Annotated in this window: 50 protein-coding genes and 3 pseudogenes (2 of these 53 running past the window's edge); 22 read left to right on the top strand and 31 right to left on the bottom strand. The window is 65.9% G+C overall.

From position 1 onward, the window contains the following. From ROSELON_RS09580 to ROSELON_RS09570, 3 genes are all read right to left on the bottom strand, one after another. Nucleotides 1-886: the 5' portion of a hypothetical protein gene (locus tag ROSELON_RS09580; protein WP_156945915.1), read on the bottom strand. It extends 164 nt beyond the left edge of the window; 886 of the gene's 1,050 nt are visible here — the first part of the coding sequence; it begins with the start codon at nt 884-886; its stop codon lies beyond the left edge, outside the window. A 341-nt stretch (nt 887-1,227) separates the two neighbouring features. Beyond that, the gene (locus tag ROSELON_RS09575; RefSeq protein WP_025312187.1) at nt 1,228-2,736 is read right to left on the bottom strand and encodes an NAD(P)(+) transhydrogenase (Re/Si-specific) subunit beta; all 1,509 of its coding nucleotides are present in this window, start codon (nt 2,734-2,736) and stop codon (nt 1,228-1,230) included. Between the two features lie 19 nt (nt 2,737-2,755). Beyond that, nucleotides 2,756-4,333, bottom strand: coding sequence for a Re/Si-specific NAD(P)(+) transhydrogenase subunit alpha (locus tag ROSELON_RS09570; protein ID WP_025312186.1), 1,578 nt, complete (start codon nt 4,331-4,333; stop codon nt 2,756-2,758). A gap of 273 nt (nt 4,334-4,606) precedes the next feature. Between ROSELON_RS09570 and ROSELON_RS09565 the strand changes: the two genes are divergently transcribed. The 3 genes from ROSELON_RS09565 (at nt 4,607) to ROSELON_RS09555 (ending at nt 8,099) form a co-directional block, all read left to right on the top strand. Further along, entirely contained in the window at nt 4,607-5,368 is a 762-nt protein-coding gene (locus ROSELON_RS09565) for an SDR family NAD(P)-dependent oxidoreductase (protein WP_025312185.1), read from the top strand. A gap of 63 nt (nt 5,369-5,431) precedes the next feature. Next, complete coding sequence (gene kynU / locus ROSELON_RS09560) at nt 5,432-6,625, top strand: kynureninase (RefSeq protein ID WP_025312184.1); 1,194 nt, start codon at nt 5,432-5,434, stop codon at nt 6,623-6,625. A 190-nt stretch (nt 6,626-6,815) separates the two neighbouring features. Then, nucleotides 6,816-8,099 (top strand): DUF3422 family protein, encoded by a 1,284-nt coding sequence (locus ROSELON_RS09555; RefSeq protein WP_025312183.1) that lies wholly within the window; start codon nt 6,816-6,818, stop codon nt 8,097-8,099. 65 nt (nt 8,100-8,164) lie between these two features. Here ROSELON_RS09555 and ROSELON_RS09550 read toward each other — a convergent pair whose 3' ends face one another. The 3 genes from ROSELON_RS09550 to ROSELON_RS09540 are packed head-to-tail and all read right to left on the bottom strand — an operon-like array spanning nt 8,165 to nt 10,258. Then, nucleotides 8,165-9,805: an AMP-binding protein gene (locus ROSELON_RS09550; protein WP_025312182.1), complete on the bottom strand. Its 1,641-nt coding sequence runs from the start codon at nt 9,803-9,805 to the stop codon at nt 8,165-8,167. After that, the gene (locus ROSELON_RS09545) at nt 9,798-10,085 is read right to left on the bottom strand and encodes a hypothetical protein (RefSeq protein WP_025312181.1); all 288 of its coding nucleotides are present in this window, start codon (nt 10,083-10,085) and stop codon (nt 9,798-9,800) included. The genes ROSELON_RS09550 and ROSELON_RS09545 overlap by 8 nt, the downstream gene beginning before the upstream one ends. Then, nucleotides 10,031-10,258, bottom strand: a complete 228-nt coding sequence (locus ROSELON_RS09540; RefSeq protein WP_025312180.1) for a hypothetical protein — start codon at nt 10,256-10,258, stop codon at nt 10,031-10,033. The genes ROSELON_RS09545 and ROSELON_RS09540 overlap by 55 nt, the downstream gene beginning before the upstream one ends. 90 nt (nt 10,259-10,348) lie before the next feature. Between ROSELON_RS09540 and moaA the strand changes: the two genes are divergently transcribed. Together moaA and ROSELON_RS09530 are read left to right on the top strand one after the other, a co-directional pair. Next, nucleotides 10,349-11,359, top strand: a complete 1,011-nt coding sequence (gene moaA / locus ROSELON_RS09535; protein ID WP_025312179.1) for a GTP 3',8-cyclase MoaA — start codon at nt 10,349-10,351, stop codon at nt 11,357-11,359. Next, nucleotides 11,352-11,852, top strand: coding sequence for a hypothetical protein (locus tag ROSELON_RS09530; protein WP_038650350.1), 501 nt, complete (start codon nt 11,352-11,354; stop codon nt 11,850-11,852). The genes moaA and ROSELON_RS09530 overlap by 8 nt, the downstream gene beginning before the upstream one ends. 67 nt (nt 11,853-11,919) lie before the next feature. Here ROSELON_RS09530 and ROSELON_RS09525 read toward each other — a convergent pair. The 5 genes and pseudogenes from ROSELON_RS09525 to ROSELON_RS09505 all read right to left on the bottom strand — a co-directional run bounded on the left by ROSELON_RS09525 (nt 11,920) and on the right by ROSELON_RS09505 (nt 18,467). Further along, a pseudogene (locus ROSELON_RS09525) lies at nt 11,920-13,084 on the bottom strand (M20 aminoacylase family protein). 37 nt (nt 13,085-13,121) lie between these two features. Beyond that, on the bottom strand, nt 13,122-14,291 hold the full coding sequence (locus tag ROSELON_RS09520) for a M20 aminoacylase family protein (protein WP_025312177.1): 1,170 nt from the start codon (nt 14,289-14,291) through the stop codon (nt 13,122-13,124). A 13-nt stretch (nt 14,292-14,304) separates the two neighbouring features. After that, complete coding sequence (locus tag ROSELON_RS09515) at nt 14,305-15,477, bottom strand: M20 aminoacylase family protein (protein WP_025312176.1); 1,173 nt, start codon at nt 15,475-15,477, stop codon at nt 14,305-14,307. A gap of 10 nt (nt 15,478-15,487) precedes the next feature. Further along, nucleotides 15,488-16,642: an acetylornithine deacetylase gene (argE, locus tag ROSELON_RS09510; RefSeq protein WP_025312175.1), complete on the bottom strand. Its 1,155-nt coding sequence runs from the start codon at nt 16,640-16,642 to the stop codon at nt 15,488-15,490. A 4-nt stretch (nt 16,643-16,646) separates the two neighbouring features. Further along, nucleotides 16,647-18,467: an ABC transporter ATP-binding protein gene (locus ROSELON_RS09505; protein ID WP_025312174.1), complete on the bottom strand. Its 1,821-nt coding sequence runs from the start codon at nt 18,465-18,467 to the stop codon at nt 16,647-16,649. Nucleotides 18,468-18,738: 271 nt separating this feature from the next. Between ROSELON_RS09505 and ROSELON_RS09500 the strand changes: the two genes are divergently transcribed. From ROSELON_RS09500 to ROSELON_RS09480, 5 genes and pseudogenes are all read left to right on the top strand, one after another. After that, nucleotides 18,739-20,457, top strand: coding sequence for a peptide ABC transporter substrate-binding protein (locus tag ROSELON_RS09500; protein ID WP_025312173.1), 1,719 nt, complete (start codon nt 18,739-18,741; stop codon nt 20,455-20,457). Between the two features lie 102 nt (nt 20,458-20,559). After that, complete coding sequence (locus ROSELON_RS09495; protein WP_025312172.1) at nt 20,560-21,570, top strand: ABC transporter permease; 1,011 nt, start codon at nt 20,560-20,562, stop codon at nt 21,568-21,570. Between the two features lie 76 nt (nt 21,571-21,646). Beyond that, nucleotides 21,647-22,545, top strand: a pseudogene (locus ROSELON_RS09490) (ABC transporter permease). Nucleotides 22,546-22,712: 167 nt separating this feature from the next. Then, entirely contained in the window at nt 22,713-23,180 is a 468-nt protein-coding gene (locus tag ROSELON_RS09485; protein WP_025312171.1) for a (2Fe-2S)-binding protein, read from the top strand. A gap of 4 nt (nt 23,181-23,184) precedes the next feature. Then, nucleotides 23,185-25,434 carry a xanthine dehydrogenase family protein molybdopterin-binding subunit gene (locus ROSELON_RS09480; protein ID WP_025312170.1) on the top strand — a complete coding sequence of 750 codons (2,250 nt, stop codon included), beginning with the start codon at nt 23,185-23,187 and terminating at the stop codon, nt 25,432-25,434. 95 nt (nt 25,435-25,529) lie between these two features. On the opposite strand, the pseudogene xseA reads toward ROSELON_RS09480, so the two are convergent. Next, nucleotides 25,530-27,105, bottom strand: a pseudogene (gene xseA / locus ROSELON_RS09475) (exodeoxyribonuclease VII large subunit). A gap of 117 nt (nt 27,106-27,222) precedes the next feature. On the opposite strand from xseA, the gene purD reads away from it, so the two are divergent. Beyond that, nucleotides 27,223-28,488: a phosphoribosylamine--glycine ligase gene (gene purD / locus ROSELON_RS09470; protein WP_025312169.1), complete on the top strand. Its 1,266-nt coding sequence runs from the start codon at nt 27,223-27,225 to the stop codon at nt 28,486-28,488. Nucleotides 28,489-28,506: 18 nt separating this feature from the next. Here purD and ROSELON_RS09465 read toward each other — a convergent pair whose 3' ends face one another. Continuing rightward, nucleotides 28,507-29,190, bottom strand: coding sequence for a D-lyxose/D-mannose family sugar isomerase (locus ROSELON_RS09465; RefSeq protein WP_025312168.1), 684 nt, complete (start codon nt 29,188-29,190; stop codon nt 28,507-28,509). A gap of 122 nt (nt 29,191-29,312) precedes the next feature. On the opposite strand from ROSELON_RS09465, the gene ROSELON_RS17475 reads away from it, so the two are divergent. After that, nucleotides 29,313-29,657: a hypothetical protein gene (locus tag ROSELON_RS17475; RefSeq protein WP_025312167.1), complete on the top strand. Its 345-nt coding sequence runs from the start codon at nt 29,313-29,315 to the stop codon at nt 29,655-29,657. Between the two features lie 3 nt (nt 29,658-29,660). On the opposite strand, the gene hppD is transcribed toward ROSELON_RS17475, so the two are convergent. Continuing rightward, nucleotides 29,661-30,764: a 4-hydroxyphenylpyruvate dioxygenase gene (hppD, locus tag ROSELON_RS09455; RefSeq protein WP_025312166.1), complete on the bottom strand. Its 1,104-nt coding sequence runs from the start codon at nt 30,762-30,764 to the stop codon at nt 29,661-29,663. A gap of 134 nt (nt 30,765-30,898) precedes the next feature. Between hppD and ROSELON_RS09450 the strand changes: the two genes are divergently transcribed. Further along, a complete protein-coding gene (locus ROSELON_RS09450; RefSeq protein WP_025312165.1) occupies nt 30,899-31,369 on the top strand; it encodes an Lrp/AsnC family transcriptional regulator in 471 nt (156 codons plus the stop codon). An 89-nt stretch (nt 31,370-31,458) separates the two neighbouring features. Then, a complete protein-coding gene (locus ROSELON_RS09445) occupies nt 31,459-33,426 on the top strand; it encodes a monovalent cation:proton antiporter-2 (CPA2) family protein (RefSeq protein WP_025312164.1) in 1,968 nt (655 codons plus the stop codon). A gap of 145 nt (nt 33,427-33,571) precedes the next feature. On the opposite strand, the gene ROSELON_RS09440 is transcribed toward ROSELON_RS09445, so the two are convergent. The 6 genes from ROSELON_RS09440 to ROSELON_RS09415 form a co-directional block, all read right to left on the bottom strand. Next, nucleotides 33,572-33,844, bottom strand: a complete 273-nt coding sequence (locus ROSELON_RS09440; protein ID WP_025312163.1) for a glycine zipper 2TM domain-containing protein — start codon at nt 33,842-33,844, stop codon at nt 33,572-33,574. A 147-nt stretch (nt 33,845-33,991) separates the two neighbouring features. After that, on the bottom strand, nt 33,992-34,501 hold the full coding sequence (locus ROSELON_RS09435; protein ID WP_025312162.1) for a CarD family transcriptional regulator: 510 nt from the start codon (nt 34,499-34,501) through the stop codon (nt 33,992-33,994). 309 nt (nt 34,502-34,810) lie between these two features. Next, entirely contained in the window at nt 34,811-35,146 is a 336-nt protein-coding gene (fdxA, locus tag ROSELON_RS09430; protein WP_025312161.1) for a ferredoxin FdxA, read from the bottom strand. Nucleotides 35,147-35,320: 174 nt separating this feature from the next. Next, complete coding sequence (locus ROSELON_RS09425) at nt 35,321-35,695, bottom strand: RNA-binding S4 domain-containing protein (protein WP_025312160.1); 375 nt, start codon at nt 35,693-35,695, stop codon at nt 35,321-35,323. Between the two features lie 9 nt (nt 35,696-35,704). After that, a complete protein-coding gene (locus ROSELON_RS09420; protein WP_025312159.1) occupies nt 35,705-38,635 on the bottom strand; it encodes a helicase-related protein in 2,931 nt (976 codons plus the stop codon). Nucleotides 38,636-38,680: 45 nt separating this feature from the next. Further along, nucleotides 38,681-39,232 carry a tetratricopeptide repeat protein gene (locus ROSELON_RS09415; protein ID WP_038651282.1) on the bottom strand — a complete coding sequence of 184 codons (552 nt, stop codon included), beginning with the start codon at nt 39,230-39,232 and terminating at the stop codon, nt 38,681-38,683. Nucleotides 39,233-39,326: 94 nt separating this feature from the next. Between ROSELON_RS09415 and ROSELON_RS09410 the strand changes: the two genes are divergently transcribed. Together ROSELON_RS09410 and ROSELON_RS09405 are read left to right on the top strand one after the other, a co-directional pair. Beyond that, entirely contained in the window at nt 39,327-39,620 is a 294-nt protein-coding gene (locus tag ROSELON_RS09410; protein WP_025312157.1) for an SCP2 sterol-binding domain-containing protein, read from the top strand. A 7-nt stretch (nt 39,621-39,627) separates the two neighbouring features. After that, a complete protein-coding gene (locus ROSELON_RS09405; RefSeq protein ID WP_245605317.1) occupies nt 39,628-40,575 on the top strand; it encodes an alpha/beta fold hydrolase in 948 nt (315 codons plus the stop codon). A 22-nt stretch (nt 40,576-40,597) separates the two neighbouring features. On the opposite strand, the gene ROSELON_RS09400 is transcribed toward ROSELON_RS09405, so the two are convergent. Beyond that, nucleotides 40,598-41,281 carry an ABC transporter ATP-binding protein gene (locus tag ROSELON_RS09400; RefSeq protein ID WP_025312155.1) on the bottom strand — a complete coding sequence of 228 codons (684 nt, stop codon included), beginning with the start codon at nt 41,279-41,281 and terminating at the stop codon, nt 40,598-40,600. Continuing rightward, nucleotides 41,274-42,620 (bottom strand): FtsX-like permease family protein, encoded by a 1,347-nt coding sequence (locus ROSELON_RS09395; protein ID WP_025312154.1) that lies wholly within the window; start codon nt 42,618-42,620, stop codon nt 41,274-41,276. The genes ROSELON_RS09400 and ROSELON_RS09395 overlap by 8 nt, the downstream gene beginning before the upstream one ends. A 199-nt stretch (nt 42,621-42,819) precedes the next feature. On the opposite strand from ROSELON_RS09395, the gene ROSELON_RS09390 reads away from it, so the two are divergent. Together ROSELON_RS09390 and ROSELON_RS09385 are read left to right on the top strand one after the other, a co-directional pair. Beyond that, a complete protein-coding gene (locus tag ROSELON_RS09390) occupies nt 42,820-44,448 on the top strand; it encodes an ABC transporter substrate-binding protein (protein WP_025312153.1) in 1,629 nt (542 codons plus the stop codon). Nucleotides 44,449-44,574: 126 nt separating this feature from the next. Next, a complete protein-coding gene (locus ROSELON_RS09385) occupies nt 44,575-45,699 on the top strand; it encodes a beta-ketoacyl-ACP synthase III (RefSeq protein WP_025312152.1) in 1,125 nt (374 codons plus the stop codon). Between the two features lie 9 nt (nt 45,700-45,708). On the opposite strand, the gene ROSELON_RS09380 is transcribed toward ROSELON_RS09385, so the two are convergent. Continuing rightward, on the bottom strand, nt 45,709-46,191 hold the full coding sequence (locus ROSELON_RS09380; protein ID WP_025312151.1) for a hypothetical protein: 483 nt from the start codon (nt 46,189-46,191) through the stop codon (nt 45,709-45,711). 93 nt (nt 46,192-46,284) lie between these two features. Here ROSELON_RS09380 and ROSELON_RS09375 point away from each other — a divergent pair, with 93 nt between their 5' ends. Next, nucleotides 46,285-46,875 (top strand): thymidine kinase, encoded by a 591-nt coding sequence (locus ROSELON_RS09375; protein WP_025312150.1) that lies wholly within the window; start codon nt 46,285-46,287, stop codon nt 46,873-46,875. Between the two features lie 110 nt (nt 46,876-46,985). Here the strand turns inward: ROSELON_RS09375 and ROSELON_RS09370 are convergent, their stop codons facing one another. The 6 genes from ROSELON_RS09370 to ROSELON_RS09345 form a co-directional block, all read right to left on the bottom strand. Beyond that, nucleotides 46,986-47,936 (bottom strand): 2-hydroxyacid dehydrogenase, encoded by a 951-nt coding sequence (locus ROSELON_RS09370; RefSeq protein WP_025312149.1) that lies wholly within the window; start codon nt 47,934-47,936, stop codon nt 46,986-46,988. Further along, nucleotides 47,936-48,277, bottom strand: a complete 342-nt coding sequence (locus tag ROSELON_RS09365; protein ID WP_025312148.1) for a tRNA-binding protein — start codon at nt 48,275-48,277, stop codon at nt 47,936-47,938. Before ROSELON_RS09365 ends, ROSELON_RS09370 begins: the two co-directional genes overlap by 1 nt. Then, a complete protein-coding gene (gene proC, locus ROSELON_RS09360; RefSeq protein ID WP_025312147.1) occupies nt 48,274-49,086 on the bottom strand; it encodes a pyrroline-5-carboxylate reductase in 813 nt (270 codons plus the stop codon). Before proC ends, ROSELON_RS09365 begins: the two co-directional genes overlap by 4 nt. Nucleotides 49,087-49,119: 33 nt before the next feature. After that, entirely contained in the window at nt 49,120-49,623 is a 504-nt protein-coding gene (locus ROSELON_RS09355; RefSeq protein WP_025312146.1) for a type III secretion system chaperone family protein, read from the bottom strand. Between the two features lie 265 nt (nt 49,624-49,888). Then, nucleotides 49,889-50,569: a DUF2726 domain-containing protein gene (locus ROSELON_RS17470; RefSeq protein ID WP_025312145.1), complete on the bottom strand. Its 681-nt coding sequence runs from the start codon at nt 50,567-50,569 to the stop codon at nt 49,889-49,891. Nucleotides 50,570-50,720: 151 nt separating this feature from the next. Beyond that, a complete protein-coding gene (locus ROSELON_RS09345; protein ID WP_025312144.1) occupies nt 50,721-50,966 on the bottom strand; it encodes an accessory factor UbiK family protein in 246 nt (81 codons plus the stop codon). Between the two features lie 130 nt (nt 50,967-51,096). On the opposite strand from ROSELON_RS09345, the gene lgt reads away from it, so the two are divergent. From lgt to pgeF, 3 genes are read left to right on the top strand one after another with little or no spacing between them, the layout of a single operon-like run. Continuing rightward, nucleotides 51,097-52,005, top strand: a complete 909-nt coding sequence (lgt, locus tag ROSELON_RS09340; protein ID WP_025312143.1) for a prolipoprotein diacylglyceryl transferase — start codon at nt 51,097-51,099, stop codon at nt 52,003-52,005. Then, nucleotides 52,002-53,084 (top strand): class I SAM-dependent methyltransferase, encoded by a 1,083-nt coding sequence (locus ROSELON_RS09335; RefSeq protein WP_025312142.1) that lies wholly within the window; start codon nt 52,002-52,004, stop codon nt 53,082-53,084. Before lgt ends, ROSELON_RS09335 begins: the two co-directional genes overlap by 4 nt. Before the next feature lie 4 nt (nt 53,085-53,088). Continuing rightward, nucleotides 53,089-53,868 (top strand): peptidoglycan editing factor PgeF, encoded by a 780-nt coding sequence (gene pgeF / locus ROSELON_RS09330; protein ID WP_038651275.1) that lies wholly within the window; start codon nt 53,089-53,091, stop codon nt 53,866-53,868. Between the two features lie 506 nt (nt 53,869-54,374). Here the strand turns inward: pgeF and ROSELON_RS17465 are convergent. Together ROSELON_RS17465 and ROSELON_RS09320 are read right to left on the bottom strand one after the other, a co-directional pair. After that, nucleotides 54,375-56,435, bottom strand: coding sequence for a tetratricopeptide repeat-containing sulfotransferase family protein (locus ROSELON_RS17465; protein WP_025312140.1), 2,061 nt, complete (start codon nt 56,433-56,435; stop codon nt 54,375-54,377). Nucleotides 56,436-56,438: 3 nt separating this feature from the next. Beyond that, nucleotides 56,439-56,490 carry the end of an Lrp/AsnC family transcriptional regulator gene (locus tag ROSELON_RS09320; RefSeq protein WP_025312139.1) on the bottom strand. The gene runs 449 nt beyond the window's last position, so 52 of the gene's 501 nt are visible here — the last part of the coding sequence; its start codon lies off the right edge, out of view; the stop codon is at nt 56,439-56,441.

Raw genomic sequence — 56,490 nt, 5'->3', positions numbered from 1 at the left:
CATCCGGCAGGTCGACAGACGCGCCCGGCGTGCATTGCGGCTGCACCACCGACAGGATGTAATTTCGAAGCGCCTGCACAGCCTCATCCGGAACGCTTGCCGGTTCCTGATCGGGGCTGGCCGCGCGAGCGGGCATGCCCGCTCCGCCCGGAAGGCTGTCGGGATCGTATCCGCATTCGGCCATCACGGTGTCGAACGCTTCTGGAAATCCGTTCAATCCAAAGACCGCCTGCTGTGTGCTGGACGTCAATGGCACAGAGACATGGGTGGCCCCGCCACGCAGGGCCTGAAGGACTCCCGCCTGCAACTCCGGGGAAAACTCCGCGTAGTATCCCAGCACGGCGTCTCGCGTGAACATGCCTGGGGTCACGTTTTCGAATGGCGCAAAGCGCTGACCATCAATGACCAGCGCCAAGGGCGGGTTGGTCTGCCCCAGCACCGTGTTGCTTAGTTGGAATATCCACCGGGTCTGATCGGCGCGGCCGCGTTCACACTGAATGCCAAAGAGTACGGCATCGCGCCGCCGCACGACCGCACGAACGTATTGCGCATCACGCTCGACGTTCCACCCGATGTTTCCAGACGGTGCGGCCTGCACCGGCAGCCTGCTGCCGGGCGCGCGGCCCCCGTTCCACAGCACGGGGCATGCAGCCTCGAGGCGCTCCATGGCTCGGGCCGACCCCCTCAAGGAAAAATTCACTCGCGCGAAATCAAAGGTCTGCTCAAAGCGCACGACGCTGCCGCGGCTGACCTGGTTGCGCATGTTCACCTGCACCGGATGCAGAAAGTCCATGCGCGACTGGTATCGTTGTAGCCCGTTGCGCAACGCGCCGATCGGGAGCGTTTCCATCGTAAAGGTCCATGTCCCGATGGTGAAGCGCGCCACCTCTTCCTCGTCGGGGGCCGTCGTAAGGGGGACCACGTAAAGATCAATCAGAATGTTTTGGCGATCCTCAGGCCGCGTCGTGCAGCGAAACCCGAATTGCGTCCGATCGGGATTCACGACATAGGCCCGCGCCTCGCCGTTGCTTGCCTCGTAACGCCATTGCGCCACGGCGGGCGAGGCCGCCAGAGAGGTAACAACAAGACAAAGGAACAGAAATCTGATCATCGCATCAAACCGGTTATCGAAACGCTGCCCGAGCAGTCTTGCCGATACATGCCATGTTATCAAAGAAAAAGCCCCGGTCCTGCCGGGGCTTACTCTGTTTTTGGTGGGGTGGCGCCTCAGCCCAACTTGGGCAGCAGACTGTCGATCGAGGCCTTGGCATCGCCGTAGAACATCCGCGTGTTCTCCTTGAAGAAGAGCGGGTTCTCGATGCCGGAATAGCCCGTGCCCTGCCCGCGCTTGGAGACGAAGACCTGCTTGGCCTTCCAGACCTCCAGCACCGGCATGCCGGCGATGGGGCTGTTGGGGTCGTCCTGCGCGGCCGGGTTCACGATGTCGTTCGAGCCGATGACGATGACGACGTCCGTATCGGGGAAATCCTCGTTGATCTCGTCCATTTCCAGCACGATGTCATAGGGCACCTTGGCTTCGGCCAGCAGCACGTTCATGTGCCCCGGCAGACGCCCCGCGACGGGGTGGATGGCAAAGCGCACCTCCTTGCCCGCGGCGCGCATCTTGCGCGTCAACTCGCTGACCGATTGCTGGGCCTGCGCCACCGCCATGCCGTAGCCGGGCACGATGATCACGCTGTCGGCGTCGTTCAGCGCCTGGGCCACGCCATCGGCATCGATGGCGATCTGTTCGCCCTCGATCGCCTGCTGTTCGCCGCTGGCCCCGCCAAAGCCGCCGAGGATCACGCTGACGAAGGACCGGTTCATGGCCTTGCACATGATGTAGGACAGGATCGCACCGGACGAGCCGACCAGCGCGCCGACCACGATCAAGAGGTCGTTGCCGAGGCTGAACCCGATGGCCGCCGCCGCCCAGCCCGAATAGCTGTTCAGCATCGAGACCACGACGGGCATGTCGGCGCCGCCGATGCCCATGATCAGGTGGTAGCCGATGAACAGCGCCAGCGCGGCCAGCAGAACCAGTGTCCAGCCGCCGGACCCACCCAGATACATGATCAGCAGGATGACCGAGGCCGCCGCAGCCGCGGCATTCAGCAGGTGACCGCCGGGCAGTTGCTTGGCGCCCGTGTCGATCTTGAAAGGCAGCATCGACGAGGAACCCGACAGCTTGCCATAGGCCACGACCGACCCGGTGAAGGTGACGGCCCCGATCCAGATGCCCAAGGCCAGCTCGACCTTCAGGATGCCGATTTCCACGGCGGTCTTCTTGCCGATCAGCTCGCCAAAGTTCGACAGCGTGCCCAGCAGCGCATAGGCCGCGTCACTCAGCGGCCCCTCGGGCTGCGGGAAGGGCAGATCGTTGCCGGCAAAGATCTCGGCCACGCGGCCGATCTCGATATGGGCGTTGAACCCGACGAAAACAGCCGCCAGACCCACGAGCGAGTGCATGATCGCCACAAGTTCGGGCATTTGCGTCATTTGCACCCGCGTGGCCAACTGGTAGCCCACGGCCGCGCCGGCCACGATCAGGATGATCGACAGCACCCAAAGGCCCGAGCCCGGCCCGATCAGCGTGGCCAGAACCGCGATCGCCATGCCGACGATGCCGTACCAGACCGCGCGTTTTGCGCTTTCCTGCCCCGAAAGTCCCCCGAGCGAGAGGATGAAGAGCACGCCCGCGACCGCATAGGCCGCAATGGTGAATCCGAAATCCATGTGTCCTACCCCTGCCCGATTACGATTTCTGGAACATGGCGAGCATGCGCCGCGTCACGAGGAAGCCGCCGAAGATGTTCACGGCCGCCATGAAGATCCCCGCCGCGGCGAGAATGGTGATCAGGATCGACGACGACCCGACCTGCATCAACGCACCGAGGATGATGATCGACGAGATTGCGTTGGTCACGGCCATCAGCGGCGTGTGCAGCGAGTGGCTCACATTCCAGATCACTTGGAAGCCGATGAAAACCGACAGCACGAAAACGATGAAATGCTGCATGAAGGTCGCCGGCGCGATCAGGCCGACGCCGAGGACCAGCGCGGCCCCCACGCCCAAGAGCAGCACCTGCTGCTTGGTCTGCGCCTTGAAGGCGGCCAGTTCCTGCGCACGCTTTTCCTCGGGCGTCAGGTCCTTGGGCTTTTCCTTGGGCTTTTGCGCGGCGATCGCGGCCACCTTTGGCGGCGGCGGCGGGAAGGTGATCTCGCCCGCATGGGTGATCGTCGCGCCGCGGATGACATCGTCTTCCATGTCATGGTTCACCTGCCCGTCCTTCTCGGGCGTCAGGTCGGTCATCATGTGACGGATGTTGGTGGCATAGAGCGTCGAGCTTTGCGCCGCCATCCGGCTGGGGAAGTCGGTGTAGCCGATGATCACGACGCCGTTGTCGCTGACGATGCGCTGATCCTTCTGCGTCAACTCGCAGTTGCCGCCACGCTCGGCCGCAAGGTCCACGATGACCGAGCCGGGCTTCATCATCTCGACCATGTCCTTGGTCCAGAGCACGGGCGCGGGGCGGTTCGGGATCAGCGCGGTCGTGATGACGATGTCCATGTCGGGCGCGATCTCGCGGAACTTCTCAAGCTGCTTGGCCTGGAATTCCGGGCTGGAGGGGGCCGCATAGCCGCCCGTTTCCGCGCCGTCGGGCAGTTCGTCGTCCGAGAATTCGAGGAAGACGAACTCGGCGCCCATCGATTCGATCTGTTCGGCCACTTCGGGGCGAACGTCGAAGGCATAGGTGATCGCGCCAAGGCTGGTGGCCGTACCGATGGCGGCCAGACCCGCCACACCGGCCCCAACGACCAGAACCTTCGCGGGCGGAACCTTGCCCGCCGCGGTGACCTGACCGGTGAAAAAGCGGCCGAAATTGTTACCCGCCTCGATCACGGCGCGGTAGCCCGCGATATTGGCCATCGAGGACAGGGCGTCCATTTTCTGCGCGCGCGAAATGCGCGGCACCATGTCCATGGCGATGACATTGGCGCCCTTGTCGCGCGCCAGGTTCATCAGTGCCTCGTTCGAGCCGGGGTAGAAGAAGCTGATCAGCAGCTTTCCTTCGCTCAGGTGGCCCACCTCTTTCTCGGTGGGCGGGCGCACCTTGGCGATGATGTCGCTCCCGTCCCAGAGGGCCGCGGCGGTCTTGCAAACCTCGACGCCGGCCGCCTCGTAGGCGGCATCGGTGAATCCCGCCGCGTCGCCGGCGCCGGACTCGATCGCGCAATCATATCCCAGTTTCTGCAACTGAACCGCGCTGTCGGGCGTCATCGCGACGCGCGATTCGCCCGGTTCGATTTCCTTGGGTGCCCCAATTTTCACAGTGTTCCCCCCTCTTGGACTGGGATGACTGACAGCCCCCTTACCAAGAGGGCGAATGCTTCACAACGTCACGAGGCGCGACACTTTATTTCGTATGCCACGATATGCCGCGCAATTTCGTTCTTTCGACGGGCATAGATGCCAACTCTTGCCGGAAAGTCCAGCCAATCGCAGGAGATTGCAGCCCACCACCGTGGCGCTAGGGTGACGCGGACAGATGCATCGGCGCAGCGTCCGGTTGGGCGCTGCCCCGTCAAGGGAGGGAGACGCAACATGCAACATCACGGACGCCACGCCCTGATCACGGGCGGCGGCACGGGGATCGGCCTGGATATCGCCCGCGCGCTGGCCGCCGAAGGCGCCGAGGTCACGATCACCGGCCGCAACCTCGCGCGGTTGCAACAGGTCGCCGATGAAACCCCGCGCCTGCATCCCCTGCAGATGGATGTCGCGAACGACGCCTCGGTTCGCGACGGCATCGCCGCGGCCGCACAGGCCCGCGGGCCGGTCGCCATTTGCGTGGCGAATGCCGGCATCGCCGAGGGGGCCCCCTTTGCCACGGCGTCGCCTGAGCATTGGCGAAGGATCATGGCGACGAATGTGGACGGTGTCTTCGTGACGTTTCAGGCGGCGCTGGCCACATTGGGGCCGGGTGACTGGGGCCGCATGGTGGCCATCTCGTCGATTGCGGGTCTGCGCGGGCTGAAGGGGGCGATTGCCTACACTGCCTCGAAACATGCGGTCGTGGGCATCGTCCGCGGCCTGTCCGAAGAATACATGGGGGGCGCCGTCACCTTCAACGCGCTCTGCCCGGGCTATGTCGACACGCCCATCGTCACGCGCAACGCGGCCCAGATCGCCGAGGCCAAGGGCATTTCCGACGCCGACGCCCGCGCCTATCTGGCGCGCGGCAACCGGCACAAGCAGCTTTTGTCGACGGACGAGGTGACCGCGGCGGCGCTGTGGCTGTGTTCGGATGGCGCGCGCAGCGTGAACGGGCAGGCCATCCAGATCGCCGGTGGTCACGTCACCTGAGTGACGGCGCTTGACGTTGCCGCCGGGCGGGGCCACCGATAGGCCCGGAAGGAGACACTATCCATGACCACGGATTTCAAGGCCACACGGGCCCAGTTCCGCCTATCGCCTCAGATGATCTACCTTGACGGCAATTCGCTGGGGCCGCTGCCGCGCGGCGCCGAGACCGCCAGCCGCCGCGTCCTGTTCGAAGAATGGGGTGACATGGTCATCACCGGCTGGAACCGCGCGGGCTGGATGGCCCTGCCCGAGGCGCTCGGCGATCGGATCGCAAAGCTGATCGGCGCCGAGGCAGGACAGGTTGTCGTGGGCGACACCCTGTCGATCCGCCTGTTTCAGGCCCTCGCCGCCGCCTGCGCCATGACCGACCGGCGCGTGATCCTGAGCGATACGGGCAATTTCCCCTCCGACCTCTACATGGCCCAGGGGCTGGTGGAAAACCTCGCCGGCGACAGGGCCCTGCGCGTCGTCGCCCCCGAAGAGGTCGAGGCCAATCTGACCGAGGATGTCGGCGTCCTGATGCTGACAGAGGTCGATTACCGCACCGGGCGTCTGCATGACATGGCGGCCCTGACCGAAAAGGCCCATGCGCTTGGGATCGTCACCGTCTGGGACCTTGCCCACTCCGCCGGCGCGATCGAGGTCGATCTTGCCGCCGCGCGGGCCGATTTCGCCGTCGGCTGCACCTACAAGTATCTCAACGGCGGGCCGGGCAGCCCGGCTTTCATCTATGTCGCGCCGCACCACGCCGATACCGCCGCGACCGTCCTGAACGGATGGCTGGGCCACGCCGCGCCCTTCGATTTCGAAGACGGCTACCGGCCCGCGCCCGGCATCGCCCGGATGCGTGTGGGCACCCCCGCCATCATCCAGATGCGCATCCTCGAGGCCGCGCTGGATGTCTGGGACGGGGTGGCCATGTCGGATGTGCGCGCCCGCTCGATCGAATTGTCCGAACGGTTCATCGCCGGGGTCGAGGCCCGCTGCCCGGCCCTGACGCTTGCCTCGCCCCGCGATCCGGCCAGGCGCGGCAGCCAGGTCTCCTTCCGCTTTGCGCATGGCTATGCGGCGATGCAGGCCCTGATCGCGCGCGGGGTCATCGGCGATTTCCGCGCGCCCGACATCATGCGGTTCGGCTTCACCCCGCTTTATATCGGCGAGGCCGAGGTGGACGCCGCCATCGCGCATATCGCCGCCGTGCTGACCAAGCAGGAATACGAGAACCCGGCGCATCAGGCACGCCAGCGCGTGACCTGAACCGCGCGACGCTGCGGCGCGGCGAAAGCGCCGCAGCGCACCCGCTCGTCGGATTATGCTAGGGTATTCAGGTCTCTGGCCTGGCCGCATGCGACCGTATGCAGCCAAGCTGCCGGAATATTTACGTTTTTGCGTTTACGCAGGTGCAGAAAACGATATCTCTCGACCAACGCCCGACGAAAGACCGCCCATGCCCCTCGAAGATCATCCGCTTCGTTACAAGCTTGCCAACGAGTTGCACGCCCGCCCATTCCCGTCGCTGGCGGCACCGGGGCAGGCCGTGTATTTCGCCATCAAGCAACCGAAAGACGCCGCGAAACGGGACCGCGCGCGGGACCGCGCGCATCTGATCGCCTTGCTCGACCGGTTTGGCGCCCAGCACCCGAAACCCGATGCGACGCATTATTTCGGCGATCTGGGCAAGTTTCGCCTGAAATGGGAACAGCATACCGAGTTTGTCACCTATACCGCGTTTCTGGATAACGGCACCTCGCGGCCCTTTGACCCGACCGCATGGGAGGTCTTTCCCGACGAGTGGCTGAGCGAGGCCCCCGGCGCGCACATCACCTCGGCGCATCTGATGTTTCTGCCGATGCCCGAGGACGAGGACAGCGTCGAGACCACGCTGCATGACTGGTTCGTTCCCGAAAGCCTGGCGGTCAGCAAGGTGCTGGATGACAGTGCCGTGGTGGCCGGTGATTTCCGCATCGACACTTCGGGGCACATGCGGTTTGCCGTCTTCACCCGCCCCGATACCGGCCATCGCCGGCTGGGCCGCATCGTCCAGCGCATCTGCGAGGTCGAGACCTACAAGACCATGTCGATGCTGGGCCTGCCGCACGCCCACGAATTGTCGCGGCGCATGGGCGAGATCGACGAGGCCCTGTCGCATCTGGTCAGTGACATGAACGGCCACCTGTCCAAACCGGACGAAACCCTGCAGCAACTGCTGGGCATCGCAGCCGAGCTGGAACAGCTCCAGACCCAAAGCGCATTCCGGTTCGGGGCGACGGGGGCCTATGACGCGCTGGTCAGCCAGCGGATCGAGGTGTTGCGCGAAGAGCGGTTCAAGGGGCGCCAGACCTTCGGCGAATTCATGACCCGGCGCTTCGACCCGTCGATGCGAACGGTGAAGGCCACGGAAACCCGTCTCTACCAGATGACCAACCGGGCGATCCGCGCGGGCGATCTGTTGCGGACGCAGGTCGATGTCGACCGCTCGGCGCAAAACCAGGAATTGCTGGCCTCCATGGACAGGCGGTCGGACATGCAGTTGCGCCTGCAAAAGACGGTCGAGGGCCTGTCGGTCGTGGCCATCAGCTATTACGCGGTCAACCTTGTCGTGTATCTGCTCGGGCCCCTGGCCGAGCCGCTTGGGCTGTCCAAGGCGATCCTCACCGCGCTGGCCGTGCTGCCCACCATCCTGGCCGTCTGGCTGGTGGTGCATTCGATCCGCCGGTCGATGGAGAAATAGGCAAAGGTCTGCGGAGCACCGTTTTCCGAAAGGAAAACGGCCGGAAAACTCGCGTTTTCCGGCCCTCACCCCTCGCGCAGGGCGCGGCGCAGGATCTTGCCGGTTGCCGTCATCGGCAGGGTCTCGGCGCGGTAGATCTTGCGCGGCACCACATGCGCCGACACCTTGTCGCGCACCAGCGCCTTCAGGCGTTCGGGCAGGCCCGACCATTCGGCCCCGTCGCGCAACACGACATGGGCGACCACGACCTGCGTGCGCACAGGGTCCGGCGCGCCCACGACCGCCGCCATCACCACATCGGGATGCGCGACCAGCGCCTGCTCGATCTCGACCGGGCCGATGCGGTAGCCGGCGCTGGTGATGATGTCATCGTCGCGCGCATGAAACACCATCTGACCATCCTCGCGCAGCAGGGCCAGATCGCCCGTGCGCAGCCAGCCGTCGATGACCTTGTCTTGGGTCGCCTCGGGCTTGCCCCAGTATTCAAGGAACATCACTGGGTCGGGCGCGCGCACGCAGACCTCGCCGACCTCGCCGGCGGCAACGGGCGTATCGCCGGGGCCAAGCACGGCGACCTCATGGCCGGGAACCGGCAGGCCCATCGCGCCCGGCACACGGTCCATCATCCGGTCGCAGGAGGCGATGACAAGGTTCGCCTCGGTCTGGCCGTAGAACTCGTTGATCGGACAGCGCAGCCGCGCCCGCCCCCAGTCCAGCAGATCGGCACCCAAAGGCTCCCCCCCTGAGCCGATGGCCCGCAAGCGCAGATCGTCCGGCACGACGGCCGCGTGCATCATCCGCAACGCTGTCGGCGGAATGAAGGCGTTGGTCACGCCCTCTTGCGCCATAAGACGCAGCGCCGCGTCGCTGTCGAATTTCGCAAATCTGTGACTGACCAGCGGCACACCGTAAAACAGACACGGCATCGCCATGTCCATCAGCCCGCCGATCCATGCCCAGTCGGCGGGGGTCCAGCCCACATCGCCTGTCTGCGGGAACCAGTTTTGCGACAGTTCCATGCAGGGCAGATGCCCGTACAGGAAGCGATGCGCATGCAACACGCCTTTCGGGTCACCCGTGGTGCCCGAGGTGTAGATCATCACGGCCGGATCCTCGGCATCGGTGGGGACGGGCCGAAACCCGGGGGCCGGTGTGTCGAGGATATCGTCCAGCGCGCGCACCGGGGCTGCGCCCTGCCCTGTCGATATGATCAGATCGAGCGCAGGCAGTTGGGGCCGCAACCCCGTCACCTTGTCGATCTGCGCCGCATCGCAGACGATCGCCCGCGCACCGGAATCCGCAAGGCGATAGCGCAGCGCATCCTCGCCGAACAAGGTGAACAGGGGCAGCGAGACCGCCCCCAGTTTCATCGCCGCGAAATGCGTGATCAAGACGGCCGGATGCTGCGCCATCAAGACCGCAACGCGGTCGCCGCGCATGATCCCCGCCGCGGCCATCGCTGCCGCCAGCCGATCCGAGGCGCGTTTCAGGTCGCCATAGGTCCAGACCTCGCGCGCGCCTTCGGCCGTCACATGGATGACCGCCGCGCGATCGGGGGCCAGCGCCGCCCAGGCATCGCAGCACAGATCGGCGATATTCATCGCCGAAGGCACCCGCCACTGAAAGCCGCCGCGCAGTTTCTGCCAATCGGCACGGCCCCGCGCAGGTCGCGCAAAGAGGCGCCGATCCGACAGAAGATCAGCCATCCGACAGAACGGTCACCGTCGGCAGATCGGTCAGGGCGATGCCCAGCGCCTGCATGGCCTGCAAGGACAGGCGCGAGCCCGATCCGCGTTCGCCGCCCGAGGGGATCAGCGTCATCGCCACGACCGTCCCGTCCGGCGCGATCACGCGGCCCGGTCCCTCCTCGGTGACCAGCGGCGTCTCGATCCAGAGGCCGGGACGCGTCGCATCGCCCAGACTGGCAACCGTCAGGCCGCGGAACTGGCCATCGCCGGCCGGGTTGCTGGGGGCACCGGCGGCCATCTCGCCGGCGGGCGGTCCACGGCGGCCGGGCCCACCGCCACCGGCGCCTCGTCTTCGCCGCGCCCGAACAGGCCGCCGCCATCGCCGCCACCAAACAGGCCGCCGCCGAGGCCGCCACCGCCACAGCCGGCCAGGGCCAGCACGAAAACCAGGGAAAGAGAGCGCGTCATCATGGCACGAACCCTAGTGTGATTTGGCCCGCACGATCAACCACTGCAATCGATCCCCTTGCGGGGCGGGCACGCTCTACCTAGTCTTCGCGCATGGAAACGACCGCCCCCCTCATCGACCCGTTCGCGCGCGCGATCACCTATCTGCGCGTCTCGGTCACCGACCGTTGCGATTTTCGCTGTGTCTATTGCATGTCCGAGAACATGACCTTTCTGCCAAAGAAAGAGTTGCTGACGCTGGAGGAGTTGGACCGGATGTGTTCGACCTTCATCCGGCTGGGTGTGGAAAAGCTGCGCATCACCGGGGGCGAGCCGCTGGTCCGCCGTGATATCATGACCTTCTTTCAGGCCATGACGCGGCATCTGGACTCGGGCGCGCTGAAGGAACTGACGCTGACCACCAATGGCAGCCAGCTGGCCAAGTTCGCCGCGCCGCTTCATGCCGCCGGCGTGCGGCGGGTGAATGTGTCGCTCGACACCCTGGACGACCGGAAATTCGCGGACATCACCCGCTGGGGTCGCCTGACACAGGTGCTGGAGGGGATCGACGCCGCCCAGGACGCGGGCCTGCGGGTCAAGATCAACGCCGTGGCCCTGAAAGGCGTCAACGAGGACGAATTGTTCACCTTGCAGGAGTGGTGCGCCAAGCGGGACATGGACCTGACCTTTATCGAGGTCATGCCGATGGGCGATCTCGGCAATGAGGATCGATTGGACCAGTACTGGTCGCTCAAGGATCTGCGCGCGCGTCTGGCCGAACGCTTTTCCCTGATCGACCTGGCCGAGCGGACGGGCGGGCCGGCGCGGTATGTTCAATTGCAGGAGACCGGACAAAAGATCGGGTTCATCACGCCGCTCACGCATAACTTCTGCGAAAGCTGCAACCGGGTGCGCCTGACCTGTACGGGCGAGTTGTACATGTGCCTCGGGCAGGAGGACATGGCCGACCTGCGCGCGCCCCTGCGCGCCTCCGGCGAGGATGCGCCGCTGGAAGAGGCCATTCGCGCCGCCATCCGGCTCAAGCCGAAAGGACATGATTTCGACTACTCCCGCCAGACGGTCGATGGCCAGGTCAGTCGCCACATGAGCCATACAGGTGGCTGACGAAGCAGAGCCGTCAGCCGGCCGGTTGCGGGCGGCGTTTGCCTTGTCCATCGCGGGCGCCCTGAGCCTTTTCGCCGCTCTGATGGGGCACGAGTTCTTCGTCTTCGGCGGTCAGGGCCATGACTTGATCGAGCCGTCCACAGCGCTCTGCGCCGCCCCGCCCTGCCTGACGGTCGAGGTCGTGGTGTCGGGGCAGGTCGCCAAGGCCATCGGCGCGGCCATGGCCTTTGCCATCATCGGCGTGATCTGGGTGCAGGGCCGGTCCCGGATGCTGATCGGGGCAGGTTTCTGGACGCTGCAATTCTGCTGGTCGCTTGTCGGCGTCGCATCCGGCTATCGCCTGCATTTCGGCACCGATTGGGGCTGGTGGGAACCGTTCGCGCGGCTGATGTGGCACCCGCTGGTCACGCCGGGCCTGCTGGTCGCGGGCCTGGCGGCCTTCCTCGGTCTGGACAGGGTGTTGCGCCCGATCCCGCACCGTCCCGCGGCGTGATCCCCCGGCCCGGCATGACGGGGCACGCCCGGGGCCGAGGCCATGCCGACCCCGGCCGAGGCCGGCATTAAGCAGCCGGCATGCGCCGTTCGACCACCTCGGCCAGCCAGGAACAGCCCGCCGGGATCGCCTCGTCGTTGAAGTTGTATTTCGGATGGTGGACCAGTCGCGGTGTCGCCGTTCCCGACAAGGATGTAAGCACCGGGGCGCGCGTTCAGCATGAAGGCGAAATCCTCGCCGCCCATGACCAGCGGGGCCTCGTCACACGCGCCGGCAATGTCGCGCGCGACCTCGGCGGCGAACGCGGTCTGCTCGTCCGAGTTGACCATGACCGGGTAGTTGCGCTTGTAGACCAGTTCGGCCTTGGCACCGAAGGTGGCCGCCGTCCCCTCGACGATCTCTTTCATGCGCGCCTCGGTCAGGTCCTGCACCTCGGGGTCCAGCGTGCGGACCGTGCCCTTCATCTTCACCGTTTCGGGAATGACGTTGTGGGCATGGCTGCCCGTCTCGAAGCTGGTGACCGAGACGACCACCTGTTTCACCGGGTCGACGTTGCGGCTGGCGATGGTTTGCAGGGCCAGAACGATATGGCTGGCCACGACCGTGGTGTCGATCGTGTCATGGGGTTTGGCGGCATGGCCGCCCCGGCCGGTGACGTTGATTTCGAACAGGTCGGCGGCGGCGAAGAACGCGCCGGGGCGAATGGCGAAACTGCCCGTGGGCACGCCCGGCCAGTTGTGCATGCCGTAGACCTCGTCGATGGACCATCGGTCCATCATGCCGTCATCGACCATCTCGCGGCCACCGCCGCCGCCCTCTTCGGCGGGCTGGAAGATGACCGCGACCGTGCCGTCGAAATTGCGCGTCTCGGCCAGGTATTTCGCGGCGCCCAGCAGCATGGCGGTGTGCCCGTCATGGCCGCAGGCATGCATCGCGCCGGGGGTTTTCGAGGCATAGTCCAGCCCCGTTTCCTCGTGGATCGGCAGCGCGTCCATATCGGCGCGCAACCCGATGGTGCGGCCCGAATTGTCGGACTTGCCCTTGATGATGCCGACGACGCCGGTGCGCCCGATGCCGGTCACCACCTCGTCACAGCCGAACGCCTTGAGCTTGTCGGCTACCAGCGCAGCCGTCCGGTGGGTTTCGAACAGGATCTCGGGGTTCTCGTGGATGTCGCGCCGCCATTCGGTGATCTCGGGCAGCATCTCGGCAAAGCGGTTCTTGACGGGCATCTGGGTCTCTTTTTGCTGTTGGCGGGCGTCTGATCTTTTACTTGGCCACGGGCATGCGGCGTTCAACGATCTCGGCGAAGAAACTGCACCCAAAGGGGATGGCCTCGTCGTCGAAATTGTATTTCGGGTGGTGGCACATGGCGGTATCGCCATTGCCGATGAACACATAGGCCCCGGGCCGGGCCTCGAGCATATAGGAAAAATCCTCGGACGGCATGATGGGGCGGGTGTCGCCATCGACCTCGATGCCCACGGCGCGGGCGGCGTCGACGGCATGTTCAACGGCGGTCGCGTCGTTCACGGTGACCGGGTAGCCGGGGTGCCAGACGACCTCGACCGTGGCGCCGAAGGCGGCGGCGATCCCCTCGGCCACGCGGGTGATACGGCCCTGCATCTGGTCGCGCTCGTCGGGGTCGAGGCAGCGGACCGTGCCGGTCAGCTTGGCGGTATGGGCGATGATGTTCGTCGCGCCCGAGTCCGTCTCGAAGGTGCCGACAGTTAGCACCACGCGGTTCAGCGGGTCGACATTGCGCGACACGATATTGTGCAACGACACCACGATCTGCGCCGCGACAAGGGTGGTATCGACCGCCTTGTGCGGCTCGGCCGCGTGCCCCCCAAGGCCCGTGACGATGATGTCGAATTCATCGGATGACGCCTGAAGCGGCCCCGCGCGGGTGACAAAGGTGCCGACGGGCACGCCGGGCGCGTTGTGCATTCCGAAAACCTCGTCCACGCCGAACCGGTCCATGACCCCGTCATCGACCATGGCCTTGGCCCCGGCCCCGCCCTCCTCCGCCGGCTGGAACAGCAGCACGACGGTGCCGTCGAAATTGCGTGTCTCGGACAGGTATTTCGCCGCCCCCAGCAGCATCGAGGTATGCCCGTCATGCCCGCAGGCATGCATCGCACCCGGCGTGCCCGAGGCATAGTCGAGGCCCGTCTGCTCGTGGATCGGCAGCGCATCCATATCGGCGCGCAGGGCGATGACCTTGCCCGAGCCGCTGTCGCGCCCCTTGATGACCCCAACGACGCCGGTCCTGCCGATGCCTTCCACGACCTCGTCGCAGCCGAAGGCGCGCAGCTTGTCCGCGACCACGCCGGCGGTGCGGTGCACCTCGTACATCAGTTCGGGATGGCGGTGGAAATCGTGCCGCCATTCGGTGATCTCTGGCAGAAGCTCGGCAAAGCGGTTCTTGATGGGCATCTCGGGGGCCTCCTCAGGCGGCGGGCATCCGCCGTTCGACGAGTTCGGCGAAAAAGCTGCATCCGTAAGGGATGGCCTCGTCGTTGAAATCGTATTCGGGGTGGTGAACACCGGCGCTATCGCCATTGCCGACATTGATGAAGGCGCCGGGGCGGACGTTCAGCATATAGGCGAAATCCTCGCCGCCCATGCGCGGGGGGCGGCCCCAGCGCACCTTTTCGTCGCCGGCCACCACACGGGCGATGTCTGCGGCAATCTCGGCGTTTGCGTCATGGTTGACCACGACCGGGTAGCCGCGCTCGTAGCGCAGATGCGCCTCGCAGCCATAGGCCTCGGCGGTGGAATGGATCAGGCGCGTCACCCGCCGCTCGGCGATATCGCGCACCTCTTCATCCAGCGTACGGACGGTGCCCCGGATCAGCACCTTGGAGGGGATGACATTGAACGCCTCGGAACTGGTGCGGATGGTGCAGACCGAGACCACGACTTCCTTGATCGGGTCCACGTTGCGGCTGGCCACGGTTTGCAGCGCCATGACCGTGGCGCAGGCCGCCGGGCTTGGATCGACGCAGTGATGCGGGCGCGCGGCATGGCCGCCCTTGCCCACGATCTCGACCTCGAATTCATCGGCCGCGGCCATGATGGGGCCCGGCGAGACCCCGAATTCGCCCACCGGCAGACCGGGTTCGTTATGCATGCCATAGACCTCGTCGATGCCGAAGCGCTCCATCATGCCGTCGCGCACCATCAGGTCGCCGCCGCCGCCGCCCTCTTCGGCGGGCTGAAAGATCAGCGCGACCGTGCCGTCGAAATTGCGGGTCTCGGCCAGATATTTGGCGGCCCCCAGCAGCATCGCGGTATGCCCGTCATGGCCGCAGGCATGCATCCTGCCGGGTGTCTGGCTGGCATGCGGCAGGCCGGTGTGCTCGTCCATCGGCAGAGCGTCCATGTCGGCGCGCAGGCCCACGCAATAGCCGCGACTGTCGGTCTTGCCCTTGATCAGCGCCACGATGCCCGAGCGACCGATGCCGGTGTGAATCTCGTCCACGCCGAACTCTTTCAACTTCTCTTCGACCAACGCCGTCGTCTTGGGCAGGTCGAACAGAAGCTCGGGGTTCATGTGGATCTCGCGCCGCCATTCGGCGATGTCGGGCATCAGTTCGGCGAGACGGTTCTTGATCGGCATGCGGGGGTCCTCAGGCAAGCGTGTCGAGAAGGCGCGCCATGAAGGCCTCGCCCTTCTTGAATTGGTCGACGGTCAGGAATTCGTTCGGCTGGTGGGCCTGCGCGATGTCACCGGGGCCGCAGACCACGGCGGAATACCCGGCTGCCTGGAATTGCCCGGCTTCGGTGCCGTAGCTTACGACGCTCGACCCGTTCTCGCCGGTGATGCGGCGCACCAGCGCCTCGGCGGGGCCGTCCACCTCGGCGCGCAGGCCGGGCACGTCCCATTTCGGCAAGACATCGATGCGCGCCTCGGGGCGGATGGCCTGCATGCCGGCCTCGATCCGGCGCACCTCGTCCAGAATGCGCATTTCCCAGTATTCGTTCGACTCGGTCGGGACACAGCGCGCGGACAGGACAAAGGTGCAGTCCTTGGCGGTGATGTTGTGGGCGGTGCCGCCCTCGATCATGCCCACATGAAGGGTCGTGTAGGGCGGGTCGTAATCGCTGTCGGGATCGGCCTTGTCGCGGTTTTCCGCGTTCACGCGATTGGCCCAATCGATCAGCCTTGCGGCCTCCATGATCGCCGAGACCCCTTTATACGCGATCGAGGAATGCACCTCGTAGCCGTGGAAATGCAGGTCGAACCCGACGCCGCCCTTATGGCCGTTGACCACGCCCATATTCGTCGGCTCGCCGATGATGGCCAGCGCAGCGCGCGGCAGTCGGGTTGCCATATGCGCGATCATCGGCGGGGCGCCGATGCAGCCGACCTCCTCGTCACGCGACAGGCACAGTTGCAGCGGCCGCGACACCCCGCGCCGCGCGGCCTCGACCGTGGCCCAGATCGCCAGGGCATCGAACCCCTTCATGTCGCAACAGCCGCGCCCGAACAGCTTGCCGTCCCGTTCCACCACGGTGAACGGATCGGTGTTCCATGCCTGACCATCGACCGGCACGACATCCGTGTGCCCGGACAGCACCACGCCGCCCTCGACCTCGGGGCCGACATGGGCATAGAGGCTGGCCTTGCGCCCGGTCGCGTCATAATCGCGGCAGCACGTGATGCCGTGGTCGTTCAGATACGCCTCGACCCAGTCCACCAGGTCGAGATTGCTGTCGCGAGAGACCGTGGGAAACGACACGAGCCGGTCGAGAAGAGCGCGTGCGCCAAGCGTGCGTGCCACGGTTTCAATACCCGCTATCGGTGACGAGGACATGATGGCCCGGCCCGACCTCGGTATAGACCGAGGGTTCGGGCTCGTGACCGACGGGATGCACAGGCGACGGGATCGGCTTGAAGTTCAGGTCCCGAGCCAGCTTGCGCATCCCCGGATCGGCGATCGGCACCGCCTTGAGCAGTGCTTGCGTGTAGGGATGACGCGGGTCTTCGAACACGGCTTGTCGTGGCCCGATCTCGACCACACGGCCCAGATACATCACGCCGACATCGTGGCTGACCCGTTCGACCACCGCCATGTCATGCGAGATGAACAGATAGGACAGCCCCAGTTCCTGCTGCAATTCCATCATCAGGTTCAGCACCTCGGCCTGCACCGACACGTCCAGCGCGCTGACCGCCTCGTCGGCGATGATCAGCTTGGGGTTCAGCGCCAGGGCGCGCGCGATGGCGACGCGCTGGCGCTGGCCGCCGGACAACTCGTGCGGGTAGCGGCGCATGAAATCCCGTGGCAGGCGCACCCGATCGAACAGTTGGGCCACCCGATCCGTGCGCTCCTGCGCATTGCCGACGCCGTAGTTGATCAGCGGTTCGGCCACCTGCACGCCCAGCCGCATCTGCGGGTTCAGCGATGCGAATGGGTCCTGAAAGATCATCTGCATGTCCAGCCGCGCCTTTTGCAGGTCGCGGTGGCTCAAGGCCATGATGTCCTTGCCGTCGAGTTCGACTTTGCCCGACAGCGGCTCGACCAGGCGCAAAATCGACCGCCCGCAGGTCGACTTGCCACAGCCCGATTCGCCCACCAGGCTGAGCGTACGCCCGGCGTTCAGCGTCAGCGACACGTCTTCGACCGCGTGGACGTTGGCGATCGTCCGGCGGAAAAAGCCCCCCTTGACCGGAAACCGCGTGACCAGGTTTTCGACCTTCAGCAGCACCTTTTCGGTGCCGGCGATCGGCCCGCCGCCGGTGCCGTCGCGGCCCACCAGCTTCATCGGCTCGGGCAGGGTCTTGCCGCGCATCTCGCCCAGCTTGGGCACCGCCGCCAAAAGCGCCTTGGTGTAATCGTGCTGCGGGTTGTTGAAGATCTGATCGACCGGGCCTTCCTCGACCTTGTGACCGCGATACATGACGACGACCCTGTCGGCCATTTGCGCGACCACGGCCATGTCATGGGTGATGAACATGACCGATGTGCCGGTCTCCTCCTTCAGCCTGTTGATCAGGCTCAGGATTTCGGCCTGGATGGTCACGTCCAGCGCGGTTGTCGGCTCATCCGCGATCAGGATCTTGGGCTCGCAGGCCAGGGCGATGGCGATGACGACACGCTGGCGCATGCCCCCTGACAATTCGTGCGGATACTGCTTGAGGCGGCGTTCGGGTTCGGGGATGCGAACCTGTTTCATCAGCTCCAGCGCCCGTTGGCGCGCGGCCTCTTTCGACATGTTCTTGTGGCGCAACAGACCCTCGGTCAATTGCCGCTCGATGGTGAAGACGGGGTTCAGCGCCGTCATCGGCTCCTGAAAGATCATCCCGATATCGTTGCCGCGGATCTCGCCCATTGCGCCTACGGGCTGCTTGGCCAGGTCGATGGGGGTTCCGTCCTTGCGGTCGAAGATCAGTTCGCCGCCGGTGATTTCGCCCCCGCCGAACTCGACCAGTCGCATCAGCGACAGCGACGAGACCGATTTGCCCGATCCGCTTTCGCCGACGATGCACACCGTCTCGCCGGCGGCGATCTCGAAGCTGACGTCCTCCACCCCGACGACGGTGCCGTTGCGCGTTTCAAACTCGACACGAAGGTTGCGCACCTGCGCGATGGGGTGATCAAGCATGGGGGAGTCGCTCCAGTCAGGACGAGGGTGACGGTAATTGCGGGGTCCATCTGCTGTCAAATGCTGCGACCGCCCAAAACTTGCGCATTCCGCAACGGCACTAGGCTTGCTTTTTGAGGAAGTTGCGCGAACCATGCGGGGATCGGACGGTTCGGCCTGGCGCGACTTGCGTCGGGGCGGGGTCCGTCCAACCTTCGCGCAGACCGTCGGACAAGGCGGCACAAGCTCAACGAGGCTCTGAGCGAACCAACAAGGAGTGAGAGAGACACAAATGAAACGAACAGCGATTCTCATGGGAGCCGCGGCAGCGATGCTGATCCCGCTTGCGGCCACGGCACAGGAGGGCGCCGAGCGCGGCTCTTCGGGCCATCTCAACATCATCTACTGGCAGGCGCCCTCGACGCTGAACCCCTATCTCTCGGGCGGCACGAAAGAGGTCGAGTCGGCCTCGCTGGTTCTGGAATCCATGGCGCGCTTCGACGACACCGGCACGATGGTGCCGTGGCTGGCCGAAAGCATCCCCACAGTCGAGAACGGCGGCGTGGCCGAGGACCTGACCTCGATCACCTGGACCATCTCCGAGGGAATCACCTGGTCGGATGGCACGCCGCTGACCGCGGCCGATTTCGTGTTCACCTGGGAATACTGCACCCATCCCGAGGGCGGCTGCGCACAGGCCAGCTATTTTGCCGGTGTGGACAGCGTCGAAGCGGTCGATGACAGCACCGTGCGCGTGAACTTCGCCGAGGCCACGCCCTTTCCCTACACCGCCTTCGTCGGCTCCGAGAGCCCGGTGATCCAGGCCGCGCAATTCGCCGACTGCCTCGGCGCCCGCGCCCCCGAATGCACCGAGGCCAACTTCGGCCCGATCGGCACCGGCCCCTTCGTGGTGACGGATTTCCGCCCCAACGACGTGATCGAATTCGTGGCGAACGAGAATTTCCGCTTCCCCGATCGCCCCTACTTCGCCTCCGTGACCTTCAAGGGCGGCGGTGACGCCACCGCGGCGGCGCGCTCGGTTCTGGAAACGGGCGAGTTCGACTATGCGTGGAACCTGCAGATCGACCCGACGATCCTGTCCGAGATGGAAGCCCAGGGCAACGGCACGGTCGTGACCGCCTTCGGCACCTCGGTCGAGCGTCTGCACATGAACCAGTTCAACCCCGATCCGGCACTGGGCGACGTCCGCTCGACCGCCGAGGCCGGGCCGCATCCGTTCCTGACCAACCCGGTCATCGGTCAGGCCATGTCGATGGCCATCGACCGTGGCCTGCTGGTCGAGATCGGCTACGGGGCCGGTGGTCAGCCCACCTGCAACGTGCTGCCCGCGCCCGAGGCCTATGCCTCGACCGCCAATGACGGCTGCCTCGTGCAGGACATCGACGGCGCGAACGCGCTGCTCGACGAGGCCGGCATCGTCGACACCGACGGCGACGGCATCCGCGAGTACGAAGGCACGCCGCTGCGCGTGCTCTACCAGACCTCGACCAATGCCGTCCGTCAGGACACGCAGGCCCTGGTCAAGCAGTGGTGGGCGGAAATCGGCATCGATGCCGAGCTGCGCAACATCGATGCGTCGGTCTTCTTCGGCGGGGATCCGGCGTCGCCCGACACCTTCCAGAAGTTCTATGCCGACGTCGAGATGTACACCAACAACTTCGCCGGTGTGGACCCGCAGGCCTACATGGCCAACTGGGCCTGCGACGAGATCCCGGGCCCCGACACCCAGTGGCAGGGCTCGAACATCCAGCGCTTCTGCTCGGAAGAGTATGATGCCCTGATCGCCGAGATGGCCATGACCGCCGACCTGGCCGAGCGTGGCCGCATCGCCATGGCGCAGAACGACATGCTGGTGCAGTCCTACTCGATCATTCCGCTGATCCACCGCGGCGGCGTGTCGGCCCATGCCAACACGCTGGACGGCATCCGCATGTCCGACTGGGACAGCGAGCTGTGGAACATCATGGACTGGTATCGCACCGAAGAGTGATCGCCTGATCCGACGACACCGGCCCGCGCGCGCCCTTTTGCCCGCGCGGGCCTCCCCACCCCTCCCCCCGAAAGACGAACTCATGACCCGAGGCGTTGGCCCATGCTGACATTTACCATCCGTCGATTGCTCACGGCGATTCCGACGCTTCTGTTCATCAGTTTCATCATCTTCCTGATCGTGAAGCTGTCCCCCTCGGACCCGACGGCGGGTCTGCCGCTGACGATCCCGCCAGAGGTGCGCGAACAGATCCGCGAAAGCCTCGGCGTGAACGACCCCATCTTCGTTCAGTATTTCAAGTGGCTGAAACTGATGATGTGGGACGAGCCCCTGCATCTGATCGACGGCTGGCTGGGCACGTCGCTGGCGCCCGAGGACGGGACCCGCATCATCAGCTACCAGACCCGCAGCCCGGTGATGGACCTGATCGTCCAGCGCATGCCGCAGACCCTGTGGGTGGTGGGCACCTCGTATATCGTCGGGATCCTGATCGCCCTGCCGCTGGGGATCATCTCGGCCTATCGCCAGTATTCGGTCTTCGATCAGGTCGGTACCTTCATCTCGATGGTCGGCTTCTCGGTCCCGACCTTCTTCACCGGGGTGCTGTTCATCGTGATCTTCGCGGTGAACCTGGGTTGGTTTCCCAGCGTCTACGATACCACCCACGAAGTGACGGACTGGGACAGCTTCATCGTGCAGCTCAAGCAGATCATCATGCCGGTGATGGTGCTGGGCCTGTTCAATGCCAGCCAGATCAGCCGCTACATGCGCGCCTCGATGCTGGACAACCTGAACCAGGACTATGTGCGCACCGCCCGCGCCAAGGGCCTGACCGAAAAGGTGGTGGTCCTGGTGCATGTTCTGCGCAACTCGATGATCCCGGTCATCACCGTGATCGCGCTGAACATCCCGGCCGTCTTCGGCGGTGCCATCATCACCGAACAGGTCTTCAAGGTGAACGGCATCGGCCAGCTCCTGATCATCGCGATCCAGGGGGGCGACGTGCCGGTGGTGCAGACCGTCAGCTTCATCTTCGCGATCCTGATCGTGCTGTTCAATCTTCTTGCCGACATCCTTTACGGCATTCTCGACCCGAGGATCCGCTATGACTGATCTCCAAGATCCCGCCAACCGCCCGAACCAGCCCCTGCAGACCGCCGGCGCCACGCCGGCCGGCGCCGCCCCGGTCATGGATTTCGAGGCCCACACCCCGCCGCGCAACCAGTGGTGGGACGTCTGGGACCAGTTCAAGACCCACAAGGGCGCGATGTTCGGTCTGGGCTTTTTCATCTTTGCGCTGCTCTTCGTCTTCGTCGGTCCGCTGATCTGGACCGTCGATCCGCAATATATCGACATCCGGTCGCGCAATACCGGCCCCAGCCTGGCGCACCCGATGGGGGCCGACCAACTGGGGCGGGACACGATGGCGCGGATGAGTGGGGGGGGCAGACCTCGATCGCCGTGGGCCTGACCGCGATGCTGCTGGCGTTGCTTCTGGGCACGCTGATCGGCGTGTTGGCCGGCTATTTCAAGAAACTCGACGGACCGCTGATGCGCCTGACCGACCTGTTTCTGGCCCTGCCGCTGCTGCCGCTTCTGCTGGTCATCATCATGCTGTTCCGCGACCAGTTGCGAGCGGCCTTCGGGCCCGAGGGGGGGATCTTCATCCTGATCGTCTTCGTGATCGGCATCACCAGCTGGATGCAGACCGCGCGCGTGGTGCGCGGCGACGTTCTGGCGCTGAAGGAACGCGAATTCGTCCTGGCGGCGAAATCGATCGGCACAACGTCGCACCGGATGATCCTGCGCCACATCCTGCCCAACGTCATGTCGCCGATCATGGTCTCGGCCACGCTGGGGATCGCCAATGCCATCATCACCGAAAGCGCGCTGTCCTTCCTCGGCCTCGGGTTTCCGTCCGATTTCCCGACCTGGGGGCGGCTGCTGTTCGATGCCACCGACTGGCTTCAGCAAAACCCCGAGCGGGTGATCTGGCCGGGCCTTGCCATCTCGCTGACCGTTCTCAGCGTGAACTATATCGGCGATGGCCTGCGCGATGCGCTCGACCCGCGTATTCGGGGCCGCTGAGGGCACCGCCCACCACGAGACGGACCACCGCCGGGCCATCGCGCCCGGCGCTGCACATCCGGGGGGCGCCCTGTCGCGCGGTATCCCGCAAGACCCCGCGCGACATACCCGCGTCATGGTCTATATTCACCATGACCGCGCGCAACCGACCGACCAAGGAGCCCGCAATGCCCACCACCCTGACCGTGAACGGAACCCAACATTCCGTGGACCTGCCGGATGATGTGCCGCTGTTATGGGTCCTGCGCGACGAGCTGGGCCTGACCGGCACGAAATACGGTTGCGGGGTATCCTCTTGCGGGTCCTGCACGGTGCAGATCGAGGGCGAGGCGGTCCGCTCGTGCCAGATCGCCCTGGCCGATGTCTGGGGCCCGGTGACCACGATCGAGGGGTTGGGCACACCCGCCGCCATGCATGCCGTGCAGGCGGCCTGGGTCGCGCATGACGTGGCGCAATGCGGATACTGCCAATCGGGCCAGATCATGCAGGCCGCGGCCCTTCTGGCGGAAAACCCCGCCCCCAGCGATGACGACATCGACGCGGCGATGTGGGGCAATCTGTGCCGCTGCGGCACCTACCCGCGCATCCGCGCGGCGATCCACACCGCCGCCGACGCGCTGCGGCGGGAGGGCTGAGACCATGGCGAACTGGGGAAAGATCACCCGACGGACGCTGTTGATCGGATCGGCCGCCATCGCGGGCGGCGTGGCATTCGGCGTCTGGCAATACCGGCGCGAGTTGCCCAATCCGCTGGACCCCGCCGAGGGTCAGGCCACGCTGAACCCATGGATCCTGATCGACCAGCAGGGCGTGACCCTGATCGCGGCACGCGCCGAGATGGGCCAGGGCGTCTACACCACCCTGCCCGCGCTGGTTGCCGAGGAACTGGATGTCGCCTGGGACGATGTGCGTGTCATGCATGGCCCGGCGGCGCAGGCCTATTACAACGGCGCGTTGATGTCCCACGGCCTGCCGATCAACGATTACGAGCGCACCGGCTTTCACGAGACGATGATCGAGGCGATGACCGTTCTGCCCAAGATGATCGGGCTGCAGGTGACCGGCGGCTCGACCTCGACCATCGATGCGTTCGAGAAACTGCGGATGGCCGGGGCGACCGCGCGCGAAACCCTCAAGATGGCCGCGGCCGAGCGCTTGAACATGCCGCTTGGCGCGCTCGGCACGCGCGACGGCCGGGTGATCGCGCCGGGCGGGATCGAGATGACCTATGGCGATCTGGCGGCGCAGGCCGCCCAGATCGACCCGCCGCGCCGCGTCGCCCTGAAGCCCCCCGCCGATTGGCGCTATCTTGGCCGGTCGATGCCACGCACCGATACCATCGCCAAATCCACCGGCACGGCCGAGTTCGGCATCGATGTGCGGCTGCCGGGGATGAAGTTCGCGTCCCTTCGGCGCAACCCGCGCCTGGGGGGCGGGATGCGCCGCTATGACGACAGCGCGGCGCGGGCCATGCCCGGCGTCGAACAGGTGGTCGATCTGGGCGATGGCGTCGCGGTGGTCGCCAGCAATACGTGGTTGGCCATGCAGGCCGTCGATGCCATCGACATCGACTGGGACGACGCCCCCTACCCCGCCACGTCGGACGCGTTGATGGGGGTCATCCGCGCGGCGCTGGACGCGGCCCCGAACTCCACCTTGCGCGATGATGGCGAGATCGACGCCCTCGAGATCGCGCCCGAGGACCGTGTGATCGAGGCCGAGTATACCGTGCCCTGGCTGGCCCATGCGACGATGGAGCCGATGAACGCCACCGCCCTTTACACGGGCGATCGGCTGGAGATCTGGGCCGGCAGCCAGGCCCCCGGATTTGCCGAGCAACGGGCGGCCGAGGCGACCGATCTCGACGCCGATCAGGTGACCTGCCACGTGACCTATCTGGGCGGCGGGTTCGGGCGCCGGGGCGAGACGGATTTCGTCGTGCTGGCCGCCCGCGTGGCCCGCGCGATGGAGGGCACGCCCGTTCAGCTGACTTGGAGCCGCGAAGAGGACATGCGCCACGACTTCTATCGACCGGCCGCCGCCGCCCGCATGCGCGGCGTGTTGCGGGGTGGCTTTGCATCCGCGCTCGAGGGGCGGGTGGCGGCCCCCTCGGTCACGCGGCAATCGTTGCAACGCATGGCCGGGATCAGCCCCGGCGGCCCGGACAAGGGCCATGTCGAGGGGATGTTCAACCAGCCCTACGCGATCCCGAATTACCGGGTCACGGGGCATCTGGCCGATCTTGACGTGCCGGTCGGATTCTGGCGCGCGGTCGGAAACTCGTTCAACGGGTTTTTCATGGAAAGCTTCATGGACGAGATGGCCTTGGCCGCACGGCGCGACCCTCTGGCCTTTCGCCTTGATCTGGCGCGGCGCGAGCATGCCCCCTCGGCCGGGGTGCTCGAGGCCGTCGCCGAGATGTCGGGCTGGACGGGCCAAACCCCCGATGGCGTCGGGCGCGGGGTGGCGATGACCTATTCCTTCCACACCGCCGTGGCTGTCGTGGTCGAGGTCAGCGACCGCGATGGCGCCGTCGCGATCGATCGCGCATGGATGGCCTGCGACGTGGGCACGGCGCTCGACCCCGGCATCATCGAGGCGCAGATGTCAGGCGGCCTGATCTGGGGCCTGTCGGCGGCTGCCATGCAGGAGATCAGCTTTGCCGGCGGCGAGGTCGAGCAGTGGAATTTCCCCGATTTCGATGCCCTGCGTCTGCACAACTCGCCCGAGGTCGAGGTTCGCATCCTGGAAACCCAGCATCATCTGGGCGGGGTCGGCGAACCCTCCGTGCCGCCATCGATGCCCGCGCTGGCCAATGCGGTCTATGACCTGACGGGCGAGCGCATCCGCGATCTGCCCCTGTCGCGGCGGGTGCGCTTCGTTCTCTGAGCGACGCGCACAGGTCAGGCCGAGGGACCGGGGCGCTGCCCCGGACCCCGGCATTTTCAGGGGATAAAGATGGGCCGGCATGTGAGCCCGCAGGCTCAGAACAGCGAGCCCTGATCGGGGGGCGGTGGTTTTTGGGGCGTTCTGCGGGCCGGGCCGCGCGGGCCGGCGCCGGTCGGTGTGACGGCAAGACGGCCATCGGCAAACTCGATCTCGACGCTTGGCCGCGTCTCGGCCTGCGCCTTGAGGGTCAGCACCGCGTCGCCGTCGCGGACCACGGCATAGCCGCGGCGCAACGTGGCCTCGTAGCCAAGCGTGTCATGCAGGCGCACAAGGCTGGCCAGCCGCTCGTGGCGGCGCCGTGTCTCGGCGGCGCGACCACGGTCGAACCGCGCGGCAAGATCGGTCAGCCGGGCCCGCGCCGCGGCATGCCGGTCGGACAGACGCAGCGGGTCAAGCCGCGAGGCGATCATGGCCAGTCGCTCGTGGCGGCTGCGCAGGGTTGTGTCCAGACGTGCGGGCGTCAGACCGGCCGAGGCCCGCCCGAGCGCGAGGCGTTTCGCGGCCACCGCCCGATCAAGGGCGGGGGTCAGGTTCGCCGACAATCGGTCGAGTTGGCCGCGCCGGTGCTGGGTGGCATGGCGCAGGGCCGGGCCGAGTTGCAACACCAGCCGATCGAGGCGCTGGCGCGGGGTATCCAGCAGGCTGTCGGGCCGTGGCAAGGCGCGCGAAAGATCGCCAAGGCGCTGGCCGCGTTGGCGCACGGCCTGTTCGATCGCGCGTGTCATGTAGCCGTCCTGCGTGCGCAGCCAGGTCAACAGGTCCAGCCGCACCGGGACCGCCATTTCCGCCGCCGCGGTGGGCGTTGGCGCCCGCCGATCCGCCGCGTGATCGATCAGCGTGGTGTCGGTTTCATGCCCGACGGCCGAGATCAGGGGGATGGTACTGTCAGCGGCGGCGCGCACGACGATTTCCTCGTTGAACCCCCACAGATCCTCGAGACTGCCCACCGCCACGCGCCACGATCAGCAGATCGGGCCGTGGCACGGGACCGTCCTCGGGAAGGGCGTTGAAACCCTGGATCGCGCGCGCGACCTCGGGCGCGCACCGCTCTCCCTGAACGGCCACCGGCCAAATCAGCACATGGCGCGGGAAGCGGTCGCGCAGACGGTGCAGGATATCGCGGATCACCGCGCCCGAGGGCGAGGTCACCACACCGATCACCCGGGGCAGGAAGGGCAGGTCCTGCTTGCGGGCCGCGTCGAACAGCCCCTCGGCCGCCAGGGCGGCGCGGCGTTTTTCCAGCATGGCCATCAGCGCCCCGGCCCCCGCCGGGCGCAGATCCTCGATCACCAACTGGTATTTCGACTGGCCGGCAAAGGTGGTCAGGCGCCCCGTGGCGACCACCTCCATCCCCTCCTCCGGGGGATGGCGCAGACGGGTGGCGACCCCTTTCCAGATGACCGAGGCCAGGACCGAGCGATCATCCTTGAGATCCAGGTAGACATGACCCGAGCGCGGCCGAGACAGGCGCCCGATCTCGCCGCGCACCCGGACGTGGGAAAACCCGCTTTCGATGCTGCGTTTGACCGCGCCCGAGATCTCGGACACGGTGAATTCCGGTGCGTTTCCGGGGCCGCTGCCGCCGGGGTCGTCGTCGATCAGGTCATCCATGGGGCGTACCCTAGTCGCGCGGCCCGCCGGCGAAAAGCGGCGATGTGGGATGTCCCGCTTGTGCGCCGGCGCGCGCTTCGCTACTTGCCGAAGGGGTATACGACAGGGGGGGCGTCCATGAACATCCTGATCCTCGGCGGCGGCGGTCGCGAACATGCCTTGGCCTGGGCCGTTTTGCAGAATCCGAAATGCGACCGGCTGATCGTCGCACCAGGGAATGCCGGCATCGCGCAGATTGCAGAATGTTCCGATATCGATGGGGATAATCCGGTGGCGGTGACCGAATTTGCTGCCGAAAACTCGATAGATTTCGTGATTGTAGGACCCGAAGCCCCGCTTGCGTCGGGGGTTGTGGATATGTTGACCGATGCCGGAATTTTGACATTTGGCCCAAGCCAGGCAGCCGCCCGCCTGGAGGCGTCGAAAGGCTTTACCAAGGAAATTTGCGATGCCTGTGGCGCCCCCACCGCCGGCTGGGCCCGCTTTGCCGAGGCCGAGGCCGCAAAGGCGCATCTGCAACAGCACGGCGCGCCCATCGTGGTCAAGGCCGACGGGCTGGCCGCCGGAAAGGGCGTGGTCGTCGCCATGGACGAGGACACCGCCGCATCCGCCATTGACGAAATGTTCGCCGGAGCCTTTGGCGAGGCGGGGGCCGAGGTCATCCTTGAAGAGTTCATGACCGGTGAAGAGGCGAGCTTTTTCGTCCTCTCCGATGGCGAAACGGTTCTGCCCATCGGCACCGCGCAGGACCACAAGCGCGTGGGCGAGGGCGATACCGGGCCGAATACCGGCGGCATGGGCGCCTATTCCCCCGCCCCGATCATGGACGCCGCCGTGACCGAGGCGGCGCTGGAGCAGATCGTCAAGCCGACCATCGCCGAAATGGCCCGGCGCGGCACACCCTATCGCGGTGTGCTCTATGCCGGTCTGATGATCGAGGACGGACAGCCCCGGCTGGTGGAATACAATGTCCGCTTCGGCGACCCCGAATGCCAGGTTCTGATGATGCGCTTGGGGGCGCAGGCGCTGGACCTGATGCTGGCCTGTGCCGAGGGGCGCCTTGCCGAGATGCAGGTCACCTGGGCCGACGACCATGCGATGACAGTGGTGATGGCGGCCAAGGGCTATCCCGGCAGCTATGCCAAGGGCAGCGTGATCGGCGGGCTGGATGCGCTGAGCGAGGACAGCTCGAACATGGTGTTCCATGCCGGCACGAAAGCGGTGGATGGCAGGATCACAGCCACCGGCGGTCGCGTTCTGAACGTCACCGCACGCGGCGCCACCCTGCAGGACGCCCGCGACCGGGCCTATGCGGCGGTGGACCGGATCGACTGGCCCGAGGGGTTTTTTCGAAGTGACATCGGCTGGCGCGCGCTGTCATAGGGCCGCTTAGTCCCCGGCCTAAAGCCAGGTGGCATAGTCGGACACCAGCAGGTGCATCGGCGCCTCGTCCTCGTCGATGGCGGCAAAGCGACCGATCGGGTCGCGGAACCAGTTGTCGGTCTCATCGTCATTGACGGTCGACACCTCGCCGATCAGAACATCGCCGCCCTCGCCCCAGAAGGCATGCCAATCGCCCGGCATCAGGGTCACGCTTTCGCCGGGGGCGAATGTCAGCACCTCTCCGGGGGCGAACGCGCGGGCGATCCCGTCACACAAGACCGTGCCCCCTGCCGTCTCATCAAAGGACCCGTCCGGGGCCGATCCGAACAACTCGACCGCCAGTGTGGCGCCACCGCGGTTGATGATATCCTCGGCCTTGAGATTGTGGCGATGCATCGGGCTGATCTGATCGCGTTTGGAAATCAGCAGCTTTTCGGCATAGCACATGCCGGTGCCGCGCTTCAGGTCGTCCAGACGTCCGTTGCGAAGCGTGAACAGGAACAGGCCCAGCCTGTCGAAATCCCCCTGCCCGTAATCGGTGATGTCCCAACCCATGCGTCCCGCGATCAGGTGATCGATATCGGCACGGCGGGCTTTCATCTGCTCGGGCGACCAATAGGCAAAGGGCGGCAGGACGACGCCAAAGGATTTCATGAAGGCGTCGGCTTGGGCCATGATTTCGTTGACATCCGAACGTTTCATCTTGCCCCCAGATCCATGATGCGCGGTGCGGTGCGGCCTGTCGGGCCGCGAAACGACCGCTTTGCCTCGGCCCGTTTCCGCAATAGCCTGACGGCACCGCCTTTCCGGCCGGAGGAATACGCATGATCATCGCCCTCGTCCAGATCCCGCTTGACGGGCCCAAGCGCGACCATCAGGCCGTGATCGACCAGTCGCTTGAATCGACCCGCATCTTTCACAAGGTGCAAGGACTACGACGCAAATACTACCTCAACAGCGCGGCGGGCGGCGGCGGCATCTACGAGTTCGCAACCCGCGCCGATGCCGAGGCCTGGTTCAACGATGGCTGGGCCGATTGGATGGAGGGCCGGTTCGGGGTTCGCCCCACGCTGACCTTGTTCGACAATCCCGTGGTTCTGGATAACGAGCGTGACGAGGTCCGCGTGGACGGGGCACCTGTGACCCCGCCTTGGGCCGAGGACGCCTAGGCGCTACTCGGCGGCCACGTCGCCGTAGTCGCCATTGGCGGCCTCCTCGGCCTCGATGGATTCGAACAGCGCCTTGAAGTTGCCCTCACCGAACCCGTCGTCGCCCTTGCGCTGGATGAACTCGAAAAAGATCGGGCCGATCACGGTTTTCGAGAAGATCTGGAGCAGGATGCGCGTCTCGCCGCCATCGACCACCCCTTCCCCATCGATCAGGATGCCGTGCCGTTTCATCCGGTCCACGGGTTCGTCATGGCCTTTGACCCGATCGAAGCTGCGGTCGTAATAGGTGTCGGGCGGTCCGGGCATGAAACGAATGCCGCGCGCCGCGATGGCATCGGTCGCGGCATAGATGTCACGCGCGCCCACCGCGATATGCTGGATGCCTTCGCCATTGTATTTCTTCAGGTAATTGACGATCTGCCCCGTTTCGCCCCGGTCTTCGTTGATCGGGATGCGGATACGCCCACAGGGCGAGGTCAGCGCGCGCGAGAACAGCCCGGTGTACTTCCCCTCGATATCGAAAAAGCGGATCTCGCGGAAATTGAACAGGTCACCGTAAAACCGGAACCATGTGTCCATGTTGCCCTTGAACACGTTATGCGTGAGGTGATCGAGATAGTAGAAGCCCACGCCCTCGGGATGGGCATCCGAGATCCAGTCGAATTCGGCGTTATAGGGCGAGCTGTCCCAATACTGGTCGGTGAAATAGATCAGGCTGCCACCGATCCCCTTGATCGCGGGCCAATCCAAGGTCTTGTCCGGCCCCTCGTACGGTTCCGCCCCCTTGGCGACGGCATGGGCAAAGGCGTGTCGGGCATCGGCCACCCGCCAGCCCATCGACGGGGCGCAGGGGCCGTGCTCTGCGACGAAGCGGGCGGCAAAGCTGCCCGGTTCGGCATTCAGGATGTAGGTAATATCGCCCTGCTGCCACAGCTCGACCGCCTTGGTCTTGTGCGTGGCGGTATGCGTGTAGCCCATGCTGGCGAACAGATCGCGCAGAACCTGCGGATCGGGATGGGCGAATTCGACGAATTCGAACCCGTCGGTGCCGGCCGGGTTTTCGGCCGTGATGCTCGCGCGCGGCGCGTCGTGCGGAAACGGTCCCATGAAGAGCCTCCCCTCAAAATGGATTGAAACAGTCTACCGCCTGAGCCATGCGGTATCTGCGCAAAGTCGTGGATCAATCTCGGAAATGATGGCAATGTACCGCATCAAACCTTAAGAAATCGTGAAATTCGCGCATGATGGATCAGATTGATACACGCTTGCTGGCCCTGCTTCAGGGGGATGCGACCCTGACATCGCAGCAACTGGGCGACCGCCTGAACCTGTCGCCCAGCCAGGCGGGCCGCCGGCGCCAACGCCTGGAGGCCGAAGGCTATATCACCGGCTACCGCGCCACGCTGGACCCCGATGCGCTGGGGCTGGGGGTGCAGGCCTTCGTGCAGGTCGAGATGGCGACCCATACCGAAAAGAACGCGCGCGATTTCGTCCGCCTGACGCACCTGCAACCCGAGATCACCGGCGCCTGGACCCTGACGGGCGAGGCCGATTACCTGCTGCGCGTCTTTTGCCGCGATCTGCCCGCGCTGAACCGGCTGGTCCAGCAGGTCCTGCTGCCCCACCCCGCCGTCAGCCGCGTACAAAGCCAGTTGGTGATGGAACGCGTCAAACCCGATGCCCCCCTTCCCCTGGGACCGGCCCGGGGATAGAGGCCCGGTGCAACATGGACTTTGCACCTGCAGCACGACTAGGGTTGGCGCACAGGTGCAGACGGCACGCAAACAAGACAGGCCCCCCGATGGAAGGCATTCTCCTCCAAGGCACGATCTATCTGACGGCGATGGTGATTGCCGTTCCGCTTTCGGTGCGGTTCGGCCTTGGATCGGTTCTGGGATACCTGATCGCCGGCATCGCCATCGGCCCGGTTCTGGGCCTCGTCGGGTCGGAAACGCAGGATTTGCAGCATTATGCCGAGTTCGGGGTGGTGCTGATGCTGTTCCTGATCGGCCTCGAGCTGGATCCGGCCGGCCTGTGGGACATGCGCAAGAAACTGTTGGGCACCGGGGGGGCGCAGATCCTGCTGTCGACCGCCGCGATTGCCATTGGCGTCGCGCTGTTGGGGTTGCCGTGGCAAACCGCCCTCGCCATCGGCTTGACGCTTGCGCTGTCCTCGACCGCGATCGTGCTGACGACCTTGAACGAAAAGAACCTGATGCGCACCGAGGGCGGGCGATCGGCCTTTTCGGTCCTGCTGACACAGGATATCGCCGTGATCCCGGCGCTGGCATTGCTGCCGCTCCTGGCGCTGTCGCGGCCAATGGGCTTTTCCGAGGATGGATCCATCCATCGCGGCGCCGAGCACGAGGCACATCACTCGCTGTCGCTGGTCGAGGGCCTGCCAGCCTGGGGCGTGACGCTGGTGACCCTGGGCGCGGTGGCGGCGGTCATCCTGGCCGGGCGGTATCTGTCGCCGCTGTTGTTCCGCTTCATCCATGCCAGCCGGATCCGCGAGATGTACACGGCGGTGGCGCTGGTGATCGTGGTCGGCATCGCGCTGTTGATGATCCTGGTCGGTCTGTCCCCGGCCCTGGGGGCATTCGTGGCGGGCGTGGTTCTGGCCAACTCGGAATTCCGCCACGAGCTCGAGGCCGATATCGAGCCGTTCAAGGGCCTGCTTCTGGGGTTGTTCTTCATCACGGTGGGCGCCGGCATCAATTTCGGCACGCTGTTCGACAACGCATCGCTGGTGATCGGCCTGACCCTGGCCTTGATGATCGGAAAGGGTCTGGTCCTTCTGGCGATCGGCCTCGTATCCGGGTTGAAGGGGCGGGATCGCTGGCTGTTCACGCTTGGGCTGGCGCAAGCGGGCGAGTTCGGGTTCGTGCTTGTCGCCTTCGGCCTGCAACAGGGCGTGTTCCAGACAACAACGGGCGAGATCCTGCTGCTGGTCATCGCGCTGTCGATGCTGCTGACGCCGCTGTCCTTCATCGCCTACGAGATGATCGGGCGCCGCCTGTCCGCCGAGGCCGACAGCGAAGCGCCGCAACATGACGCCATCGACGAAAAGGCCCCGGTCATCATCGCGGGCATCGGGCGGTTCGGACAGGTGGTCAACCGGATGGTCCAGGCCTCGGGGTTTCGCACGGTGGTGCTGGACAGCGACCTTGCGACGATCCAATTGATGCGCCGCTTCGGGTTCAAGGGGTATTTCGGCGATCCGACACGGCCCGAATTGCTGGCTGCCGCCGGGCTGGAGGAGGCGCGGGTGCTGGTGGTTGCCGTCGATGACAAGGCCGCGGCCGTGCAACTGGTCGAATATGCCCGTCGGCTGCGCCCCGATATCGCCATCGTCGCCCGCGCCCATGACCGGCTGCATGTCTACGCGCTCTACAATGCCGGGGCGGACCATATCGTGCGCGAGATGTTCGACTCGAGCCTGCGGGCCGCGCGCTACGTGCTCGAGGATATGGGCCTGTCGGATTACGAGGCGCATGAGCTTGAGATCGCGTTCTACCGCCATGACCGGCAGAACCTGCGGGAATTGGCCGAACTGTGGAAACCCGGTGTCCCCGTCGCCGAGAACACCGCCTATGTCGAGCGGTCGCGGGAATTGAACAACAACCTCGAAACCGCGCTGCTCAGCCAGTTGGACGACCTTATGGACGACGACGAGCCCAAGGGGCGGCGGCCGCGGGGCGATGCGGGCGCGCTGGCCGGCACCCTGAGGGGGATGCAGCCGCGCCGACCGGGCGGGCGCGAAACCTAGGCGTGATGGCCGCCCGCGTGGGCGATGGCGGCGCATCGAAAAGGCCCGCCGCACTGCTGTGCGACGGGCCAAGCGGTGGGTGTGAGGCGATGCGTGGTCAGCGAATGCGCGGCGCGCCGCAATCGGCGTGCCGCCGGATCGTGTCTCAACAGGGGCGCACGGTGTAGGTGCCGTCACCATTGGAATAGGCGCAGTTGCCGGTCTGCATGTTGCGTGCGACCAGCGTGCCCACGGCGGCCCCGCCAAGGGCGGCAAGGATCGTCCAGTTCGCGTTCGCGTTCAGCGCATTCGCGGTGATCAAACCGGCGCCGGCACCGGCCAGAAGCCCGAGATTGGCCTGATCCTGCGGGCTGAGCGATTGACACCCCGCGGTGCCCAAGGCGGCGACGAGTGCGATCGGTGCGAGAAGCTTTTTCATGGCGGGTCCTTTCAGGTGACAGTCTGGGATGCAACGCAACGCGCGTTGCGGAGGTTCCCGTTTCCCCCGGAAGTGACCTTTATCACATAGAAAAACCCGCCGCGACTCGCGCGGCGGGCGGGATTTGGGTAGGCGGGAGTGCGCCGATCAGGCCGCGCGGGCCGTCAGCACCTCGTCCACCTGGCGTTGCGCGTTCGCTTCGTCCATGCCTTTGACAGCCGCAAGCTCGCGGGTCAGGCGTTCGAGGGCCGCCTCGTAAAGCTGACGCTCGGAATAGGACTGCTCGCGCTGATCGTCGGCGCGGTGCAGATCGCGCACCACCTCGGCAATCGAGATCAGGTCACCGGAATTGATCTTTTGCTCGTATTCCTGGGCGCGGCGCGACCACATCGCCCGCTTGACGCGGGCCTTGCCCTTGAGCGTCTCCATCGCCTTGGACACGATATCGGGCGAGCTGAGGGACCGCATACCGATTTCCGTGGCCTTGGCGGTCGGAACGCGCAGCGTCATCTTGTCTTTCTCGAAGGAGATGACGAAGAGTTCCAGCTTGAGGCCAGCAATTTCCTGTTCCTCGATCGACACGATCTGCCCGACCCCGTGGGCCGGGTAAACGACGTAATCGTTTGCGCTGAACTCCTGCGACTTCCGTTTGGTCATGTGCGGTTCCTTTTCATTGCCGAAGCTCAGGCGACAAAAAAAGCCGGTGAAAAGCCCAAGCTTTTCACTAGCGGAGTCCATGTTGCTCTGACGTTGTACAGGCTGGCAGGCCCGCGTTTCACTTCGGACAGACAATCTTCGTGACGGTTGTATAACACAAAAAGCAGCGAACTTAAAGATTCGCACACCATCCCCGGTGACCCGCCTTGCGATTAAGGGGGTTATGCATGTCACGCCATGCCATCCCGTCGCCGATACCGGCTTGCCCACGGGCGCGGCCGAATCGGTGGATCGACCGATCCCGCCGGGTCAACCGCCCTCGCCGGGGTTCTCCGACAACAACTCCATCTTGCCGGGTTTGCCGTCCATCTCTTCGGCGGTGGGCAACGGATCCTTGCGGGTGATGATGACGGGCCACATCTCGGCATATTTGCGGTTGATCTCGACCCATTTCTCCATCTCCGGTTCCGTATCCGGGCGGATGGCATCGGCGGGGCATTCGGGCTCGCACACGCCACAATCAATGCATTCATCGGGGTGAATGACGAGGCAATTCTCGCCCTCGTAGAAACAGTCCACCGGACATACCTCGACACAGTCGGTGTATTTGCAGGCAATACAATTCTCAGTCACGACATAGGTCATGCGATACCCTCGGATGGTCGTTCTTGGACCTTGCTGCTACGCGAGGGGCTTGCGCGATGCAAGCCGCCGTGCGCGCGTTGCGACATGTGGCCCCCATTCGCACAAGTGTAAACCCAGGTTTACATATTTCCAAGCCAAACACGCGCCGAAAATTGCGATCTTTCGTCCTGTGCCTCAGATCTCGTCGGGCGGGTCACCGCGAAGCGCATCGAGGCTGCGCCGGTCCTTTTTCGTCGGGCGCGGGCCGATGCGCTGCGGGGCGGGGGATGCCGCGTCGGGCGGGGACAGATCGTCGTAGAGCATGCGGGCCTCGGAGGCCGGGCCGCGCCGCTTTGCCAGCGACAGTATGCGCACCACCCGAATGTGCCGTCCCTGGGCGAATGTCAGGACATCGTCGACACCGATCGACGCGGCCGGCTTGCTGACACGTGCCCCGTTGATCCGCACGCCTGCATCCGCGACCTGACGGGCGGCCATGCTGCGCGTCTTGAAGAACCGCGCCTGCCACAGCCAACGATCCAGCCTGTCCGTCGGCCGCGGGTCGGTCAAAACCGACCCCTAAGACCGGTCCTTGAGCGCCGCAAGCGCCGCGAACGGGTTGTCGGGGTCGATGGCCTTTTCCTTCTTTTTCGGCGCGGCGGTGAAGCTGCGCGGCTTGTCCTCGTGCCGGGGTTTGCCGCCCTTGCCCCTGGGCTTGCCCTGTGGCTTGCCACCATCCTTGCCCTGCGGTCTGCGCCCCCCCTTGGGCTTGCCGCCACCGCCATGGGCGCCGCGCTCGGACGCGCCCGCACCGCCACGGCGCCGGGGCACCCAGGAAAAGGTGTAGAACACCTCGGTCTCGGGGGGCGCGTCGGCCTGCGACGCCTCGGACGGGGGCGATTGCGGGGCCTCGGGCGGCATGTCGTCGGGCATTTCTACCGGCGGTTCGGTCGGGGTTTCCTGCGGCTGCTCGACCGGGGTTTCGGCGGGGCTGTCGCCGGGGATCTCGGTCGGCGCGGCCGGATCGGGCGTGTCGGCCCCCTCCAGACCCGTGGGCGGGGCCGTGTTCAGCGGGGTTTCATCCATCGCTTCGGGGGCAGTCGTCGCGGCCGGTTCCGGCGCCGGCGCGGCTTTTACCTTTTCCCGCTCGCCCTTTTCGGCCTTGTAGCCCAGCCCGGCCATCAGGTCGGCGAATTGCTCGAGGGTCAGGCCCGTGATCGACAGCATGTCGGCGCTGGCTTCGAACCCGCCGCGGCTGTCCTGACCGCGCAGCATGTCGGCCAGACGCTCGAGCATGTCGATACGGATGGCGCGGGTGCCCGCTGTGCGATAGCCCGCCATCGTGTAGTATTCGCGGTCATGGGCCGTGTCGTTCGGGATGGTGACCAGGCCCGGCGGCGGGCTGTCCGGCAATTCGTCCATGTTCCGCGACAGACCCCACAAAACCAGCCGCAGTCGCGTGGGCGCGGGCTTGAGCAGCAGAGGCTGGAAGATGGTGAACTGACCAAAGCGCACGCCATGCTTGCGCAGCAGGCCGCGCGCGTCCTGATCCAGGGCCTTGATGTCCTCGGCAATCTCGGTGCGCGGGACGATGCCGAACCCTTCGACCAGGCGAAAGGCGACGCCACGGGCCAGCCCGGTGATCGTCTCGTCGCGCGACATGGCCAGCAGGGGCTCGAACTGTGCGGCGACGCGGCGGTCGACATAGTGTTGCAGGCGGCGCTGCACCTTTTGAATGATCTCGGCGCCGGCGTCCTCTTCCACGAAGGCCTCGGCCGTCGGGCGCAGGGGTTCGGGGCCGCCGACCAGCTTGCCCACGGCCATCTCGCCCCACATCAACCCGCCCTGTTCGGTCAGGTCGAACTCGGTGTCCGGGGCGTTGTACATGCGGTCGGCGCGCAGGTGAAACTCGGGGCGCAGGGCCGCCATGGCCGCCTGGCGCAGCGTTTTCGCCTCATCCGGGCTGGCCGTGTCGTCCTGGCGAAAACGGAACCCTTCGATCCGGCCCAGCACCTGGCCTTCGACCGTCACTTCACCCATCTCGTTCACATCAGCCACCAGGCTCTCCTTCTGTTTCAACCGGCGGAGCAGCACGCTCGTCCGCCGGTCGACAAATCGTTGCGTCAGGGCGCCGTGAAGGGCGTCCGACAGGCGGTCTTCTACGGCACGGGTCGCCCCGCGCCAATGGGATTCATCATCGACCCAGCCACGACGCTGCGCGACATAGGTCCACGTCCGGATATACGCCAAGCGTTTCGACAATGTGTCGATATCGCCATCGGTGCGGTCGATGCGCTTGACCTGACGGGCCAGCCAATCGTCCGGCACCCGGCCCGTGTCATGCAGAAACTCGAAGATCCGGCCCAGCAGGTCCGCATGTTCGGCGTGGCTGATGCCGCGGAAATCGGGGATACGGCAGACATCCCACAGCAGTCGCACGTCGCGCGCATCGCGCAGGCGGTCGGCCACGTCAGGACGGCCGCTGAGCGCCTTGAGCGCCATGAGGTCGTCGGCCTCGCGCGCACGGGTCAGCCATTCGTCCTCGGTCCGCTCCTCGAGCGAGGCGATCAGCCGGGCGACCGAGCCGAAATCGAGATCGGGGTTGCGCCATTGCAGTTTGCGCACCGGGGCAAAGCGATGTTCCATGATCGCCTGCGCCAATCCGTCCTCCAGCGGCGGCGCCTCGCCGGTCACGCCGAACGTCCCGGCCTGCGTGTGCCGCCCGGCCCGGCCCGCGATCTGGGCCAATTCGTTCGGCGCAAGGTCGCGCATGCGCCGCCCGTCGAATTTGCGCAGACCCGAAAAGGCGACATGACGGATGTCGAGGTTCAGGCCCATCCCGATGGCGTCGGTGGCCACCAGAACATCCACGTCGCCGTTCTGATACAGCTCGACCTGCGCATTGCGCGTGCGTGGGCTGAGCGCGCCCATCACCACCGCCGCCCCGCCCTTCTGACGGCGCAACAACTCGGCGGTCGCATAAAGATTTTCGACGGAAAACCCGACAATGGCACTGCGTGGGGGCATGCGGCTTATCTTTTTCGAACCTGCATACACAAGCTCGGAAAACCGCTCGCGGCGCATGAACTGGCAGCGCGGCACAAGGGCCGCAATGGCCGAGCGCATCGTATCCGCCCCCAGAAACAGCGTCTCGTGCAACCCGCGCGCATGCAGCAGGCGGTCGGTAAAGACGTGCCCGCGTTCGAGATCGGCGCAAAGCTGGATCTCGTCGATCGCCAGGAAATCGGCCCCCAGGCCCGTCGGCATCGCCTCGACCGTGCAAACCCAATACTGCGTGCGTTCGGGAACGATCCGCTCTTCCCCGGTGACGAGGGCCACGACGGACGGCCCGCGCAAGGCGACGATCTTGTCGTAGACCTCGCGCGCAAGCAGGCGCAGCGGCAGGCCGATGACCCCGGTCCTGTGGGCCAGCATCCGTTCGATGGCATAGTGGGTCTTGCCGGTATTGGTGGGGCCAAGCACGGCGGCCACATGACCGCGGTTGCTCATGTCCTGCATGGCTCATCCCCTTTCGGCCCGGCGGGCCGTGTGCGGTTACAGCGCGCGACCGTCGAGCTGTCGCTCGACCCGATCTATCGCGCTTTCTATTTCGGGATGGTGCGGATGTATAGCATGGGCGGCGCGCAAGGCCGCCAGCGCGTTTTCGGTGTCGCCCATTTCCTCGAGCATGAAGCCAAGGCCCGTCAGTGCCCCGAAATGGCGCGGCTCCAGCGCGAGGGTGCGCTGGATATCGGCAATGGCCGGCCCGTAGCGCCCCATCTCGAAAAACAGGGTCGCACGGGTGTTCCAGCCTTCGGCGAATTCCGGCGCATGATCGGTCAGGGCGGTCAGGTGATTGTAGGCGACATCGAAATCCTCGGCCTCGAGGGCGGCGCGCCCTACACGCAGCAGATAATCCGCCGTGGCCGACCCCGACCGGGACCACTCGGTGTATAGCTGCTGTTCGACCACGTTCCAGTTGCGCAGATCGGGCTGGCCGAGTCGGTCCAGCAACTCGTCAGCCGTGACCTGTGCCGCAGCAATGGCGGGAATCCCGCAGATGACTGCCGCAACGAGAACATTGAGAAAGGGGGGCGCACACCTCATGTTGAGCATCGTAGCACGGCCCCGGTCACATTCCACATCAAACGCACGCGATCGGGGGCGCGGAACATCAAGAGGGAAGAGGGAGACACCACCCATGAGCGCAGTGATCGACGCGGCCGTCGAGGCCCTGTCAGACAAGCTTGGCGACGGGTTCGACGGAACGGCGAAATTCGTGATCGAGGACGAAGGAGCCGTTTTGGTCGATGGCACCGGTGTGCGCGCCGCCACCGATGACGATACCGCCGATGTCGTGATGACCGCCGATGCCGACACCTTTCAGGATATCCTGTCCGGCGATCTGAACCCGACGGCCGCCTTCATGTCGGGCAAGCTGAAGCTGGATGGCGACATGGGCACCGCGATGAAGCTTGGATCCGCCCTGGGTTGAGACGATGTTGACCAGCCCTTCCCCCACCGGGCTTTCGCCCGCCCCCTTTTTCGACGAGATCGCCGAAGGCCCCAAGGGTGCGAGCGCCTGGTGGGTGAAGAGCGCGGACGGCACGCAGCTGCGCCTCGGCCTGTGGCCGGCGCGGGAAAAGGGAACGGTGCTGCTGTTTCCCGGCCGAACCGAGTATATCGAGAAATACGGCCGCGTGGCCGAGGATCTGGCGGCGGCGGGCTATTCGATGGTGGCCTTCGACTGGCGCGGTCAAGGCCTTGCCGATCGGCCCCGTCATCGCCGCGACATGGGCCATGTCACCAGCTTTGACGAATACCGCGAGGATGTGGCCGCGTTTCGCGCCGCGCTTGCGGCGCTGGAGGTGCGCGGCCCCCTGTACCTGATCGGTCATTCCATGGGCGGCTGTATCGGCCTGCGGGCCCTGCATGATGGTTTGCCGGTGCGCGCGGCGGCCTTCACCGGGCCGATGTGGGGCATCCAGATGACCCCCTTCATGCGCTCGATCGCCTCGGTCGTCATGGGGCTTGCCGGGCCCTTGGGCCTGGGCACAAGCTTCGCCCCGACGACCGGCCCGTGGGAACCGATGGAGTTTGACGACAACCCGCTGACCACGGACCGCGGGCAGTTCGACTACATGATGCGTCAGACCGAGCGGCACCCCGACCTTGCCCTCGGGGGGCCGTCGATCCTGTGGGTGAGGGCGGCCTTGCGGGAAACGCGGGCGCTGATGCAGATGCCCGCGCCCCAGCTTCCGGCGCTTGCCATTGTCGGCACACGCGAACGGATCATCGAGGTGCCCACGATCCACACCCGCATGGAAACCTGGCCGGGCGGCCGGCTGGTCGAGATCGCCGGCGCCGAGCATGAAGTGCTGATGGAAAGCCCAGACCGGCGGGGACGCAGCCTGCGCGAGATCACCGACTGGTTCACGCAGCACGCCTGAGCGCGGCCGCGCGCAGGCCGGCTCAGCTATCGACCAGGATGCCCTGTTCCAGCCGCAACACACGATCCATCCGGGCGGCCAGATCGTGATTATGCGTGGCGATCAGGGCCGACATGCCCGTCTCGCGCACGAGGGTCATCAACACGGCGAAAACGGCGTCCGAGGTTTCGGGGTCGAGGTTGCCGGTGGGTTCGTCCGCCAGCAACAGGCGCGGGGCGTTGGCCAGAGCACGGCAGAAGGCCACGCGCTGTTGTTCGCCCCCCGACAGGGCCGCGGGGCGGTGATCGGCGCGAGCGGCCAGGCCGACCTTGTCCAGCAGGCTTTGCGCGCGGGCCATCGCCTCGGGTTTGGCGGCCCCATGCGCCAGTTGCGGAACGGCGATGTTTTCCGCTGCGCTGAACTCGGGCAGCAGGTGGTGGAACTGATAGACGAACCCCACCAGGGCGCGCCGTGCGGCGGTGCGCGCCCGGTCCGACGCGCGCGCCATGGCCGAACCCGCAATGCTGACCTCGCCCGCATCGGGGGTATCGAGCAGCCCCGCGATATGCAGCAGGGTCGATTTGCCCGCGCCCGAGGGCGCGATCAGGCCGACGACCTCGCCCGGTGCGATCACGGCGCTGGCCCCGCGCAGCACCAGAACCTCGTTCGGCTTGCCGCGGTTGTAGCCCTTTTCCAGCCCGTCCAGCCGCAGGATCGGATCACTCATAGCGCAACGCCTCGACCGGGTTCATCCGCGCCGCGCGCCGCGCCGGGAAGATCGTGATGAAAAAGGACAGTCCCAGCGACAGGCTGACCGCGCTGAGGACGTCCCCCCATTCCAGTCGGGCCGGCAGCGACGACAGGAACCGCACCGAGGGGTCCCATGCCCCGCCCCCGGCAAGATAGTTCACGAAGGAAAAGATGGGGTCGATCCAGATCGCGAAGGCACAGCCCAGCGCCACCCCCATCAAGGTGCCCGCCACCCCGATGGCCGAGCCGCAGATGAAGAACACGCGCAGCACCGCCCCCTCGGTCAGGCCGACGGTGCGCAGGATGCCGATGTCGCGCGACTTGTTCTTGACCAGCATGATCAGCCCCGAGACGATGTTCATCGTCGCGATCAGCACAAGGATGGACAGGATGATGAACATCACGTTGTCCTCCATCTGCAGGGCGCGCAGATAGGCCCCGGCACTGTCCTGCCATGTGCGCAGGTAGACCCCCTCGCCCGCAGCGCGGACCAAGGGAGCGTACATGGTTTCGACGCCTTCGGGATCGTCGACCGCGATATCGATGCGGTCGGCCACGCCGTCGCGGTTGAAGAAGCTCTGCGCCTCGGCCATCGGCATGTAGATGCGGATCGAGTCGATGTCGTAGCGGCCGACGCGAAAGATATAGACGACCTCGTAACTGCCGATACGCGCGGCCCGGCCGCCCGCCGTCTGCGCGCCATTGGGCGAGGTGATGCGGATCTCGTCCCCGACGCGAAGGCCCAGCCGGCGCGCCAAGGCATCGCCGATGGCGACCCCCTCTTCGAACCGTTCCAGATCGCCCCAGAAGATTTCGGGGTCGCGGACGAGCGGCACGGTGCGCAGATCGTCCAGCGTGATCCCGATCACCTGCCCCAGCGTATCCTCGCCCGAGGCGCTGGCCATGACCTCGGCACGAATGACGGCGGCGGCATGCACCACGCCGGGCACCGCGCGCACCGCCTCGGCAATCTGGTCGGGATTGGCGATGGTCCGCGTCGTGGCGGCCCGCCCCTGAAGCGCGGCGGCCACATCGGGATTGGTCGCGATCAGCTCGAGCTGTTCATCGGTATAGGCGTAGCGTTCCTGGCCCATCACGCTGACATGCGGATTGGCCCCCAGGATCGTGCCGACGAATTCATACCGAAACCCCGACCGCACGGCCAATGTCGCGATCAGGGCCATGACCGCCAGAGCGATGCCGACGAAACTGATCCAGGTCATCGTGCTGACGCCACCCTCGGCGCGACGGGCGCGCAGGTAGCGCCAGGCGATCATGAACTCGTAGCCGGAAAAGGGCGACGGCGATTGTGCCAATGGGGCCTCCTGTCGGTCGGTCGGGCGCAAGGTGGCCAGTTTCACGGGCGTGTCAAGAAGCGCAGCTATCACGGATCCGCGTTCCTTGGGTCAGGGTTGCCAGATGCGGGGATGTCGTTTTTGATCCTCCGTGTCGCTTTTGGACCAATCGGCGATACATTGATCCATCAGACGGTCCAACCGGGAGAGAATTTTCATGATGTATTCCGCACGAAACGTGCACCCTGCCGCACGCGCCTATGCACAAGAGGTCGCCGACGGCACGCTGTCACGGCGCGAGTTCCTCAGCCGGGCCACCGCGCTGGGTGTGTCGGCCGCAGGCGCCTATGCGCTGATCGGCGTCAGCCCCGCCCACGCCCAAGCCCAGATGCAGCAAGGCGGCGAGTTGCGCATCCAGCAGGACGTGCGCGCCCTGAAAGATCCGCCGACTTTCGACTGGCCGCAAGTCGCCAATATCTGCCGCGGCTGGCTGGAATACCTCGTGCAGTACAACCGCGACGGCACCTTCGAAGGCCGCTTGCTGGACAGTTGGGAGGTGAACGAGGATGCCACGGTCTACGTGCTGAACCTGCGTCCGGGCGTCATGTGGAATGACGGCACCGCCTTCACCGCCGAGGATGTCGCTTATAACGTGAACCGCTGGTGCGACGGCTCGATGGAGGGCAACTCGATGGCCTCGCGCATGGGTGCGCTGCAGAACGAAGAGGGCACGGCCGCGCGCGACGGCGCCATCGAGATCGTCGACGACCTGACCGTGCGCCTGAACCTGTCGCGGCCCGACATCACGATCCTGCCGACGATTTCCGACTATCCCTCGGCCATCGTGCAGGCGGGCTTCAGCGGCAATCCGGCCGACAACCAGATCGGCACCGGCCCCTACCGCATGGTCGAGTACGAGGTCGGCGTCCGCGCCGTGCTGGAAAAGAACTCCGATCACACCTGGTGGGACGAAGGCAACGCGGCGGCGCTGGACCGGATCGTGTTCATCGATCTCGGCACCGATCAGGCCGCACATGTCGCCGCCGCCGAAGCCGGCGAAGTCGACATGCTCTACGAAACGCTCGGCGATTTCGTCGACGTGTTCGATGCCATCGGCTGGACCAAATCCGAAGCCGTGTCGGCCCAGACCTGCGTCATTCGCACCAACCAGAACAATCCGCCCTACGATGACGTGCGCGTGCGCCGTGCGCTGGCCCTGGGTGTCAACCACCAGGTTCTGCTGGATCTGGGCGTGAACGGGTTGGGCACCGTGGCCGAAAACCACCATGTCTGCCCCGTCCATCCCGAATACGCCGATATCGGCCCGGCGGTCTATGACCCCGAAGCCGCCCGCGCGCTGATGGAAGAAGCCGGCCAGATGGATTACGAGCACGAGCTGATCTCGATCGACGACAGCTGGCGCCGGCCGACCACCGATGCCTGCGCGGCGCAGCTGCGCGACACCGGGTTCACCGTCAACCGCACAATCTATCCGGGCAACACCTTCTGGAACGACTGGACGAACTACCCGTTCTCGTCGACCGATTGGGGCCACCGGCCACTTGGCGTGCAGAACCTGACGCTGGCCTATAAATCCGGCGTGGCGTGGAACGAAACAGGCTTTGCGAACGAGGAATTCGACCGACTTCTGGAAGAAGCCTCGGCGATCGCGGATGCCGATGCGCGGCGCGTTCTGATGGCCGATATCCAGCAGATCATGATCGACGAAGGGGTCATCATCCAACCCTACTGGCGCTCGATCTTCCGGCACCACAATGGCGAGGTCGTGGGCGCCGAGACGCATCCGATCTTTGAAATCCACGTCCACAAGCTCGGGCTGGCGGCCTGATCGGGCGCCCCTGACGCAACGACACCTGCGCGGGCCGGCCCCAAACCGGCCCGCGTTCTGCATCCCGGCCCTTGACCTGCACGGTCCGCTGCGGTCCCTTGCCCGAACCACAAGGGACCCAGAGACATGCACCAGCCCGCCATCACCGGCTCAGGCGTGTTCACGCCATCGCAGGTCATCACCAATGATGAGCTTGTCGCCGCCTTCAACGCCTATGCCGCGCGCTGGAACGCCGAAAACGCCGAGGCCATCGCCGCGGGCGCGGTCGAGGCCAAACAACCGTCCTCGTCCGAGTTCATCCTGGCCGCGTCGGGGATCGAACAGCGCTACGTGCTTGACAAGACCGGCGTTCTCGACCCCGAGGTGATGCACCCGTGGCTGCGCGAACGCCGTGACGACGAACCGGGCCAGATGGCCGAGATGGCGCTGCCCGCGTGCCGCGATGCGCTGGACATGGCCGGTGTCGCGGCCCCCGAGGTCGATGCCGTGATCTGCGCCGCATCGAACCATGAACGCGCCTACCCGGCCATCGCCATCGAGATCCAGGATTTGTTGGGCACCGGCGGTTTCGGCTTTGACATGAACGTGGCGTGCTCGTCAGCGACCTTCGGTATCCAGGCCGCCGCCGACATGATCCGTGCAGGCAGCATCCGCCGCGCGCTGGTCGTCAACCCCGAGATCTGCTCGGCCCATCTGGAATGGCGCGACCGGGACTGTCACTTCATCTTCGGCGATGTCTGCACCGCCATCCTGATCGAGCGCGCGGATCTGGCCAAGGGGCCGCATTTCGCGATCCGCTCGACCCGCTGCGCGACGCAATTCTCGAACAATATCCGCAACAACGCCGGCTTTCTGCGCCGCACCCGCAAGGGGCACATGGATGACCGGCGCGACATGCAGTTCATGCAGAATGGCCGCAAGGTGTTCAAGGAGGTGCTGCCGCTTGTGGCGCAGCACATCGCGGATCACATGGAGGACGCGGGCGTTGGCGCGGACGAGTTGAACCGGCTGTGGCTGCACCAGGCGAACAAGACCATGAACGACTATATCGGAAAGAAGGTGTTGGGCCGCACGCCCCGGCCGGGCGAACAGCCCAACATCCTGCAAGACTATGCGAACACCTCGTCGGCGGGGTCCATCATTGCCTTTGCGACCCATTCGGACGACCTGAGCCCCGGGGATCTCGGGCTGATCTGTTCGTTCGGCGCGGGCTACTCGGTCGGGTCGGTGATCGTGGAACGGGTCGGCTGACCCGGCGCCTCATGGCGTCTGGCCGCGGCTTTCGGTTTCCAGCCGCAGCTTCATTTCGACCAGAACCTTTTGCAATTCGAGCGTTTCCGCCAACAGGCGCCGCGCCTCGTTGACCGAGATCACGCCATCCTCGATCGACTGGTGGTATTCGGCCATCAGGATGGCGAAGCGCTGGCTCAACTTGATGACATTCGCATTCACCCCCGCCTCGCCCTCGCCGCGCAGGGAATTGCGCCGATCCGAGCCATAGCTCATCTGACCGCCATTCAATTCGGCCAGGGCGGCGGTGACATGCGGAAAACTCGAGGCCGCCTCGAGCGCGGCCACCGCATCGACCGGCATGAAGCGTTCGGCATGTTCGTCCGCCTCGGAAAAGTAGCGCCCCAGCGTGGCCTTGGATCGCCCGGTCAAGTCGCAGGCAGCGGCATAGCCGACATCCTTGATCAACCGTTCCGTATGGCGCTTGAGATAGCCTTTGGCCGCGTCGCCCATGCCCTGCCCCCTGTCTCGATCCCGCGCACAAAACCGTGTTTGGGCGGCATGGTCAATCTTGCAGGCGGCGGGCCCCTGCGGCACAAGCCGGTCATGGCCAAGCTGTACTTTCACTACTCGACGATGAATGCAGGCAAATCCACCCTGCTTCTGCAAGCGTCCTACAACTACAACGAACGTGGCATGCAGACCTACCTGCTGACCGCGCGGTTCGATGACCGGGCCGGTGCCGGCAAAATCGGCAGCCGCATCGGCATCGAGGCCGAGGCCGACACCTACACCGCCGATGACGACCTGTTCGCGAAGATCGAGGTGCGGCTTTCGGCCGGACCTTGCGCCTGTGTCCTCATCGATGAGGCCCAGTGGATGACCCGTGCGCAAGTCTGGCAACTGGCCCGTGCGGTGGACGATCTGGGCGTGCCGGTGATGGCCTACGGGTTGCGCGTGGATTTCCGGGGCGAGTTGTTCCCCGGCTCGGCCGCGCTGTTGGCGCTGGCCGACGAAATGCGCGAGGTGCGCACGATCTGCCATTGCGGCAAGAAGGCCACGATGGTCATTCGGGTCGATGACAGCGGGGCGGCCCTGACCGAGGGCGACCAGATCGAGGTCGGCGGCAACGATCGCTATGTCGCCCTGTGTCGTCGCCATTTCCGCGAAGCCGTCGGGGACCGTCCGCCGCGCTGAAGGGTTGCGCCGCGCTGTGGCGCGGGCCTAGCGCCGCGCGCAAAGGGGGCTCTGCCCCCTCGGCCTGCGGCCTCACCCCCGGAGTTTTCTTGCCAAGATGAAGGGGCAGGTCAGGGCACCGGGTTCGGTGGCGCGCGCCCTTCGGAAACGGCGATGCAATTGGCCAGCGCCATGCGCCCCATCGCTTCGCGCACCTCCAAGGCCGCCGTGCCCAGATGCGGCAGAAGCGTGACCTGGTCCATGACGCGCAAGGCCTGCGGCACAGCGGGTTCGTGTTCGTAGACATCGAGCCCGGCACCGGCGATCTGACGGGTCTGCAAGGCATCGATCAGGGCCGTCTCGTCCACCACGTCGCCGCGCGAGATGTTGGCGAAGATCGCATCCGGCTGCATGGCCGCGAAAGCATCGGCCCCGATCAGGTGGTATGTCTCGGCCCCGCCGGGCGTGGCAAGCACGACGATATCCGCCTGTCCCAGCGCATCGGCCATGTCCCGTTGCTCGGCCGGGAAGTCGACCTGTTTCGCCGAGCGGTTCACATAGAGGATGCGGCATCCGAACCCGAAATGGCAGCGCCGCGCGATGGCCTGCCCGATACGGCCCATGCCGATCACGCAAACGGTTTTGCCAGTGACATGCAGGCCCAGCATCTGGGTCGGGTGCCAGCCCGTCCATTGGCCGGCGCGCACGAGACGCTCGCCCTCGCCCGCGCGGCGCGCGGTCATCAGGATCAGCGTCATGGCGATATCGGCGGTCGCATCGGTCACCGCCCCCGGCGTGTTGGTCACGGCCACACCCGCGGCGCGGGCGGCGGGAACGTCAATGTGGTTGTAGCCGACGCCGAAATTGGCCAGCAGTTTGCAGCGCGGCTGCCCGGCGGCATCAAACGCCTGGGCCGTGAACGCATCGCCAAGGGTTGGCACGATCAGGTCATAAGCCTCGAGCGCCGCCACGCAGTCGCCGTGATCCATCGGCAGGGTCGTCGCTCGGCAGGTGACGTGAAAACACGCCTCGGCCTCGGACATGACGCTGTCGGGCAGGCGGCGGGACATCAGCAGGTTCATCAGCACAGCCTCGCGCCATTGGGGATATCCTTGTCCGATGTGGCAAGGACAACCGCGTCGTTATCATCGTGAAAGCCGAGGACCAGCGCCTCGGACATGAAGGGGCCGATCTGACGCGGGGGAAAATTCACCACGCCCATCACCCTTTTGCCGACCAGATCCTCGGGCGTGTAATGGGCCGTGATCTGGGCCGAGCTTTTCTTGACCCCGATCTCGGGGCCGTAATCGACCCAAAGCTTGATCGCGGGCTTGCGCGCCTCGGGGAAGGGTTCGGCGCGGGTCACGGTGCCGACACGGATATCGACCTTGAGAAAGTCGTCGAAACCGATCTCGTCGCTCATCCCTTCAACTCCCGGCTGCGGGCCGCGGCGGCAGCCACCGTGGCGCGCATCAGCGGCATCAGCCCGCCCTTTTCTTTCATAAGAACCTCCAGCCCTGCCTGTGTGGTGCCGTTGGGCGAGGTCACGTTGATGCGCAACTGTTCGGGCGTTTCCGCGGCGGTTTCGGCCAGCGCCCCGGCCCCGGCCACCGTCGCCTTGGCCAGGTGCATCGCCAGATCGGGGGCAAGCCCCTCGGCCACGCCGGCGGCGGCCAGCGCATCGATCATGTAGAAGACATAGGCCGGCCCGGACCCGGACACGCCGGTGACCGCGTCGATCTGATCTTCGGTCTGAAGGCGTACGACCTGCCCGATGGCCGAAAGCAGGGCCTCGGCCGTGTCGAGATCGGCCGCACCGGCCTGCTCATTACCGATGATCGCGGTGATCCCCTTGCCCACGGCGGCCGGCGTGTTGGGCATCGCGCGGACGATACGGGTGCCCGCACCCAAAGCCGCCTCGAAAGCCGAGATCGGCGTGCCGGCGGCGACAGAGATGAACAGGGTCGCGCCGCCACCGTAAGACGCCATGCGCGGCAGCGCCTCGCCCATCATCTGCGGCTTCACCGCCACCAGGGCGACGGCCGGGGTTTGCGGAAGGTCGGCATTGATCGACACGTCCGTGGATCGCAGCCAGTCGGACGGGTTGGGGTCGGTCACATGCACGGCCGAGGGCGACAGCCCCCCCTTGAGCCAGCCGGCCAACATGGCCGATCCCATCTTGCCGCAGCCCAGCATCACAAGGCCACGGCGCTCGATCTCGGTAAATGACATGCCTACTCCCTCGGGCGATTTGCCCGCGGCAGGTTAGGCGCGGCCATAGCCCTCTGCAATGGCGACCTGCATCGCCTCGTCGGGGCTGCGATCCGACCACAGCGCCAGCTGGAAGGCGGGGTAGTACCGTTCGGCCGACAGCACCGCGGTTTCCACCATACACGCGATCTGGTCGGGGCTGGCCAACTGATCGCCCGCCAGTACCAACCCGTAGCGATAGACCATCAGCTTCTGCGCCGCCCACCAGGTGAACGCGCCCGCCCAGCAACGGTCATTGACGAGGTTGAGGGTCTCGTAGAGCTTGCCGCGCGCCTCTTCGGGCGGGTCCATGTCGAAGGTGCAGATCATGCGCAGCGTTTCGTCATAGGACGACCACGCCAATGTGACGGAATAGGTCCGCCACTGGCCCTCGATGGCCATGGCAATCTGGTCATCGGCGACACGATCGAAATCCCATTCGTGATGCGCCGCCAGCGTTTCGACGATGTCGATGGGGTGCAGATCTTCGATGTCCAGATATTGCTCGGATAGCGACATTGCCCAGGCCTCTCGATTTGGCAGCCGGCGCGGGGCCTTGGTTGTCGTCCCAAGACTCCCACTATTGGCTGGGTGTCTTCTCTAGGGGTCGCCGGGCCAGTCCCGGCCCCTACGAAATATGGTGCGTTGGCTTGGAACGTCTGTAAAGAAGATTTTTTGTAACCGATAGGGGCAAGCCCGCCAGTTATCGGCTTACCCACAAGATATTGCGCGGGGCGTGGCCGCCATCGCTAGGGGAACCCCAACTCTGCCATCCCGCCCGGCGTTACAGGTCGGCCTGCCAGTTGGGCGGGCGAAACAACGCGTTGATTTCGGCCAATTGCGCCTCGTTCAGGCCACTGGCCATGACCTCCATGAAGCCGCTCCCGGCCGCGTGGCACATCATGCGCTTGATGGCATCGCGCTTTTCGGCGTCGCGCCGCAGCTTGCGCGCCCCGTCCGGGCCATAATGCCCCGCACCCTGATACTCGATCACCAGAACGGGGTTCCAGGATGGATCGACAATCAGGAAGTCGACCCGTTTCGCGTTGATCCTGTTGAAATCGGATGTCCACGCCCCGTAGCTGCGCCCCTTGCGCCGGATCGCGAGGAACTCGCCCATCGACACCTGCGCCAACAGGACGTGGCCCATGATGTTGCGCTCGACCAGATGCTCGAGTTGGGCAAAGACCCGCTCCTCCGAGCGGTTCAGAACGGGGCGCTGGGATACAGGCGGGATGCCCCTCCCCTCAGACGGCTTTGCAGATGCAGGCACCCTGCGCGCGCCTGATTTCGGCACCGGCGTCTTGCGTGCGTGCCCGATGCGCCATGCGGCGATGTCGGCACGCCGCCCGGTCCGTTTGCCGTGCGCGCGCAATCGCCGTTTCGGCACGACCAGCGCCACGACAAGGGCGGCGCCGGACACGGCCAGGGGAATCGCGATGTGAAGGTCGGACAGATCCAGCATACGGCACTCGGGGCTGGGAAATACCCGCCGAGCCCTAGCGTCCCCTTATGGCACAAACCGGGCGCAATCGGGGAAAGACGAAGGGCACGCAGCCGCCCATGAAAAAGGGGGCTCGAGGCCCCCCTGTCGCGTAGCGTGTGTGGGCTGCCGCTCAGCCCTTGCCGCCTTCCAGCGCCTCGAGACGGGCCTTGAGCGCCTCGTTCTCCTCGCGTGCCTTCTGTGCCATGGCCCGGACGGCCTCGAATTCATCGCGTGTGACGAAATCGCGATCGGCCAGCCAACGGTCCATCATGGATTTCATGGCCGTCTCGGCCTCGGCCTTGGCGCCCTGTGCGACACCCATGGCATTGGTCATCAACTGGCTGACATCTTCCATGATCTTGTTGCGGGTCTGCATCACATTCTCCGTTACAGCTTGGGGCAGATATGGCCCCGATACCGGCCGCGATCAAGGTTGACTTCGCCGCAGGGCCCGGCCACCCCTTGCATCCGACGCCATCACCCGGCCCCGATCAGACGGAGACGCCATGCCCTTCGCGATCCTCTTCCCCGAGATTTCACCCGAGATCTTCACCATCACGATCGGCAGTTTCACCTTTGCCCTGCGCTGGTATGCTTTGGCCTATATCGTGGGCTTCGCAGCCGGCTGGTGGATCATCCTGCAGGCGGTCAAGCGCCACGCACTCTGGCCGGGGGATACGGCCCCGATGCGACCCGACCAGGTCGAGGGGTTGCTGACGTCGGTTGTTCTCGGCGTGATCCTTGGGGGCCGGTTCGGCTATGTCCTGTTCTACCAACCGGACGGTTACCTATCGGACCCGCTGGCCATTCTTCGCATCTGGGAGGGGGGCATGTCCTTCCACGGCGGGCTGATCGGCGTGACGCTGTCAGCGTGGATTTGGTGCCGCCGCCACGGCATCCCACCGCTCCAGGTGGCCGATGCGATGGCGATGGTGGTCGGCATCGGCCTGTTCCTTGGGCGCGTCGCAAATTTCATCAATGCCGAGTTGTGGGGCCGGCCCAGCGATGTGCCCTGGGCCGTCGTGTTTCCGGGCCGGGCGGCGCAGGATTGTCTGACGCCGGTGGGCATGGTCCAGACCGAGTGGGGGCTGGCCTGTGCGCGCCACCCCTCGCAGCTTTACGAGGCTGTGCTTGAAGGTCTGGTGATGGGCGCCATCCTGTTGTGGCTGGCCTGGCGCCGCGGCTGGCTGAAACGGCCCGGCGCGCTGACGGGCCTGTTCTTCGTGCTCTACGGGCTGTCGCGCTTCGCGGTCGAGTTCGTCCGCCAGCCGGACGCGCAATTCGCCGGCCCCGGCAATCCCTTGGGCTATGCGCTGCAATTCGGCCCTGCGATGGGCCTGACGATGGGCCAGCTTCTGACCATCCCGATGATCCTGGCGGGCCTGTGGCTGATCCGGCGCAGGCCCGCAGCATGAGCGCACTGAAACACCGCCTGATCTCCCGCATCGCCCGGACCGGCCCGATGACGGTCGCGGACTACATGACCGAGTGCCTGCTTCATCCCGAACACGGCTACTATACCACGCAGCATCCTTTGGGCCGCGAGGGCGATTTCATCACCGCCCCCGAGATCAGCCAGATGTTCGGCGAATTGCTGGGGCTGTGGCTGGCGCAGGTCTGGATGGATCAGGGGGCGCCGGCCCCCTTTACCCTGGCCGAGTTGGGTCCGGGCCGTGGCACCTTGATGTCGGATGTGCTGCGCGCCACGCGCGGGGTGCCGGGCTTTCACGACGCCCTGAGCCTGCACCTTGTCGAAGCGTCGCCGACCCTGCGTGCAACCCAGGCCGAAACGCTGACCGGGTATCGCCCGACCTGGCACGACACGTTGGAAACCGTGCCCGAGGGGCCGCTCTTCCTGCTGGCCAACGAGTTTTTCGACGCGCTGCCGATCCGGCAGTTCCAGCGCGGGCGCGCCGATGGCTGGCACGAACGCATGGTCGGCGCGGCGCAGGACAGGCTGATCTGGGGCCTTGCGCCCCCCGTCCCGGTGGCGATGCTGGCCGACCGGCTTGCCACAGTCACCGAAGGGCAGATCGTCGAGACCTGCGCCCCCGCCACGGCCATCGCCGGCGAGATCGGGCGACGCCTGTGCGCGGGGGGCGGCGTGGCGCTGATCGTCGATTATGGCGAGTGGGACAGCATCGGCGACACCTTTCAGGCGGTCGCGGGCCATGCCCCTACCGACCCCCTCGACAGCCCTGGCATGGCCGATCTGACCGCCCATGTCGCGTTTGCCCCGATCGCCGCGGCGGCGTGCCCCGCAATGGCCTCGGCCCTGACGCCGCAGGGCGTGTTTCTGGAACGGCTCGGCATAACCGCGCGGGCCCAGGCGCTGGCCGCCGGGCGGCCCGGCCCGGAGCGCGAGGCCATCGTAACCGCACACAGGCGGTTGACGCATCACGAAGAAATGGGAAACCTCTTTCGGATGCTCGCCCTCACACCGCCCGATGCGCCCCCGCCGCCCGGCCTTGCCCGACAACAAGACACTGTCTGACCCCATGGTTGCTTCGACACCGCAGCTCGAAATCCTGACATCGCCCCTGCTCGACGGGGTCCACCACGCCTTTTTCACCCGGCGCGGCGGGGCGAGTTCGGGCATTTTCGAAGGCTTGAACTGCGGCGGCGGTTCGTCGGATCAGGCAGAGATCGTCGAGATGAACCGCAAGCGTGCCGCCCATGCCATGGATGTAGCGCCCGAACGGCTTGTAACGGTTCATCAGGTGCATTCGGCCCAGGCGGTGACCCTTGCGACACCGCCCGACGCGGCCGCGGACCGTCCGCGCGCCGATGCCATCGTCACCGCGACGCCCGGACTCGCCGTTGCGATCCTGACCGCCGATTGCCAGCCGGTGCTTTTTGCGGATCGCACGGCGGGCGTGGTGGCCGCCGCCCATGCCGGCTGGCGCGGCACGCTGGACGGTGTGCTGGACGCCACGATCGACCGAATGGAGGCCCTTGGCGCGACGCGCGCTTCGATCCGCGCCGTCATCGGCCCCTCGATCAGCCAACGCGCCTACGAGGTCGGACAGGAATTCCTGGAAAGGTTCCTTGACGACGATCCCGCCAATGGCCGCTTTTTCATCAATTCGGCCGATGGCAAGTACCTGTTCGATCTGCCCGGCTACGGTTTGCAGCGTCTGCGCGCGGCCGGGGTGGCGGCGGCCGAATGGACGCGCCACTGCACCTATTCCGATCAGGACCGGTTCTTTTCCTATCGCCGCGCAACCCATCGCGGCGAGGCGGACTATGGCCGGCTGCTGTCGGCGATTCGTCTCTGACGACACGGCGCTGCCCCGTCGCCATGTGACAGGGTAGCAATCTGGGCGCGATCAGGGCAGAGGCCGCCCCATCGGTGCCGCAAAGACCGGTCGCATTTTCAGAAAACCCAAATGAAAAAGGCCGCATCGTCCCCGATCAGCGCCCAAATCCTGCCCCGATTTTTTACCGCCGATTAGCGATTTCGCCCCAAGACTGCCGGAAAGCCGGGTCACATTGGTCTCAAGCCCGGAAAGGGCATGACCAAACGAACATAGCGAAAAATCGCGGCACGAAAGGAACAGGCAGATGAAAACCCGGCGTTGGATGAAAACGGTCCTGAACGAAGCCAAAAAGGCAGAAGACGTGAAGATGCCTTGGCACCGCGCGGCGCGCCCGAAGCGCGGCATCGCGGCCAAGCCGGCCGGCCTGAAGGCCACGGGCTGACCACACCCATTGCGAACGCTTGCGCAGGGCGGCCAGAACGGCCGCCTTTTGCGTTTTGTCGGCATGATCGCGGAGACCGGCGTCAGTCGGTCGGGAACAGACTGACCTCGGTTTCCAGGGCGCTCAGCAAAGGGGCCAGGGCCGTTTCGTAATGGCGCCACCCTGCGACGGCATCGCGCCCGATGGGCTGCCGGGCGGTGGCAAAGCTGAGCGTGCTGATGGCACGATCGGCGGTTTCGGGCGACAGGCAGGCCCCCTCCCACTCAAGACCGGCAAAAGCGATCAGCGCCCGGATCTGCGACTCGGGCCGGGCCGTCAGCTCCTCGTAATCGAGGACATGCACCCGCTCGGGCAACGCCTCGGACCAGAAGCGCACCAGGGCATCGTGCAAGCGGATGTATCGGCCCATCTGCGCGAGGTCATAGGCATACCGATGCTGCCCCTCGGCAAAGAGATTGCGCCAGAGCGACAGCCCGACATCGCGCGGATCGCGGCGCAACACGATGAACCTGGCGCCAGGCAGGGCCATGGCGGCGTGCCCGATCCGCGAAAAGGTCGAAATGGCCTTGTCGGCGATAATGTCTGCCGCGCCGCTGCGGCGACGGGCGGCGGCAAGGTAGCGTGCGCCGGCCTCGGCGAAATCCGTGGCGCCACCCGATCCGCTGCGCAAGGCGTCGATCGCCGGGGCCAGGGCCCGGTAGAGGAAGGGCAACTCGCCGGCCGGGGTGACGCGGGAATGGGCCGCGAGGATCGTCTCGGCCAGGGTCGTGCCCGACCGCGGCAGGCCGGTCACGAACAGGACGGGATCGTCCGGCCCCTCCGGCGTCAGGCCCTGCAATGTCGCGCGCCATTCGGACACCAGCAGCCGGGCCTCGGCCAGATCGGCCTCGAATCCGTAGGGAAAGGCCGAAGCCATCAGGCGATTGGCGCGCGCAAGGTGATCTGCGGCCTCGTCGTAGCGGCGCAGATCGTGCATCGCCTTGGCCGCCGCAAACCCGAGCGTCCGGCGCGCACGGGCATCCAGCGACGGACGGCCCAACTGCGCCTCCATCCGGGACAGGACCGGATCGTCGCCCTCGATCCTGCGCCCATTGGCATAGGCGCGATAGGCCTCGGCATAGGATGGGTCGGCCGCCAGCGCGGCGGCGAGGTCCGTCTCCGCCCCGGCAAGGTCGCCACACGTCTGGCGCAACTGGGCCCGTTGCGTCAACAGGCCCGGCTCGGCGGGCTCGCGCGCGAGCAATGCGTCGAGCAGCGCACGCGCCGCGGCGCCTTCGCCCGCTGTCTCGAGGTCCTGGGCCAGCCGCGCGGTCAAGGATCGCCGCGCGCCCCCTGCCTTGATCGCCGTCTCCAGGGCGCGCCTAGCCTCATCGGGGCGGCGCAACTCTGCCAGTACGCTGGCCAGTTCCATCTGCAGGTCCACATCCCGGGGCTGCGCGCCAGCCGCCTTGACCAGCAGTTTGGCCGCCGCGTCGGCGCGGCAGGTATCGCGCAGCAAACGCGCAAGGGGCCGGGCCATGGAATGGCCTGCGGCCATGGCCTCGTGCATCAACGCCTCGGCGCGGCGGGGCTGGCCGACGCGGGCCAGCGCGCGCGCCAGATCCCCCTTGTAGACCGAATTGGCCGGGTCCCGCGCCAACGCGGCTTCGAGCGGTTTGATCGCGGCGGCCCAATGGCCGCGCGCCATCCGTGCCACCCCAAGGGCATGCGGCGGGGCCGCGGCCAGCGGTGCGGCCTTGGCCAGGGCGAGGGCGCGTTTCTCGGCCACCTCCGCCTGCCCCTGCGCGATCTGTTTCAGGATCGGCTGCACCTCGGCGGGCAGGCCCAAGGGCACGCGGGCCTTCAACGCCTCGCGCGCCAGTTTCTGGCGGGCCGGCCCCTCGAGAACACCATGCAGGGCCTGCCAGATGGCGGCCTCTGTCGGTTTCGCTTTCAGGGCCTTGCGCAGATAGCCTTCGGATTTCGCGGCGTCACCCAGTTGTGCTTCGATCCGCCCAAGCTGAAACAGTACCTCGGCCTGCCCCGGCACGACCAGCAGGACGCGTTCATAAATGCCGCGCGCCTCGGTCAATTGCCCGGCCTGCTGCAGCTTGAGCGCCTGTTGGTACAGCGCCGGCACTTGCGACTTGTTGGGTGGCAGCATGGCTCAGGCCGAACGGCTCAGCCGATCCTCCATCACGTCGAAGGGCACGCCGGGC

This window comes from Roseibacterium elongatum DSM 19469, from assembly GCF_000590925.1.
Classification (GTDB): Bacteria; Pseudomonadota; Alphaproteobacteria; order Rhodobacterales; family Rhodobacteraceae; genus Roseibacterium; species Roseibacterium elongatum.
Note: the sequence above shows the minus strand (reverse complement) of the source record. Positions and strands in the feature narration are given on the sequence as shown.

What these genes read in the sequence shown, in the direction of transcription:
- ROSELON_RS09575 (WP_025312187.1), bottom strand. Translation starts at nt 2,736, where the DNA reads ATGGATTTCGGATTCACCATTGCGGCCTATGCGGTCGCGGGCGTGCTC.
- ROSELON_RS09565 (WP_025312185.1), top strand. Translation starts at nt 4,607, where the DNA reads ATGCAACATCACGGACGCCACGCCCTGATCACGGGCGGCGGCACGGGG.
- kynU (WP_025312184.1), top strand. Translation starts at nt 5,432, where the DNA reads ATGACCACGGATTTCAAGGCCACACGGGCCCAGTTCCGCCTATCGCCT.
- ROSELON_RS09555 (WP_025312183.1), top strand. Translation starts at nt 6,816, where the DNA reads ATGCCCCTCGAAGATCATCCGCTTCGTTACAAGCTTGCCAACGAGTTG.
- ROSELON_RS09550 (WP_025312182.1), bottom strand. Translation starts at nt 9,805, where the DNA reads ATGGCTGATCTTCTGTCGGATCGGCGCCTCTTTGCGCGACCTGCGCGG.
- ROSELON_RS09545 (WP_025312181.1), bottom strand. Translation starts at nt 10,085, where the DNA reads ATGGCCGCCGGTGCCCCCAGCAACCCGGCCGGCGATGGCCAGTTCCGC.
- ROSELON_RS09540 (WP_025312180.1), bottom strand. Translation starts at nt 10,258, where the DNA reads ATGATGACGCGCTCTCTTTCCCTGGTTTTCGTGCTGGCCCTGGCCGGC.
- moaA (WP_025312179.1), top strand. Translation starts at nt 10,349, where the DNA reads ATGGAAACGACCGCCCCCCTCATCGACCCGTTCGCGCGCGCGATCACC.
- ROSELON_RS09520 (WP_025312177.1), bottom strand. Translation starts at nt 14,291, where the DNA reads ATGCCCATCAAGAACCGCTTTGCCGAGCTTCTGCCAGAGATCACCGAA.
- ROSELON_RS09515 (WP_025312176.1), bottom strand. Translation starts at nt 15,477, where the DNA reads ATGCCGATCAAGAACCGTCTCGCCGAACTGATGCCCGACATCGCCGAA.
- ROSELON_RS09505 (WP_025312174.1), bottom strand. Translation starts at nt 18,467, where the DNA reads ATGCTTGATCACCCCATCGCGCAGGTGCGCAACCTTCGTGTCGAGTTT.
- ROSELON_RS09500 (WP_025312173.1), top strand. Translation starts at nt 18,739, where the DNA reads ATGAAACGAACAGCGATTCTCATGGGAGCCGCGGCAGCGATGCTGATC.
- ROSELON_RS09495 (WP_025312172.1), top strand. Translation starts at nt 20,560, where the DNA reads ATGCTGACATTTACCATCCGTCGATTGCTCACGGCGATTCCGACGCTT.
- ROSELON_RS09485 (WP_025312171.1), top strand. Translation starts at nt 22,713, where the DNA reads ATGCCCACCACCCTGACCGTGAACGGAACCCAACATTCCGTGGACCTG.
- ROSELON_RS09480 (WP_025312170.1), top strand. Translation starts at nt 23,185, where the DNA reads ATGGCGAACTGGGGAAAGATCACCCGACGGACGCTGTTGATCGGATCG.
- purD (WP_025312169.1), top strand. Translation starts at nt 27,223, where the DNA reads ATGAACATCCTGATCCTCGGCGGCGGCGGTCGCGAACATGCCTTGGCC.
- ROSELON_RS09465 (WP_025312168.1), bottom strand. Translation starts at nt 29,190, where the DNA reads ATGAAACGTTCGGATGTCAACGAAATCATGGCCCAAGCCGACGCCTTC.
- ROSELON_RS17475 (WP_025312167.1), top strand. Translation starts at nt 29,313, where the DNA reads ATGATCATCGCCCTCGTCCAGATCCCGCTTGACGGGCCCAAGCGCGAC.
- hppD (WP_025312166.1), bottom strand. Translation starts at nt 30,764, where the DNA reads ATGGGACCGTTTCCGCACGACGCGCCGCGCGCGAGCATCACGGCCGAA.
- ROSELON_RS09450 (WP_025312165.1), top strand. Translation starts at nt 30,899, where the DNA reads ATGATGGATCAGATTGATACACGCTTGCTGGCCCTGCTTCAGGGGGAT.
- ROSELON_RS09445 (WP_025312164.1), top strand. Translation starts at nt 31,459, where the DNA reads ATGGAAGGCATTCTCCTCCAAGGCACGATCTATCTGACGGCGATGGTG.
- ROSELON_RS09440 (WP_025312163.1), bottom strand. Translation starts at nt 33,844, where the DNA reads ATGAAAAAGCTTCTCGCACCGATCGCACTCGTCGCCGCCTTGGGCACC.
- ROSELON_RS09435 (WP_025312162.1), bottom strand. Translation starts at nt 34,501, where the DNA reads ATGACCAAACGGAAGTCGCAGGAGTTCAGCGCAAACGATTACGTCGTT.
- fdxA (WP_025312161.1), bottom strand. Translation starts at nt 35,146, where the DNA reads ATGACCTATGTCGTGACTGAGAATTGTATTGCCTGCAAATACACCGAC.
- ROSELON_RS09420 (WP_025312159.1), bottom strand. Translation starts at nt 38,635, where the DNA reads ATGAGCAACCGCGGTCATGTGGCCGCCGTGCTTGGCCCCACCAATACC.
- ROSELON_RS09415 (WP_038651282.1), bottom strand. Translation starts at nt 39,232, where the DNA reads ATGAGGTGTGCGCCCCCCTTTCTCAATGTTCTCGTTGCGGCAGTCATC.
- ROSELON_RS09410 (WP_025312157.1), top strand. Translation starts at nt 39,327, where the DNA reads ATGAGCGCAGTGATCGACGCGGCCGTCGAGGCCCTGTCAGACAAGCTT.
- ROSELON_RS09400 (WP_025312155.1), bottom strand. Translation starts at nt 41,281, where the DNA reads ATGAGTGATCCGATCCTGCGGCTGGACGGGCTGGAAAAGGGCTACAAC.
- ROSELON_RS09390 (WP_025312153.1), top strand. Translation starts at nt 42,820, where the DNA reads ATGTATTCCGCACGAAACGTGCACCCTGCCGCACGCGCCTATGCACAA.
- ROSELON_RS09385 (WP_025312152.1), top strand. Translation starts at nt 44,575, where the DNA reads ATGCACCAGCCCGCCATCACCGGCTCAGGCGTGTTCACGCCATCGCAG.
- ROSELON_RS09380 (WP_025312151.1), bottom strand. Translation starts at nt 46,191, where the DNA reads ATGGGCGACGCGGCCAAAGGCTATCTCAAGCGCCATACGGAACGGTTG.
- ROSELON_RS09375 (WP_025312150.1), top strand. Translation starts at nt 46,285, where the DNA reads ATGGCCAAGCTGTACTTTCACTACTCGACGATGAATGCAGGCAAATCC.
- ROSELON_RS09370 (WP_025312149.1), bottom strand. Translation starts at nt 47,936, where the DNA reads ATGAACCTGCTGATGTCCCGCCGCCTGCCCGACAGCGTCATGTCCGAG.
- ROSELON_RS09365 (WP_025312148.1), bottom strand. Translation starts at nt 48,277, where the DNA reads ATGAGCGACGAGATCGGTTTCGACGACTTTCTCAAGGTCGATATCCGT.
- proC (WP_025312147.1), bottom strand. Translation starts at nt 49,086, where the DNA reads ATGTCATTTACCGAGATCGAGCGCCGTGGCCTTGTGATGCTGGGCTGC.
- ROSELON_RS09355 (WP_025312146.1), bottom strand. Translation starts at nt 49,623, where the DNA reads ATGTCGCTATCCGAGCAATATCTGGACATCGAAGATCTGCACCCCATC.
- ROSELON_RS17470 (WP_025312145.1), bottom strand. Translation starts at nt 50,569, where the DNA reads ATGCTGGATCTGTCCGACCTTCACATCGCGATTCCCCTGGCCGTGTCC.
- ROSELON_RS09345 (WP_025312144.1), bottom strand. Translation starts at nt 50,966, where the DNA reads ATGCAGACCCGCAACAAGATCATGGAAGATGTCAGCCAGTTGATGACC.
- lgt (WP_025312143.1), top strand. Translation starts at nt 51,097, where the DNA reads ATGCCCTTCGCGATCCTCTTCCCCGAGATTTCACCCGAGATCTTCACC.
- ROSELON_RS09335 (WP_025312142.1), top strand. Translation starts at nt 52,002, where the DNA reads ATGAGCGCACTGAAACACCGCCTGATCTCCCGCATCGCCCGGACCGGC.
- pgeF (WP_038651275.1), top strand. Translation starts at nt 53,089, where the DNA reads ATGGTTGCTTCGACACCGCAGCTCGAAATCCTGACATCGCCCCTGCTC.
- ROSELON_RS17465 (WP_025312140.1), bottom strand. Translation starts at nt 56,435, where the DNA reads ATGCTGCCACCCAACAAGTCGCAAGTGCCGGCGCTGTACCAACAGGCG.